Source organism: Mycolicibacter algericus DSM 45454 (genome assembly GCF_002086455.1).
GTDB classification, from domain to species: domain Bacteria; phylum Actinomycetota; class Actinomycetes; order Mycobacteriales; family Mycobacteriaceae; genus Mycobacterium; species Mycobacterium algericum.
This window is the reverse complement of sequence record NZ_MVHC01000001.1, coordinates 341,811-384,481: the sequence shown is the minus strand read 5'-3', so window position 1 is coordinate 384,481 and position 42,671 is coordinate 341,811. Positions and strand designations below refer to the sequence as shown.

47 protein-coding genes and 3 pseudogenes (1 of these 50 only partly in view) are annotated in these 42,671 nt (G+C 68.9%); 23 read left to right on the top strand and 27 right to left on the bottom strand.

Annotated elements, in window-relative coordinates; genetic code table 11:
* The first annotated feature begins 237 nt into the window (after nt 1-237).
* Nucleotides 238-1,107 carry a pseudouridine synthase gene (locus tag BST10_RS01910; RefSeq protein ID WP_083036076.1) on the top strand — a complete coding sequence of 290 codons (870 nt, stop codon included), beginning with the start codon at nt 238-240 and terminating at the stop codon, nt 1,105-1,107.
* A gap of 50 nt (nt 1,108-1,157) precedes the next feature.
* Nucleotides 1,158-1,781, top strand: a complete 624-nt coding sequence (locus BST10_RS23500; RefSeq protein ID WP_083036074.1) for a hypothetical protein — start codon at nt 1,158-1,160, stop codon at nt 1,779-1,781.
* Nucleotides 1,782-1,869: 88 nt separating this feature from the next.
* Here BST10_RS23500 and nei2 read toward each other — a convergent pair whose 3' ends face one another.
* Both nei2 and BST10_RS01895 read right to left on the bottom strand, forming a co-directional pair.
* Nucleotides 1,870-2,631 (bottom strand): endonuclease VIII Nei2, encoded by a 762-nt coding sequence (nei2, locus tag BST10_RS01900; RefSeq protein WP_083036072.1) that lies wholly within the window; start codon nt 2,629-2,631, stop codon nt 1,870-1,872.
* Complete coding sequence (locus BST10_RS01895) at nt 2,631-7,160, bottom strand: ATP-dependent helicase (protein ID WP_083036071.1); 4,530 nt, start codon at nt 7,158-7,160, stop codon at nt 2,631-2,633. The genes nei2 and BST10_RS01895 overlap by 1 nt, the downstream gene beginning before the upstream one ends.
* A 119-nt stretch (nt 7,161-7,279) precedes the next feature.
* Here BST10_RS01895 and BST10_RS01890 point away from each other — a divergent pair, with 119 nt between their 5' ends.
* On the top strand, nt 7,280-7,666 hold the full coding sequence (locus BST10_RS01890) for a hypothetical protein (RefSeq protein ID WP_083036069.1): 387 nt from the start codon (nt 7,280-7,282) through the stop codon (nt 7,664-7,666).
* Between the two features lie 40 nt (nt 7,667-7,706).
* Here BST10_RS01890 and BST10_RS01885 read toward each other — a convergent pair whose 3' ends face one another.
* Nucleotides 7,707-8,216, bottom strand: a complete 510-nt coding sequence (locus tag BST10_RS01885) for a universal stress protein (protein WP_163762356.1) — start codon at nt 8,214-8,216, stop codon at nt 7,707-7,709.
* A gap of 133 nt (nt 8,217-8,349) precedes the next feature.
* On the opposite strand from BST10_RS01885, the gene BST10_RS23145 reads away from it, so the two are divergent.
* The 4 genes and pseudogenes from BST10_RS23145 to BST10_RS22340 all read left to right on the top strand — a co-directional run.
* On the top strand, nt 8,350-8,520 hold the full coding sequence (locus BST10_RS23145; protein WP_165757163.1) for a hypothetical protein: 171 nt from the start codon (nt 8,350-8,352) through the stop codon (nt 8,518-8,520).
* A 95-nt stretch (nt 8,521-8,615) separates the two neighbouring features.
* On the top strand, nt 8,616-9,035 hold the full coding sequence (locus BST10_RS01880) for a CBS domain-containing protein (RefSeq protein ID WP_083036065.1): 420 nt from the start codon (nt 8,616-8,618) through the stop codon (nt 9,033-9,035).
* 4 nt (nt 9,036-9,039) lie between these two features.
* Nucleotides 9,040-9,189 (top strand): hypothetical protein, encoded by a 150-nt coding sequence (locus tag BST10_RS01875; RefSeq protein ID WP_235673635.1) that lies wholly within the window; start codon nt 9,040-9,042, stop codon nt 9,187-9,189.
* Nucleotides 9,190-9,275: 86 nt separating this feature from the next.
* A pseudogene (locus tag BST10_RS22340) lies at nt 9,276-9,437 on the top strand (YnfA family protein); the annotation flags it as partial.
* 403 nt (nt 9,438-9,840) lie between these two features.
* Here the strand turns inward: BST10_RS22340 and BST10_RS24325 are convergent.
* Genes BST10_RS24325 through BST10_RS01855 form a run of 3 tightly spaced genes read right to left on the bottom strand, consistent with a single transcriptional unit; the run spans nt 9,841 to nt 12,912 of the window.
* Entirely contained in the window at nt 9,841-10,179 is a 339-nt protein-coding gene (locus BST10_RS24325; protein WP_033718757.1) for a transposase, read from the bottom strand.
* An 11-nt stretch (nt 10,180-10,190) separates the two neighbouring features.
* Nucleotides 10,191-12,560 carry a copper-translocating P-type ATPase gene (locus tag BST10_RS01860; RefSeq protein ID WP_109469971.1) on the bottom strand — a complete coding sequence of 790 codons (2,370 nt, stop codon included), beginning with the start codon at nt 12,558-12,560 and terminating at the stop codon, nt 10,191-10,193.
* Nucleotides 12,561-12,615: 55 nt separating this feature from the next.
* Entirely contained in the window at nt 12,616-12,912 is a 297-nt protein-coding gene (locus BST10_RS01855; RefSeq protein ID WP_033718771.1) for a DUF1490 family protein, read from the bottom strand.
* Between the two features lie 121 nt (nt 12,913-13,033).
* Here BST10_RS01855 and BST10_RS01850 point away from each other — a divergent pair, with 121 nt between their 5' ends.
* From BST10_RS01850 to BST10_RS01840, 3 genes are all read left to right on the top strand, one after another.
* Nucleotides 13,034-13,465, top strand: coding sequence for a heavy metal-responsive transcriptional regulator (locus BST10_RS01850; protein WP_007170246.1), 432 nt, complete (start codon nt 13,034-13,036; stop codon nt 13,463-13,465).
* 3 nt (nt 13,466-13,468) lie between these two features.
* Nucleotides 13,469-14,239, top strand: a complete 771-nt coding sequence (locus BST10_RS01845) for a DUF2182 domain-containing protein (protein ID WP_007170247.1) — start codon at nt 13,469-13,471, stop codon at nt 14,237-14,239.
* A 440-nt stretch (nt 14,240-14,679) separates the two neighbouring features.
* Nucleotides 14,680-15,012: a YnfA family protein gene (locus BST10_RS01840; RefSeq protein ID WP_007170248.1), complete on the top strand. Its 333-nt coding sequence runs from the start codon at nt 14,680-14,682 to the stop codon at nt 15,010-15,012.
* A 242-nt stretch (nt 15,013-15,254) separates the two neighbouring features.
* Here BST10_RS01840 and arsB read toward each other — a convergent pair.
* Both arsB and arsM read right to left on the bottom strand, forming a co-directional pair.
* Nucleotides 15,255-16,761 (bottom strand): annotated as a pseudogene (gene arsB, locus BST10_RS01825) (ACR3 family arsenite efflux transporter).
* A 101-nt stretch (nt 16,762-16,862) separates the two neighbouring features.
* Nucleotides 16,863-17,663, bottom strand: a complete 801-nt coding sequence (gene arsM / locus BST10_RS01820) for an arsenite methyltransferase (RefSeq protein ID WP_007170251.1) — start codon at nt 17,661-17,663, stop codon at nt 16,863-16,865.
* Nucleotides 17,664-17,751: 88 nt separating this feature from the next.
* Between arsM and BST10_RS01815 the strand changes: the two genes are divergently transcribed.
* On the top strand, nt 17,752-18,138 hold the full coding sequence (locus BST10_RS01815; protein ID WP_007170252.1) for an ArsR/SmtB family transcription factor: 387 nt from the start codon (nt 17,752-17,754) through the stop codon (nt 18,136-18,138).
* A gap of 53 nt (nt 18,139-18,191) precedes the next feature.
* Here the strand turns inward: BST10_RS01815 and BST10_RS01810 are convergent, their stop codons facing one another.
* The 7 genes from BST10_RS01810 to BST10_RS01780 form a co-directional block, all read right to left on the bottom strand.
* Nucleotides 18,192-20,480 (bottom strand): heavy metal translocating P-type ATPase, encoded by a 2,289-nt coding sequence (locus BST10_RS01810; RefSeq protein ID WP_033718775.1) that lies wholly within the window; start codon nt 20,478-20,480, stop codon nt 18,192-18,194.
* A gap of 64 nt (nt 20,481-20,544) precedes the next feature.
* The gene (locus BST10_RS01805; RefSeq protein ID WP_033718759.1) at nt 20,545-20,841 is read right to left on the bottom strand and encodes a DUF1490 family protein; all 297 of its coding nucleotides are present in this window, start codon (nt 20,839-20,841) and stop codon (nt 20,545-20,547) included.
* Nucleotides 20,842-20,922: 81 nt separating this feature from the next.
* Nucleotides 20,923-21,279 carry a Cd(II)/Pb(II)-sensing metalloregulatory transcriptional regulator CmtR gene (cmtR, locus tag BST10_RS01800; protein ID WP_007170255.1) on the bottom strand — a complete coding sequence of 119 codons (357 nt, stop codon included), beginning with the start codon at nt 21,277-21,279 and terminating at the stop codon, nt 20,923-20,925.
* 71 nt (nt 21,280-21,350) lie between these two features.
* A complete protein-coding gene (locus BST10_RS01795) occupies nt 21,351-22,040 on the bottom strand; it encodes a hypothetical protein (protein ID WP_371869148.1) in 690 nt (229 codons plus the stop codon).
* 211 nt (nt 22,041-22,251) lie between these two features.
* On the bottom strand, nt 22,252-23,277 hold the full coding sequence (locus BST10_RS01790) for a TniB family NTP-binding protein (protein ID WP_007172501.1): 1,026 nt from the start codon (nt 23,275-23,277) through the stop codon (nt 22,252-22,254).
* Entirely contained in the window at nt 23,265-25,340 is a 2,076-nt protein-coding gene (locus BST10_RS01785; RefSeq protein ID WP_224860251.1) for a Mu transposase C-terminal domain-containing protein, read from the bottom strand. Before BST10_RS01785 ends, BST10_RS01790 begins: the two co-directional genes overlap by 13 nt.
* A gap of 5 nt (nt 25,341-25,345) precedes the next feature.
* Nucleotides 25,346-26,086 carry a TnsA-like heteromeric transposase endonuclease subunit gene (locus BST10_RS01780; protein WP_099459185.1) on the bottom strand — a complete coding sequence of 247 codons (741 nt, stop codon included), beginning with the start codon at nt 26,084-26,086 and terminating at the stop codon, nt 25,346-25,348.
* A 97-nt stretch (nt 26,087-26,183) separates the two neighbouring features.
* Here BST10_RS01780 and BST10_RS01775 point away from each other — a divergent pair, with 97 nt between their 5' ends.
* Nucleotides 26,184-26,375 (top strand): hemophore-related protein, encoded by a 192-nt coding sequence (locus tag BST10_RS01775; RefSeq protein ID WP_083036062.1) that lies wholly within the window; start codon nt 26,184-26,186, stop codon nt 26,373-26,375.
* A 6-nt stretch (nt 26,376-26,381) separates the two neighbouring features.
* Here BST10_RS01775 and BST10_RS01770 read toward each other — a convergent pair whose 3' ends face one another.
* The 3 genes from BST10_RS01770 to mbp1 form a co-directional block, all read right to left on the bottom strand.
* Nucleotides 26,382-26,696, bottom strand: coding sequence for a hypothetical protein (locus tag BST10_RS01770; protein WP_083036061.1), 315 nt, complete (start codon nt 26,694-26,696; stop codon nt 26,382-26,384).
* A gap of 30 nt (nt 26,697-26,726) precedes the next feature.
* Nucleotides 26,727-27,398: a winged helix-turn-helix domain-containing protein gene (locus BST10_RS01765; RefSeq protein WP_013830039.1), complete on the bottom strand. Its 672-nt coding sequence runs from the start codon at nt 27,396-27,398 to the stop codon at nt 26,727-26,729.
* Between the two features lie 146 nt (nt 27,399-27,544).
* The gene (mbp1, locus tag BST10_RS01760; protein ID WP_013830038.1) at nt 27,545-27,784 is read right to left on the bottom strand and encodes a microaggregate-binding protein 1; all 240 of its coding nucleotides are present in this window, start codon (nt 27,782-27,784) and stop codon (nt 27,545-27,547) included.
* A 142-nt stretch (nt 27,785-27,926) separates the two neighbouring features.
* Here mbp1 and BST10_RS01755 point away from each other — a divergent pair, with 142 nt between their 5' ends.
* The 4 genes from BST10_RS01755 to BST10_RS01740 all read left to right on the top strand — a co-directional run bounded on the left by BST10_RS01755 (nt 27,927) and on the right by BST10_RS01740 (nt 30,239).
* Complete coding sequence (locus BST10_RS01755; protein WP_041318501.1) at nt 27,927-28,310, top strand: hypothetical protein; 384 nt, start codon at nt 27,927-27,929, stop codon at nt 28,308-28,310.
* Nucleotides 28,311-28,500: 190 nt separating this feature from the next.
* Nucleotides 28,501-28,812 carry a protein UsfY gene (gene usfY / locus BST10_RS01750; protein WP_013830036.1) on the top strand — a complete coding sequence of 104 codons (312 nt, stop codon included), beginning with the start codon at nt 28,501-28,503 and terminating at the stop codon, nt 28,810-28,812.
* Nucleotides 28,813-29,016: 204 nt separating this feature from the next.
* Nucleotides 29,017-29,454 carry an ATP-binding protein gene (locus tag BST10_RS01745; protein WP_083036059.1) on the top strand — a complete coding sequence of 146 codons (438 nt, stop codon included), beginning with the start codon at nt 29,017-29,019 and terminating at the stop codon, nt 29,452-29,454.
* Nucleotides 29,451-30,239, top strand: coding sequence for an RNA polymerase sigma factor SigF (locus tag BST10_RS01740; protein ID WP_083036058.1), 789 nt, complete (start codon nt 29,451-29,453; stop codon nt 30,237-30,239). The genes BST10_RS01745 and BST10_RS01740 overlap by 4 nt, the downstream gene beginning before the upstream one ends.
* A gap of 10 nt (nt 30,240-30,249) precedes the next feature.
* On the opposite strand, the gene BST10_RS01735 is transcribed toward BST10_RS01740, so the two are convergent.
* From BST10_RS01735 to BST10_RS01725, 3 genes are all read right to left on the bottom strand, one after another.
* Nucleotides 30,250-30,492 carry a DUF2795 domain-containing protein gene (locus BST10_RS01735; RefSeq protein ID WP_232062399.1) on the bottom strand — a complete coding sequence of 81 codons (243 nt, stop codon included), beginning with the start codon at nt 30,490-30,492 and terminating at the stop codon, nt 30,250-30,252.
* Nucleotides 30,493-30,494: 2 nt separating this feature from the next.
* Nucleotides 30,495-30,950 carry a pyridoxamine 5'-phosphate oxidase family protein gene (locus tag BST10_RS01730; protein WP_083036056.1) on the bottom strand — a complete coding sequence of 152 codons (456 nt, stop codon included), beginning with the start codon at nt 30,948-30,950 and terminating at the stop codon, nt 30,495-30,497.
* A 73-nt stretch (nt 30,951-31,023) separates the two neighbouring features.
* Nucleotides 31,024-32,532, bottom strand: coding sequence for an FAD-dependent oxidoreductase (locus tag BST10_RS01725; protein ID WP_083036055.1), 1,509 nt, complete (start codon nt 32,530-32,532; stop codon nt 31,024-31,026).
* Between the two features lie 122 nt (nt 32,533-32,654).
* Between BST10_RS01725 and BST10_RS01720 the strand changes: the two genes are divergently transcribed.
* Entirely contained in the window at nt 32,655-33,239 is a 585-nt protein-coding gene (locus BST10_RS01720; RefSeq protein WP_083036053.1) for a hemerythrin domain-containing protein, read from the top strand.
* 6 nt (nt 33,240-33,245) lie between these two features.
* Here BST10_RS01720 and BST10_RS23140 read toward each other — a convergent pair whose 3' ends face one another.
* Nucleotides 33,246-33,398: a hypothetical protein gene (locus BST10_RS23140; protein WP_165757162.1), complete on the bottom strand. Its 153-nt coding sequence runs from the start codon at nt 33,396-33,398 to the stop codon at nt 33,246-33,248.
* Between the two features lie 16 nt (nt 33,399-33,414).
* Complete coding sequence (locus BST10_RS01715; protein WP_083036160.1) at nt 33,415-34,305, bottom strand: manganese catalase family protein; 891 nt, start codon at nt 34,303-34,305, stop codon at nt 33,415-33,417.
* A gap of 174 nt (nt 34,306-34,479) precedes the next feature.
* Here BST10_RS01715 and BST10_RS01710 point away from each other — a divergent pair, with 174 nt between their 5' ends.
* On the top strand, nt 34,480-35,658 hold the full coding sequence (locus tag BST10_RS01710) for a zinc-dependent alcohol dehydrogenase (RefSeq protein WP_083036051.1): 1,179 nt from the start codon (nt 34,480-34,482) through the stop codon (nt 35,656-35,658).
* Here the strand turns inward: BST10_RS01710 and BST10_RS01705 are convergent.
* Genes BST10_RS01705 through BST10_RS01695 form a run of 3 tightly spaced genes read right to left on the bottom strand, consistent with a single transcriptional unit; the run spans nt 35,648 to nt 39,335 of the window.
* Complete coding sequence (locus tag BST10_RS01705) at nt 35,648-37,429, bottom strand: glycoside hydrolase family 15 protein (RefSeq protein ID WP_083036049.1); 1,782 nt, start codon at nt 37,427-37,429, stop codon at nt 35,648-35,650. The genes BST10_RS01710 and BST10_RS01705 overlap by 11 nt on opposite strands.
* Nucleotides 37,430-37,486: 57 nt before the next feature.
* A complete protein-coding gene (locus BST10_RS01700) occupies nt 37,487-38,599 on the bottom strand; it encodes an enolase C-terminal domain-like protein (protein ID WP_083036047.1) in 1,113 nt (370 codons plus the stop codon).
* A 58-nt stretch (nt 38,600-38,657) separates the two neighbouring features.
* Entirely contained in the window at nt 38,658-39,335 is a 678-nt protein-coding gene (locus tag BST10_RS01695; RefSeq protein ID WP_013830026.1) for a cutinase family protein, read from the bottom strand.
* A gap of 118 nt (nt 39,336-39,453) precedes the next feature.
* On the opposite strand from BST10_RS01695, the gene BST10_RS01690 reads away from it, so the two are divergent.
* The 5 genes and pseudogenes from BST10_RS01690 to BST10_RS01670 all read left to right on the top strand — a co-directional run bounded on the left by BST10_RS01690 (nt 39,454) and on the right by BST10_RS01670 (nt 42,527).
* A complete protein-coding gene (locus BST10_RS01690; protein ID WP_013830025.1) occupies nt 39,454-39,789 on the top strand; it encodes a hemophore-related protein in 336 nt (111 codons plus the stop codon).
* A gap of 3 nt (nt 39,790-39,792) precedes the next feature.
* A pseudogene (locus tag BST10_RS01685) lies at nt 39,793-40,330 on the top strand (DUF1360 domain-containing protein).
* Nucleotides 40,331-40,345: 15 nt separating this feature from the next.
* Nucleotides 40,346-40,774: an oxidoreductase gene (locus BST10_RS01680; protein ID WP_083036045.1), complete on the top strand. Its 429-nt coding sequence runs from the start codon at nt 40,346-40,348 to the stop codon at nt 40,772-40,774.
* A complete protein-coding gene (locus tag BST10_RS01675; RefSeq protein ID WP_083036043.1) occupies nt 40,774-42,258 on the top strand; it encodes a molybdopterin-dependent oxidoreductase in 1,485 nt (494 codons plus the stop codon). Before BST10_RS01680 ends, BST10_RS01675 begins: the two co-directional genes overlap by 1 nt.
* 2 nt (nt 42,259-42,260) lie before the next feature.
* Nucleotides 42,261-42,527 (top strand): hypothetical protein, encoded by a 267-nt coding sequence (locus BST10_RS01670; RefSeq protein WP_109559352.1) that lies wholly within the window; start codon nt 42,261-42,263, stop codon nt 42,525-42,527.
* 19 nt (nt 42,528-42,546) lie between these two features.
* On the opposite strand, the gene BST10_RS01665 is transcribed toward BST10_RS01670, so the two are convergent.
* On the bottom strand, nt 42,547-42,671 hold the final stretch of the coding sequence (locus BST10_RS01665; RefSeq protein WP_013830020.1) for a hypothetical protein. Its footprint extends 172 nt past the window's final position; the window shows 125 of its 297 coding nt (coding positions 173-297); its start codon lies beyond the right edge, outside the window — the gene reads right to left on this strand; the stop codon is at nt 42,547-42,549.

Below are 42,671 nucleotides of genomic sequence, written 5' to 3'. Positions count from 1 at the left end.
GTGCCGAGAAGTCCAGCTCCAGGGCCTTATCCAGATCGGCCGAAAGAGCGTCGAACGCCTCGACGATTTCTTCCCGACCACTCGAACGCATGTGCTAATTCTAGCGATCCGCACCGACACTCCGCAGAAACCATCCACAGCCAAAACTGCGGTGACGCAAGTGATTACAGTGAAAAATGGGTCCACCGGATAGACTCGCCTGGACGTGACGACACATCCTGAGAAAGCCCCGTCGCGGTGACCCGCCGACGTCCCGCCCCGCTGCCGGTACGCGACGGCCTGGGCCCGGCCCGGCTACGTCTGCACGGCGGGCCGGTGGCCGCTGAGCTGCGCACCCGCTTCGGTGCGGCTGCCGCGGCGAAGGTGGCCGTCGGCGAGGTGGTGACCGCCGACGGCGCCGTGGTCGACGAGACGACGGTGCTGCCGGCCGGAACCCACGTCTTTCTCTACCGGGATCTGCCGGTAGAGGTTCCCGTGCCCTTTGAAATCCCGGTGCTGCATCGCGACGACGACCTGGTGGTGGTCGATAAGCCGCATTTCCTGTCGACCATGCCCCGCGGCCGCCATGTGGCCCAGACCGCACTGGTGCGGCTGCGCCGTGAGCTGGAGCTTCCCGAGCTGAGTCCGGCGCACCGGCTCGACCGGCTCACCGCCGGGGTCCTGCTGTTCACCACCCGCCGCGAGCTCCGCGGGGCCTATCAGACGCTGTTCGCCCGCGGCGCGGTGCACAAGCAGTACCTGGCCCGCTCGTCGGCGCCGCCGGTAGGCGAATTCCCGCGGCTGGTGCGCAGCCGGATCATCAAGCGACGCGGCTGCCTGCAGGCCCGTGAGGAGCCCGGCGAGCCCAACGCCGAAACGCTGGTCGAGACGCTGGGAGACGGCTGCTACCGGCTGACGCCGCGTACCGGCCGCACCCATCAGCTGCGGGTGCACCTGGCCTCGCTCGGCCTGCCCATCGACGGTGATCCGCTGTATCCGGAGATCGTCGAGGTGGCCCCCGACGACTTCTCCACCCCGCTGCAACTGCTGGCGCAGCGGCTCGAGTTCACCGACCCGCTGACTCAGCTGCGACGTTGCTTCGTCAGCCGGCGCGCGTTTCAGCACTGAGCGTGCCGGGTACAGGAAGGCACGACAGAGCAGAGGGGAGTCTGATTCTGATGAAGACACACGGCAGGATGGCGATCGCCGTCCTCGGAAGCACAGCGGCGCTGGTCGCAGCGGGTTGCAGCGGCACCCAGGAAGAAGCCCCGACCAGCACCACCACGACCGAGACCACAACCACCACGACGGAGACCACACCGATGGAACCGGAACCCGGCGTGCCGCCGGGGGAGCCCGGAGCCCCCGGTGGTCCGACCGGTGGCGGTGGCCCCGGGGGCGGCGGCGGTGAGATCCCCGGCGGTCCGACCGGTGGCGGCGGTCCCGGCGGTGGTGGCGGTGAGATCCCCGGCGGTCCGACCGGTGGCGGCGGTCCCGGCGGTGGTGGCGGTGAGATCCCCGGCGGTCCGACCGGTGGCGGCGGTCCCGGCGGTGGTGGCGGTGAGACCCCCGGCGGTCCGACCGGTGGCGGCGGTCCCGGCGGTGGTGGCGGTGAGATCCCCGGCGGTCCGACCGGTGGCGGCGGTCCCGGCGGTGGTGGCGGTGAGATCCCCGGCGGTCCGACCGGTGGCGGCGGTCCCGGCGGTGGTGGCGGCCAGATTCCGGGTGGCCCGACCGGCTGGGGCGGCCCCGGCGGTGGCGGCGGCTGCCTGCCCGGTGTGGGGTGCGGCGGCTGGCCGTGATCGCCCAGCGACGCTAAAGCCTCGCTAAGACATATCGACGCCCGACGCCCAGGGCATCAACCTCGGCGTCGGGCGTCGGTCCGCGCATTCAGCGCTGACAGGCGACGCACCAGAAACTGACCCGCCCGCCACCGCTGTCCGATTCCACCCGGGTGCCGCAGCGCCGGCAGGGCTTGCCCGCGCGGCCGTACACCCACAGCTGCCGGCCCGGCCGGGTATCTCCGGTGGTGCAGCGCGCCCACCGCAGCCGATTGGCCCACAGCATCTCGCGGGCCCGAGCCACCAGCCGGGCCGGATCGGCCAACGCGGCAACCGGGGACGTCGGCAATCGGCCGACGACAAAACACAATTCGTTGCAGTAGACATTGCCGATGCCGGCCAGCACCCGCTGATCCAACAGGGCCGCGGCCAGGGGCCGGTCCGGGTCGGCCAGCAGGTTGGCGAGGGCGGCGCCCGGGTCCCAATCGGGGCCCAGCAGGTCCGGGCCCAGGTGAGCGACCGCCTCGCCATCGCGGTCACGCTCCAGCACCTCCAGCACGCCCAGGTCGATGCCCAATGCGCGAACGGGGCCGGCCTCCAGGATGATTCGCACCCGATGGTCGAGCGGGTCCCTTCTCGCTGGGGAGCCCGCCCGCCAGCTGCCCTCCATCTTCAGATGCGAGTGGATGCTGGCCTGGCCCACCCGGATGAACAGGTGCTTACCCCGGCTGATCACCTCATCCACCCGCTGCCCGGTGAGGTCCACGCCGGCATAGCGGGGGACCCGGATATCGCAGCGGGTCAACGTTTTCCCGGTCAACGCGTCGTCGAGCACCGCCGCGGTGTGGAAGACGGTGTCACCTTCGGGCATCAGCGCAGCCGCAGTCCCCGCGGGGTGCGGGAGAATCCTGCCTCGGCCAGCGCCGTCGTCGTCGGCGAATCGCGAGTCTCCAGCACCGCCGCACCGTCCACCCGCTCGACGAGGATCCCGTCGACGCGGCGGTCGGCGATCAGCCCGGCCAGCGCGCCGGCGGCGGCCCGCTGCACCTCGGCGGCGTCGGCCCCGGTGGCGAAGTTCAGCAGGGACCGGCCGCCACGTTCGACGAACCAGACCAGTTCGCCGTCGACCAGCACCACCAGCGCTCCCGCCTTGCGGCCCGGACGCGCGGTGCCGGGGTGCGCCGGCCAGCTCAGTGCCGCCCCGTACGGGTTGGCCGGGTCGGCGGCGGCGAGCGCCACCGCGTGATACTCCGGGCGCGCCGGGTCGACACCGTCGAGGTAGCCGCGCAGCCGGTCCACGGTCGAGGCCAGCGCGAACTGGGCGGCGCCCAGCGACTCGATGAAGTAACCGCGCTGACAGCGGCCGGCCTCCTCGAAGGCCGTCAATACCTTGTAGAGGCCGGCGAATCCGCCCGGCACCGCCTCGGCGGCCACCGCGCCGCGGGTCAGCACCCCGTAGCGGTGCAGCAGCAACTCGGCGGTGTGGTGCGCGCGCACCGTGGAGAACCCGGCATCCGGCTCGGTGGCCGGCAACATCGACCAGCGTCCGGCCACCGCCGGGTCGGCGGCGCGGGCGGCGGCGTGGGCGACGCTGTACCGGCTCAGCCGCGGCGGACGCTTGCTGCGGTGTGCCGGGGTGGACCGTCGGGTGCCGGCCAGCACCGTCCGCATCGGGGCGAAGGTGTCGCCGGTGACCCAGCCGGCCCAGATCAGTTCCCACAGTGCGGTTTTGAGCTCGGCCTCACTCGCGTCACCGGCGAGCTGGCGGAAGAAGAACGCGCCGCCGCCGTCGAGCGCGTCCAGGATCTGCCGGTGCGCATCACCGAAGTCCAGCGGCGCGCCGGGGGCCAGCGTCAACGGCGCCGAGTCGGCGGTGTGGAAGGTGATCCAGCCGTCGGCGGCCGGTGCGTTGCCGGCCGGGGCGCCCGCACCCGCCCACAGCACCTCCCCGGAGGCCAGCAGCTCGTCGAGCATGGCAGGTGAGTAGTCACGCACCCGCGCCGCCAGCACCAGCGGCTCGACCGCCGACGCCGGCAGCGGCACGCCCGCCAGCTGCTCGATCACCCCGGCCAGCCCGTCCAGCCCCGACGCGGCGCCCCGGGCGCCGATCTGCTGCCAGGCCGGCAGGAAACGCGCGTAGGCCGCCGGGGACACCGGCTCGATCGCCGAGCGCAGCGCCGCCAGCGACCGGCGCCGCAGAATTCGCAGCACCTGGGCGTCGCACCACTGTTCGCCCGGCGAGTCCGGGAAGTCGGCGAACTCGCCGCGCACCACCCGGCCGTCGGCGGCCAGCCGGCCCAGCGCGTCGGCGGCCACCCGGGCGCCCAGCCCGAACCGCTCGGCGGCCTGCCCGGTGGTGAACGGGCCGTGGGTGCGGGCGAAGCGGCCCAGCAGCTCACCCAGGGGGTCGGTGACCGGTTCGGTGAAGCCGGTCGGCACTCCGGGCGGCACCGCCACCCCGATCCCGTCGCGCAGCCGGCCGATGTCCTCGATCGCCACCCACCAGGCCCGCCCGGCGAACGCCACCGTCAGCACCCGCCGGGCGGCCAGCAGGTGCTCGAGCCACCCGCCCACGTCCGAACCGCCGGCCCGCGCGGCGATCTCGTCGCCGGTGAGCGGGCCCAGCAGCCGCAACAGATCCGCGACGCCCTCGGCGTCGCGGGCGGCCTTCTCCGGGGTCAGGTGCTGCAACTCGGCGGCGACGGCGGCGACGACGTCGGGGTCGAGCAGCTCGCGCAACTCCACCCGGCCCAGCAGCTGCGCCAGCAGGGTGGGATCCAGCGACAGTGCCGCCGCGCGACGCTCGGCCAGCGGGCTGTCGCCCTCGTACATGAAGGCGCCGACGTAGCCGAACAGCAACGACGCCGCGAACGGCGACGGGGTGGCGGTCTCGACCTGCACCACCCGCACCCGGCGCTGCGCGATCCGCGCCATCAACTCCGTCAGCGCCGGAACGTCGTAGACGTCCTGCAGGCACTCCCGCACGGTCTCCAGCACGATCGGGAACGCCGGGTATCGGCGTGCCACATCGAGTAATTGGGCGGCCCGCTGGCGCTGCTGCCACAACGGGGTGCGCCGGCCCGGATGCCGGCGGGGCAACAGCAACGCCCGCGCCGCGCATTCCCGGAACCGGCTGGCGAACAGCGCCGAGCCGCCCACCTCGGCGGTGACGATGGGCTCGATCTCGTCGGCGTCGAAGACGAACAGGTCCGCACCGGGTGCGTCCAACGTTGCGCCGGCATCGGTGTCGGGCAGCCGCACCACGATGCCGTCGTCGGAGGCGGTCGGCTTCTCGTCGATGCCGTAGCGTTCGTGCAACCGCCGGCCCACCGCCAGCGCCAGCGGGCCGTGCACCCGCAGCCCGTAGGGGGAGTGCAGCACCACCCGCCAGTCGCCCAGCTCGTCGCGGAAGCGCTCCACCACCAGCGTGGTGTCGGTGGGCACCGTCGACGTGGCGGTGCGTTGGTCGTCGAGCAGCCTCCAGAGGTTGTCGGCTGCGTAGTCGTCGAAACCCAAACCCGCGCAGCGTTTGTCGAGGGCGGCCCGATCGAGCCCGGCCAGCTCGCCGGTGAACTCGCCCAGCGCGGCGCCGAGTTCGGCCGGGCGCCCGACGCCGTCGCCGTGCCAGAACGGCAGCCGGCCGGGCTGGCCGGGAGCCGGGACCACCAGCACCCGGTCGTGGCTGATCTCGGTGATGCGCCAACTGGTGGCGCCCAGTGAGATCACGTCGCCTGGCCGCGATTCGTAGACCATCTCCTCGTCGAGTTCACCGACCCGGGACGGCTTGTCGGCGCCGGCCAGGTACACCGCGAACAGGCCGCGATCCGGGATGGCGCCACCGGAGGTGACGGCCAGCCGCTGGGCGCCGGGCCGGCCGGTCAGGGTGCCGGTGTCGCGGTCATAGACCAGCCGCGGTCGCAGCTCTGCGAACTCGGTCGACGGGTACTTGCCCGAGAGCAGGTCCAGGGTCGCCTCGAACACGCTGCGCGGCAACGTCGCGAACGGGGCGGCCCGGCGCACCGTGTCGAACCAGGCCTCGGCGTCCAGCGGCTCCAGCGCGGCCGCGGCCACCGTGTGCTGGGCCAGGATGTCCAGCGGATTGGCCGGCACCGTCAGCGTCTCGATCTGGCCCGCCAGCATCCGCTGCACCGAGACCGCGCAGCCGATCAGATCGGTGCGGTGCTTGGGGATCAGCACCCCCGCCGAGACCTCCCCGACCTGATGACCTGCCCGCCCGATGCGCTGCAGGCCGCTGGCCACTGACGGCGGCGCCTCGATCTGGATGACCAGGTCGACGGCACCCATGTCGATGCCCAGCTCCAGGCTCGAGGTCGCCACCACCGCCCGCAGCCGCCCGCTTTTCAGGTCCTCCTCGACCGCGGCGCGGGTCTCCTTGGACACCGACCCGTGGTGGGCTCGCGCCAGCGGTGCCAGTGAGTGGCGACCCGCTGCGCCCGGCTCCGCCGCGCTTGCGATCCCCACTGGCGCCGCGTCGTCTGGAGAGCGTTCCGCGTGGATCTCGTTGAGCCGCGCAGTCAGTCGCTCGGCCAGCCGGCGCGAGTTGGCGAACACGATCGATGAGCGGTGGGCCTCGATCAGGTCGACGATGCGTTCCTCCACCTGCGGCCAGATGGTGCCCTCGGCGGGGCTGGCCATATCCGACACCGGAACCTGCACCGTCAGCTCGAACGTCTTGGCCGCCGGCGGCGCCACGATCCTGGTCGGGGCCTGCCCGGACAGGAACCGGGCGACCTCTTCGGCGGGCCGCACGGTGGCGGACAGGCCGATCCGCTGCGCCGGGGAGGCCAACATCGCATCGAGGCGCTCCAGGGACAGCGCCAGGTGGCTGCCGCGCTTGGTGCCGGCCACCGCGTGCACCTCGTCGACGATCACCGTCTGCACCCCGGTCAGCGCTTCGCGCGCCGCCGACGTCAGCATCAGGAACAGTGACTCCGGGGTGGTGATCAGGATGTCGGGCGGGTGCGCGACCAACTCGCGGCGCCGCGTCGCGGAGGTGTCGCCGGAGCGGACCCCGACCGTGATGGCCGGCGCGGGCAGGCCCGCATAGTCAGGGTGCGCGGCGATGCGGCCGATGCCGGCCAGCGGGGTGCGCAGGTTGCGTTCGACGTCGACCGCCAGCGCCTTGAGCGGCGACACGTAGAGCACCCGGGTGCCCGCAGCTTTCGGGCCCGGCTCGGCCGCCAGCCGGTCCAGCGCCCACAGGAACGCCGCCAGCGTCTTGCCCGATCCGGTGGGCGCCACCACCAGGGTGTGGTGGCCGTCGGCGATCGCCGACCAGGCCTGCTGCTGCGCCTCGGTCGGCGCGGTGAAGGTGCCGGTGAACCAGTCCCGGGTCAGCGCCGAGAACCGGGCCAGCGCGGCTGGGGTTTCTCGGCTCACCCCGCCATGGTGCCAACTTCGGGGCGGTGCTGCCCGGCGGGCCGGTTTTGCCGCGCTCAGCAGCGGGTATCCGCGAGCCGTGGCGGTCACAGGGCCGTGGCGGTGACAGGGGGCGGGGCATGACACTTCTGGACGACAGGACGCGAGCGGCGCTGCCGATCTTCGCCGATGCGGCACCTGCCTCGCGGACACCGGAGGCCCCGCCGCGCGACTGGACCTGGATCAACTGGACGTTGTCGCTGCTGACCGCACCGGCCGCCGTGCTGCTGATGGATTACGCGCCGGTCGCGGTGACCGGCGCCCCGCTGTGCAGCACCGCGGCCTGCCCGGGCCTGCAGCTGAACGGATCGCTGTTCGGCGTGCTCTACCACGGTGCGGCGGCCGTTGCGGCGCTGACCTTGTTTCTGGCGTTCTTCTTCGCAACGCACCGGAGCGGGATCGCGGTCTGGGCGGGCGGCTGGGTGCTGCTGGCGGCCGACCTGGTGGCCCTGCTCGCGCTGTTCTGACCCGGGTCCTGCCGGCGGCCCGTACTCGCGATACCGGGCCTCACCATCCGGTCACGCTGGTCCGCGTTGGAGCGTGACCGGGGTGCGGCATCCGGGGGGCTTGGTCTTCGATCACCGCCACCGGGCATCGGGATCGCTCCGTCAACGCCGAACCGACGCTGCCGGTCAATGCGTGCCACAAGCGGCGTCGCCGCCGAGATCCGACGACAACCAATTCAGCCTTGCGGGACATCTCGACCAAGGTGTCAATCGGATCGGTGAACACGAGTTTGGGGTTCACCTGTGTGGGTCCGTCGTGTCGGGCGCTGTCGCCGGCGATGTCGACCGCATCGTCGATGATCCGCTGCACACGCCGATGCGGGAGCTCGTGCTGACCGAACACCATCCAGCGGGCGACGCGGGGACTGAGCTCGGTCGACGCCGCATGCACCAGCGTGAGCGGTAGTCCGCGCCGTTCGGCCTCGCGTGCGGCCCAGTGCACCGCGATTCGCGACGTCGCTGATCCGTCGATGCCGACGACGACTCCGGCACTCTCTGCATCCCGGGCCACCAAGCAGGGTTAGCCGTTCGGGCCAGCCGCGAAACCGCCGCCACATCGGCATCCGGATGATTACCGCGCTTCCCCCTTGGGTACGCGGCGCACATCGGCAGGTAGCCGACACAGCGAACCCCGGAGGTCGGCGATGGATTCGCGCAAGGGCGACAAAGCGGAGTCGGATGTTGAAGCCGAGGCGCACCGGGCGCGCCCGCCCACCGGCAAGGACGAGGACGATACCCATGTCGGGCAGGTCAGCCCTGATGACGCGCTGGACGTCGGCGAAACCGGCGCCGAAGCCCGCAGCGAGGACGGGTGAAGCGGCCGGTCCGGCCGGTGGAGTCCGTTTGAGTCCCAATGTTGTTGGGTAGCCAGGCCATTGGACTGACTACCAACCAATGGAGGGAAGCGAACATGGCCCGCACCGTGGCCGAGATCATGGCCCACACACCGCAAACTGTTCCGGCGGACATGCCCGTCAGCGAAGCGGCGGAATGCATGCGCCGAGCCGATATCGGTAACGTCGTCGTCCTCAGCGACGGCCACGTCCGGGGCATCGTGACCGACCGGGACATCGTCGTCCGGGTCGTCGCCGAAGGCAAAGAGCTCTCGACGCCGGTCGGCGAGGTATGCAGCAGCCAGGAGCTCGTCAGCGTTCGGCCCGATTCGAGCCTCGACGACGCCGTTGCGCTGATGCGCAGCAAGGCGGTGCGCCGGCTGCCTGTCATCGACGGCGACCGGTTGGCCGGAGTGCTGAGCATCGGGGATCTGGCTGTCGAGCGCGACGAGAAGTCCGCGCTCGCCGATATCAGCGCCGCGACGGCGAATCGCTAGCCCGATGCGATCGGCGGTGTCGGGCGGGTGCGCTGCGCTGGCGCTGATCGCCGGGCTGCCCGCGGCGTCCGCCGACCCGGGCGCCGCAGTCGACACCACCTGCAGCTACTGGCAGGTGGTGTCGGCGATGAATGTCCGTTGTCGTTCTATCTGAGGCAGGTGCGGGCGTCTGACCTGCGGTGCCTCAGATCAAATGGCGATCCTGTTGCGGGTGGTTTGTCATCTGATCTGAGGTAAATAGGCCGGATCCTGGCCGCCTACGGGGAGGCGTGTTCGTCGGCGGCTCGCTGGCGTGGGGTATGGCCCTCGAGGGGTTCCGACCCGGCCGCTGGGACGTGCTTGGCGCCCCTGGTTTTCCTGGCCGGCGTTGCCGTGAACATGTACGCTCCTCGCGGCCACTAGCTTTCGGCCGCAATCGCCCGTCGCAGCGCGGTCAGTATGACGTCACGGCTGGGCAGATCCAACCGACAGACGTCACCCGTCGGCGGCCGATCGGGACGCATCACATCGGTGCCGTCAATCAGTATCGACGGTGACGGAAAGGGTCCGACCCGCTCAACGATCGCCGTGTTGATCCCGACCACGGCCAAACAGTCGACCAGCATTTCATGGGCCGTTGCCGCGTTCGGACAGCCCGGGCTGCTCAGAATCTCAATCCGCATCCCACGGTCTCCCAACACCCGTCATTAGCATCTCAGGTGGGTCAATTTTCGCGACCCGGTGACAGTTGCAGCCGGAGTTCGACGCGCCCGGTAGCTCGGCGATTTCGGGTACGCCGTGGCAGGCGCACTCCCTTGCGGCGAGTTCAAGCCGCGGCTCGCCGCTGCTGCGGTCGCAAAGTGTGCCGAGACGCGTCTATGCCGGCCATTTCTTGCGCCTGCTCGGCTGCGGTCTGCCCTAGCCGGACCAAATCCGCTCGCTCCTGGACCGAAAGCGGCTGTTCGCCAGCGACATCTGGCCGCTGGCCGTCACCGCTGCGGGCCTGGGACATCAGCCACCGCTCATCGCGCACCCATGTATGCAGCAGGCTCGTGTCCACGTTTAGCTGGCGGGCTACCTCAGCGACTCGCCGCTGCCCGTCGATCACCATGTGCGCGGCCGTGACTCGATACTGCGGGGTGAATGAGCGCCGATGTTGTGGCATACCTACTGGCTTCACGAATCCCACGTCGCGCTATCTGGGATGTCCACCATGTGGGCGGTCTGGGGCGATCCTTGTCGGGTGTGGCGGCCGAAGCGGCGTAGCCGCAGCGAGTTGGTGACCACGCTGACCGAGGAGAGCCCCATCGCCGCTCCCGCGATGATCGGGTTGAGCAGACCGAGTGCGGCTAGGGGGATCGCGGCGGTGTTGTAGCCGAAGGCCCAGCCAAGGTTCTGGTGGATGGTGCGCAGGGTCTGCCGGGAGAGCGCGATCGCCTCCACAACACCGTCGAGCCGGTCGGACATCAGCGTGATGTCGGAGGCCTCGATGGCCACGTCGGTGCCGGTGCCGATCGCGATGCCCAGATCGGCCTGCACCAGCGCGGGGGCGTCGTTGACGCCGTCGCCCACCATCGCGACCACCCGCCCCTGGTCTTGTAGCCGCTCGATTTCGGTGACCTTGTCCTGCGGCAGCACCTCAGCCAGGACGTGATCGATGCCGACCTGCGTGGCGATCGCGGCGGCCGTGCGGGCGTTGTCGCCGGTGATCATGGCGACCTGCAGGCCCATGGCTTGCAGTTGAGCGACCACGTCGGCGGCGTCGTCCTTGACCGTGTCAGCGACGGCGAGCACGCCCACAACGTGGTCGTCGCGGCCGACGAACACCGCGGTGCGGCCTTGCTCTTCGAGTTCGGCGGCCGCCGCAGAAAGGTGCTCAGGCAGAACCAAATCGTGATCGTCGACAAGTGTGCGACGTCCGACCAGCACGGTGCGGCCGTCGATCTGGGCCCGCACCCCGTGGCCGGCGAGGCTGGTGAACGCCGTCGTGGCCGGAATCTGCAACCCCAGCTCGCGCGCGGCCGCGACGATCGCTGTGCCGATGGGGTGCTCGGAGCCCGACTCGACCGCGGCGGCGATTCGCAGCACCAGATTGGGCTGGCGCCGCTTGCCGGCAATCACATCGGTGACCCGCATCTGGGCGCGGGTCAGCGTGCCGGTTTTGTCGAAGACCACGGTGTCGATCTTCTTCGAGGCTTCCATTACCTCGCCGCCTTTGACCAGGATCCCCAGTTCCGCGCCGCGGCCGGTGCCGACCGTGATCGCCGTCGGGGTGGCCAGGCCCAGCGCACAGGGGCATGCGATGATCAGCACCGCGACCGCGGCGGTCATACCGGCGACCGGGTTGGCGGCGATCAGCGTCCACCCGGCAAATGTCACCGCGGCAACCCCGACGACGGCCGGGACGAACACCGCCGAGACGCGGTCAGCCAGTCGCTGCACGGGGGCCTTGCCGCCCTGTGCCTGCTCGACCAGGCGCACAATCTGCGCCAGTGCGGTATCGGCGCCGACGGCGGTGGCGCGCACGGTCAGCAGCCCGTCGATGTTGACCGTCGCACCGGCAACACGGTCGCCCACCGATTTTTCGACCGGGACGGACTCGCCGGTCAGCATTGACTCATCGACGGCGGCGCGCCCGTCGGTGATCTCGCCGTCGACCGGGATCTTCTCCCCAGGCCGTACCCGTACCAGGTCTCCGACTTGTACCTGATCAACCGGCACGAGAATTTCTTGCCCGTCGACGAGCAGGCAGGCTTCCTTGGCGCCCATCTCCAAAAGCTTGCCGATCGCCTCCGACGCCTTGCTCGTGGATCTGGCCTCGAAGTAGCGACCCAGCACCACGAACGCAATGATCAGCGCCGCCGTCTCGAAGAACAGTGCGCCACCGGCGAACAACTCATACGTGGAGTAGCCGAATGCGGTCAATGTGCCCAGTGTGATCAGCGTGTCCATGTTGGCGCTTCCCGCCCGCGCCTGTTGCACCGCGCCGCGCAGGAACGGCCACCCGGCGACGAATTGCACCGGTACCGTCGCCGCGAACGCCAACCACCCCGCCCACGGATAGGCGCCGAACACCATCGTCGACACCGACGCCAGCAGCGCCAACGGCATGGCCAGCCGCAACCGCCGCAACCAGTTCCGCTGCTCACGCCTGTTCAGCTCGCCCGAGGACGCCGTGCCGCACGCACCGCCCTGTCCCTGCCCGCAACCGCCACTACCCTCGGTGTCGCGCGGCGCGTCGCTATCGGCCCGGGCGCCCAGCAATCGGCGGAGTCCACCGATGGCCTTGCGAACCACCCCGGGGGTGCGGGCATCGCCGGAATGCGAGGCGCGGGTGGGCACCAACTCTGCAGGGATGTGCTCGGCTTGCCCGATCGCCGACAGCACGGCCGCGGTGTCGCAGCGCTGCGGCGAATACTGGATCACCACCGATGCCGTGCGCGGATAGGCCGTCACCGCCTGCACACCGGGCACCGTGGCCAGAGTCTCCTCGATCGCGACGGCCCGGACCGCATCGACATGAAATCCGGTGATGCGCAGCCGCATCCGCCCGGACGCGTCCGATACGACCGTCGCCGTGGCGTCGGCGGCCGGCAGGACCTCAGTCGTCATGGCCGTCGCCCGGGCTCGTCACGATCGCCGGTTCGGTGTCCTCTCCGGCGCGCTCTCGTGCCTCGGCAACCACGTCGGCGACCGTCAATCGGATCTGTTCCGTGTTCGTTTCGGCCGTGCGCTGCGCTTCGCGGGCGGCCCGGATGCCCCACGCGGTCACAGCAACGGTTGCCGTGCGCAACGGAACCTTCGCCACGGCCGTGCGCACTGCCTCATACGCCGCAACCCCCACCACCCCGGTTACCACCGTGGGCGCCGCCTTCATCAAGAACCCATGCCACGCCATACCAAGCACTCCCTTCCCGTCGTTGCACCGCCAAACGGTGACCAGTCGGCCACGGTCGCTGCGGAGCGACACGAACCCATCCTTGACCTTCCAGTACAGTGGAAGGTCAAGGATGGGTTCCATGCAGATCGGCGAACTAGCGAAACTCAGCAATACCAGCGCGAAAACCATTCGCTTCTACGAGAACGCGGGGCTGCTCCCGCCACCGGCACGCACGGCGTCGGGGTACCGCGACTACGGGCCCGAGGTCGTGGATCGGCTGCGGTTCATCCATCGGGGCCAAGCCGCCGGGCTGACCTTGCAGAAGGTGCGCCAAATCCTGGCGATCCACGACCGCGGTGAGGTGCCGTGCGGGCACGTGCAACAGGTCCTGCACACCCGTCTGGACCAAGTCCGCGCGCAGATCGCCGAACTGGTCGCCCTCGAAGGCCACCTGCAGACCCTTCTCGACCACGCGGCGCACGCCGCGCCCACCGAACATGACCAGTCCACGGTGTGCTGGATTCTGGAAAGCGACCTGGATGCCGACGCCACCGTCGGTCCCGGCCACTAGACCATGAACAGCACCGAAATGCGTGAGTGGTCATGGACTGATGCGTGGTTGCCGGCCGCCCTGCTGGGTGTGGCGGGGGTGGGCTGGTGGTGGTCAGTGGTCAGCATGACCGGCGACGCCATGTCTATGGACACCGAGCCAGGAATGCCCATGGAGACCGCGCCAATGATGTCGTTCGCCGGTTTCCTCATCGCGTGGGTGGCCATGATGGCCGCGATGATGCTTCCTGCGGTCCTGCCCGTCGTTCGCGCCTACGCCCGCGCCGCCACCGGCAGCGCCGCTCCAGCGATCGTCTTCGTCGCCGGATACCTGGCCCTGTGGAGCGCCACCGGGATCCCCGCCTTCTGGGCGTGGAGCCACCTCAACGGGCCACTGGCACACGGATCACCGTGGGTCGGCCGCCTGGCCGGCGCCATAGCGCTGGCCGCCGGGATCTATCAGCTCACGCCGCTGAAAGCAGCGTGCCTGCGGCACTGCTACTGGCCATTGTCGGTTTCCCCGCCGTGCGGCAAGTACCACGACAGCCCGGCCCGGGCGCTTCGTGCCGGTGGGCGCTACGGCGTCTTTTGTCTGGGCAGCTGCTGGATGCTGTTCGTAGTCATGATCGCCTTCGGCACCATGCAATTGGCGTGGATGCTGGCGCTCTCGGTGGTGATCTGGCTGGAGCGAGTCGCCTCCTTCGGCGATTGGCTCACGCGCGTCACGGGGGCGGTGCTCGTAATCCTTGGCGTTGTGCTGCTGGTGCACCCCGCGTTGGTCATCAACCTTGTCTAGCGAGGAGTTAAGTCATGACGACGACGACACAACCACGCACCCGCCCCTGCGCTTTAGCGGCGACATTTTGATCTGGCTGTCCGCTGTCGTTTGATCTGAGGCGCTGCTGGCCGTTTGACCTGCGGCGCCTCAGATCCGTGCGCTTGAGCACAGTATTGCGGGGTTGATCGAGGATGCCGGTGCTGCCTGCGTGAGCGGGTCCAGTGCCGAGTGCCCAGTTCTCGAAGAACTGACTGAACCGGCAGTGCGGCATTCGATTTGAACGCCAACGCATTGCCGTGTTCACGTCGGTTCCCGTGGGTTGGCTCTCTGAGTATGGTGTGCGGGGCAGGTGTCTGTCACGGGTACGCGCACGGGTCGACGATCGGGTTGTGGGGCTGCCGCGTCCGGAAGCCGGGGACGCCCCGATGCCCCGGCACGGTCTCCTAAGATCAGCAATCATGGTGGCGCGTTCAATCCTGTTATTCGTCCTGGCTGCGGTCGCCGAAATCGGCGGTGCCTGGCTTGTCTGGCAAGGCGTCCGCGAGCAACGTGGTTGGCTCTGGGCGGGACTCGGCGTCATCGCGCTAGGAATGTACGGGTTCGTCGCCACCCTGCAGCCCGATGCCCATTTCGGCCGGATCTTGGCCGCCTACGGCGGCGTATTCGTCGCCGGCTCGCTGGCGTGGGGCATGGCCCTCGACGGGTTCCGACCCGACCGTTGGGATGTGATCGGCGCCCTGGCCTGCCTGGTAGGCGTTGCCGTGATCATGTACGCCCCTCGCGGCCACTAGCTCAGCATCACGTGGCGGCCGGGCAGGCCCAAACCGACCCATCGGGGGCGGATCGGGACGCATCACCTCGGCCCCGCCGATCAGTATCGACGGTGACGGAGACGGGCCGGCACGCTCAGCGATCGCCGTATCGATCCCGGGTACGGCCAGACAGTCGACCAGCATTTCATGGGCCGTTGCCGCGTTGGATAACCCGGGGGGATCTCAGTGGCGCAACAGGTTTCGGTGACTGTGGGTTTGGGTTATGTAGTGGTGCCAGGTAGCAGTTCGGCGATCAGGGTCTGGACGCGGTTGGCGATGTCGTCGCGGATGGAGCGGACGACCTCAAGGGCTTGGCCGGCGGGGTCGGGCAGTTTCCAGTCCCGGTAGGTGACTCCCGGGAAGTATGGGCAGGTGTCTCCGCAGCCCATGGTGATCACGACGTCGCTGGCTTGCACCGTGTCGGCGGTGAGCACCGCGGGGCTGTTGGCTGTGATGTCGATGCCCAGTTCGGCCATCGCGGCAACGGCCGCCGGGTTGACTTGGTCGGCGGGTTCGGTGCCCGCGGAACGGACCTCGATGCGGCCACCGGACTGGTGGATCAGCAGTGCGGCCGCCATCTGGGAGCGACCGGCGTTGTGCACGCAGACGAACAGGACGCTGGGTTTGTCGGCCATCAGCGGGCACTGCGTGATTGGGACTCGGGTCCGAAGAGGCGGGTACGCAGCGCCAGGGACACGTAGACGAGTCCGACCAGCACCGGTACTTCGATGAGCGGGCCCACGACCCGGCCAGGGCCTGCCCGGAGGTGGCGCCGTAGGTGGCGATCGCGACGGCAATCGCGAGTTCGAAGTTATTGCCGGCAGCGGTGAACGCCAACGTGGTGGTGCGCTCGTACCCGACGTTGAGGAGGGCGCCGAGCAGGTAGCCGCCGGCCCACATGATCGCGAAGTAGGCCAGCAGCGGCACCGCGATGCGGGCGACATCGAAAGGCCGGGAGGTGATCTGATCACCTTGAAGGGCAAACAGGATGACGATGGTGAACAGCAGTCCATAGAGTGCCCAGGGGCCGATGCGGGGCAGGAATTGCGACTCGTACCAGGTGCGGCCTTTGGCGCGTTCGCCTAGGCGGCGGGACAGGTACCCGGCCAACAGTGGGACGCCGAGGAAGATCAACACCGATTTGGCGATCTGCCACGGGGAGACCTCGATCCCGGTCTGGGACAGGCCCAGCCAGCCCGGCAGCACCGACAGGTAAAACCAGCTCAGCGCGGCGAACATGAGAACCTGAAAGATCGAGTTCAACGCGACCAGCACTGCGGCGGCCTCGCGGTCCCCGCAGGCCAGGTCGTTCCAGATGATGACCATGGCGATGCAGCGGGCCAGCCCGACGATGATCAACCCGGTGCGGTATTCGGGCAGATCGGGAAGTAGCAGCCACGCCAGGGCAAACATCACCGCCGGCCCGATCAGCCAGTTCAACACCAGCGAGGACGCCAGCAGTTTGCGGTCGGCGGTGACCTCGCCGAGCTGGTCGTAGCGGACTTTGGCCAGCACCGGATACATCATCACCAACAGCCCAAGGGCGATGGGCAGCGAGACTCCGTCGACCTCAATGGCACTTAGGCCCGCGCCCAGGCCGGGCACCAGCCGCCCCAGCAGCAGGCCGGCGGCCATCGCTACCCCGATCCATACCGGCAAGAGCCGGTCCAGGGTGGACAGCTTGGCGGCCACTGCGGGTGCAGCAGTCGATATGGCGGTGTCACTCATGAGGTTTCTCTCCCGTGGCGCGAGCGGCGTACCGCTTCACTGGCAGCTGTCAACGTGAGGTGGGTCGGGGCGCGGTGGCGCGGTCGTTCGCTGCGGCTGTCTCAATCAGACGATGCGGCGGGTTTGGTGGCGTGGATGATCGCGCCGTGCATCCCTTCGGCCACCTGGTGGGTGAACGTGACCGTGGCATCGGTGAACCCGGCCGCGGCCAGTCCGTCGAGGTACTCCTGGCGGGACAGCGCTCCGGCGATGCAGCCGACGTAGGAGCCGCGTTCGGCGCGCTCGGCCGAACTGAGGTGGTCTTCGGCGACGACGTCGGAGATCCCGATCCGCCCGCCGGGGACCAGCACCCGGAACATCTCGGCGATCACGGCCGGTTTGTCGGCGGACAGGTTGATCACGCAGTTGGAGATCACCACATCGACGGCGGCATCGGGCAGCGGGATGTCTTCGATGGTGCCCTTGCGGAACTCGACGTTGGTGACACCGGCCTTGGCTCGGAATTCTTCGGCGTTCCGCCTCGCCAAGGCCAGCATCTCGTCGGTCATGTCGACGCCGTAAGCAAACCCGTCCGGGCCGACCCGGCGCGCCGACAACAAAACGTCGATCCCGCCGCCAGAACCCAGGTCAAGCACCCGCTCTCCGGGGTGCAAGTCAGCGACCGCGGTCGGGTTACCGCAACCCAGGCTGGCCGCAACCGCTTCAGCGGGAATCTCGGAGTGCTCGTCGTCGCCGTAGAGACCGGCGCCGAAGATGGTCCCGATATCGGCTGAGTCGCTGGACCCGCAGCAGCTCGCGGCGGTCAGCACATCGCTGTTGGTAGCGCCCCCGCTGATCGCGGTGGCGGCGGCGCCGTAGCTGGCCCGGACCTGATCACGCAGCTCATTGTGTTCGGCGGTCATCGCACCTACTCTTTCCATCGACAGACATCTATGTGAGCAGTGTGCGGGAAACATCGATGACTGTCAATGCGTGTGTCATACTGGGGCCATGCCCGCCGCGATCGCCTCCCCGACCGAACGCGATGACTCGTTGCTGGTCGCTGACGTTGCGGCGTGCTGCAGCCCGATCACCGACGGCGTACTCGACGCGGCCGCCGCCGAGCGGCTGGCCGGCGTGCTCAAGGCGCTGGCCGAACCGACCCGGCTACGGCTTGTGTCAATGATCGCGGGCCATGAGGGCGCCGAGGCGTGTGTATGCGACCTGACCGCTACTGTGGGGCTATCCCAGCCGACGGTGTCGCATCACCTCAAGATCCTGGTCGAGGCCGGCCTGCTCGACCGAACCCAGCGCGGCAAGTGGGCGTACTACCGGCTGGTGCCCGCGGCCCTGGATGCGCTCGGCGGGGTGTTTGTTGTCCGTTGTCGTTGTGGCTGAGGCAGCGCTTGAGGGCCTGACCTGCGATGCCTCGGATTCAGTGACGGCCGCCGCTACCTTGAGTTGTCCTGCCGCCGGGTGTCTCGTGCTGGCCCCGCAAGAGGCGTTATGCGTCCGGCGCGTACGCCGTTGGCGATGACGACGACTTCGGCAAGCTCGTGCACCAGTACGACCGTGGCCAGGCCGAGGGTTCCGAACATCGCCAGCGGCATGAGCACGGTGATGATGCCCAGGGAGAGTCCGACGTTTTGCACCATGATCTGCCGGGAGCGTCGAGCATGTGCTAGTGCGTGGGGCAGGTGCCGCAGGTCTTGGCCCATCAGGGCGACGTCGGCGGTTTCGATCGCGACATCGGTTCCCATGGCGCCCATCGCGATTCCCAGGTCGGCGGCGGCCAGGGCCGGAGCATCGTTGACGCCGTCGCCGACCATCGCGGTGGGCCGGTGAGCGCCCAGTTCTGCGATCAGGTGAGCCTTGTCCTCGGGGCGCAGTTCGGCATAGACGTGCTCGATGCCGGCTTGGGCGGCGAGCGCCGCCGCGGTGGCGTGATTGTCGCCGGTGAGCATCGTCACCTGGTAGCCGCCGGCACGTAGCGCGGTGATGACCTCGGGAGCTTCTGGGCGTAGTTCGTCGCGCACGGCGATGGCACCGAGCAGCCGGTCATCGCGTTCTACGAGCACCGCTGTGGCCCCGGCTTGTTGCATGTGCGCTACGTGATCGGCGAGGTCGGCGGGGTCGATCCAGCCGGGCCGGCCCAGCCGGATGGCTTGCCCGTCGAGGTGGCCGGTCAGCCCAGCTCCGGCAACGGCGTGCACGTCACTCGCGGCGGCCACCGGCGCTTGGGTAGCGGCCAGGACGGCCGCGGCCAGCGGGTGTTCACTGCGGGTTTCCAGCGCGGCCGCGACCGCCAGCACCTCTTCGCGGGTGGCGTCGTTGGTGGTGGCGATGTCGATGACGGTGGGCCGGTTGGCGGTCAAAGTTCCGGTTTTGTCCAGCGCGATCCCACTGATGGTGCCCAGGGCTTCCAGCGCGGCACCGCCCTTGATCAGTACCCCGATCTTCGAGGCGGCACCGACTGCCGCCACGACGGTCACCGGCACGGCGATGGCGAGCGCGCACGGGGACGCGGCGACGAGCACCACCAGAGCGCGTTCGATCCACACCAGCGGGTTACCGAAGATGCTGCCCGTCCCGGCGATCAGCGCCCCGGCGATCATGATGCCCGGCACCAACGGCTGCGCGATCCGATCGGCCAGGCGCTGGCTGGCGCCCTTGCGGGCCTGTTCGGCTTCCACGATCTGCACGATTCGCGCCAACGAGTTGTCCTCAACGGTCGCGGTGACCTCCACCTGCAGCACTCCGGACCCGTTGATCGACCCGGCGAACACCTCATCACCGGGTCCGGCCTCTACCGGCACCGATTCGCCGGTAATCGCCGAGACGTCCAGGGCGGTGCGCCCGGCAACAATGATGCCGTCGGTGGCCAGGCGTTCCCCGGGTTTGACAATCATCTGATCACCGACGCGCAGTTCGGCTGCGGCCACCACGGTTTCGACACCTGCGCGCAAGACCGTGGCCTGATCCGGCACCAGCGCCAGCAGAGCACGCAGGCCGCGGCGGGTACGGGCCACCGCGTATTCCTCCAAACCCTCGCTGATGGAGAACAAAAACGCCAGCATCGCGGCCTCGCCGACCTGACCGAGTCCAACAGCGCCGAGCGCGGCGATCGTCATCAACGTGCCGACACCGACACGGCCCTCGGTCAGTCGCCTAACGGTTGAGGGCACGAACGTCGAAGCGCCCACCGCGAGCGCCACGACTTTCAATCCCAACGCCACCGGCCCGAATGGAGTCAGCCACGCCGTCACCAGTGAGGCTGTCAGCACCACCCCGGAGAACGCGGCCCGCCGCAGCTTGACAACGCCCCACAGCCGCTCCGACTCAGGGTGGCTGTCGTCGTGGTCGCAGCAGCCATCGCTTCGTTGCACTGGTCGTTGTGAAACCCTGTCAGCTTGCTCGCCGGATAGCGTCCGCTCGCTCCAGTCGAGGATTCTCTGCACCACACCGGGGTTGCCTCCCTCGACCGAGTGCGGCGCCCGGGCGGGCACCGACTCGGCAGGGATGTGCTCGGCGGCGGCGATCGCCGACAAAATGGCAGCGGTGTCGCAGCGCTCGGGTGAATACCAGACCACCACGGAAGCCGTGCGCGGATACGCGCGGACCGCATCCACACCAGCCACCGTGGCGACCGAGTCCTCGATCGCGACAGCCCGCACCGCGTCGAACCGAAACCAGTTAGCACGCACCCGTATTCGTCGCGCACCCGCAGACACGACAACCAGCGCGGCCCCGTGATCGGAGGAAACCTCAGCAGTAGGCACAATCGACCTTTCCCCGTGAAAACGGCTAACCCATCACTTGGCAGCAGTCGTCATCGTCAGCCTTGGCGGCGGGCGGCCGAGGGGCATCGTCGCCGATGCGTCCGCGGGCTTCGGCGACCACGTCGGCGACTTTCAGCCGGGCCGACTCCGCTGCTACCTCTGCGCTCCGAGTTCCGCGCAGTCCCCACTCCGTCACGGTCACCGCTGCCCGGTGAACCGGCGCCGTGCCCACCGCCTTGCGCAGCACCTCGTAGGCGCTCACCCCGACCAGCCCGGTGAACACTGTCCCGGCTGCTTTGGCCACGAACCCATGTATAGCCACTGCTTATCCCTTCTGTTCTGCCAACTCACTACGATTGAGCGACCGCGATCTTCAAGGTCACCGGATCGCTGCCACTGATGGTCATCGACCAACGGTGGCCTCGGCTGCGCCCGATGCGGCGTCCTCGCCGACACAGGGCTGGTCGGTATCCACCGCCAAAACAACCTGGACCAGCTCGCCCAGAGCACGGGCGAGGTGAGGGTCGGCCAGCGCGTAGCGAACCTGCCGGCCCTCATAGGTCGCGATGACCAGCCCGCAGCCCCGCAAACACGACAAATGATTGGACACATTCGACCGTGTCAACCCCAGCTGCGCAGCCAACTGGCCCGGGTAGCACACCCCATCGAGCAGTGCCACCAGAATCCGACACCGCGTCGGATCCGCCAGCGCTCGGCCCAGCCGAGCCAGCGCCGATTCCCGCGTCTCACACGTCAGCATGCACCAAACAGTACAGCCGATACTGATATGTCAGCAAGGGCTGAATTGTGCCATGGCTCCACACGCCGCCGTCAGCCCTGACGCCGCCCAGCTGGCCCAGCCGGGCACGGTGATCGCGGGGATTGACCTGGTCGTGGTTTCCACGCGTCGAAGTGGTGTGCGCGGCGGGTGGCGCTGAGTTGTTGATCGTGGATCCACTGTTCGATGGGGCGGGTTTGGTCGCGGTGCTGGGGAAACCGGGCGCTGACGTTGACGTAGACCGCATCGACGGCGCGGGCACGGGCGGGTGTGGCTGGCGCGGTGCCCCAGATCCGGCGATGAGCGCCGGCCAGGATGGCGGCCAAGGCGATCAGGTCCGGGTAGGCGCCGATGTGCGTGTCGGCGTCGGCGCGGGCAGGCGGCAGCGTAAACGGGCTGGTGCTGCGTGCCCAGCAGCGGTGAATCCGCGCGACATCCCTGACCGCGAAGCGCGCAGCGTCGCCGTGACACCGATCCAGTCGGGCATGGCGCTGCGCTGCGGCGATCACCGCGGGGGCGCAGCGCAGATCGCGTTGATCGTCGAGGGTGGAGGTGCCTGCACCGATCCATCGGCGGTGGCGGCAGCAGACGGTCGCGTAGTCGGGCAACCAGCAGTAGACCGGCTCATAGACACCGCGGCGTGCCATGCACAGGCGGCATGCGGGCCGGGCGTGGCGGCGTTGGCGGGTGGTGTCGCGGTCGGGGGCGGCCAGCCCGATGAGCCGGGCGTGAAGGATGCCCACGGGCTGGCCGCTGGCGGTTGCCAACCAGTCCGGCCGGGGACGGCAGATCGCTGGACCGTCGGCCAGGTAGCGCCGCAGACCTCGGGGTTCTAGGTGGTTGGCGTGCGCGAGCCGATCAAGATAGGACTGCACCGTTTCGCCACGAAACGGTGTGACGGTGCGCGGTAGTGGCGCGGCAGGCCCCTGCGGCCACGCCGGTGGGGTTGATACGTCAGCTGGCATGGCGTTGCGCCGATGTTTGGGCTGCGTAGTCGATGAGCACCGTGTCCATCAGATCCCTGGTGAGGTTCTCGGTTTCGTCGAGCATGCTGCGGATCGCAGCCGAGCGGATCAGGTGCGCCAGGCTGCCGATCATTCCGCCGGTGCGTCGATGCAGGTATTTGGCTTCGGCGACCAGCGTTCCCGCGGTGTGATGGTGCAACCGCAGGGTGCCTTCCATCGCGGCCACCAGCGACTTCCATTCCCCGGCGTACGGGAACGGGCTGGTGTTGATCACACCGCAGCGCCCGGCGAGCTGGCGTCCGCGGGTGCCGGTGAACACACCGGAGCGCTCGACGTCGATGCCGGCGTAGACGAACGTGGCGGGCAGGTGTTCGGTGAAGTACTTCAGGTGATCGGACAGTTCCTCGCCGGCCCGGGTATCGAGGTTGAGGTTGTGGATCTCGTCGACGATCACGATGTCGGTTCGGGCGTCGATGAGGACCTGGCAGACAGCGTCGGCGATATCGGTGACATTCATCCGCGGTTGCATCGGCGGAAGGCCCAGGAATCGCGCGAACTCCATCGCGAGTTTGCGCGCCGAGCCTTTCGGGGGCGCGGTCACGTATACGATCGGGATCCGGGACTTGTCGGCGAATCGTGTCCTGATACGCAGTTCGTGGAATCGGCCGAGTTGTTTGACCGCGGTGGTCTTGCCGGTCGCGGCCGCCCCGGAAATGATCAGCCCGCGCCGGGCGCCGATCTCGCGTTGGTTGAGCAGGGTCAGCAGCCGGCCTTCGTTGGTGATGCGCTGGATCGCCGACGTGGTGACCACGACCAGTTCACTGTGATGCGCTACCCGGGCTTCGTTGTAGTTGGTCCGTTCGGTCTCCGACAGGGTGCTCCACTGCTCATCGGGTAACAGGGTGAACTCGGGTGGATCGGCATCGACGAAACGGCGCCAACCCTCGAGCGTGGTGGTGGGTTGGCGCCGGTCCTCGAGTTGGCTCACCGGGGCAAAAGTGTTCACAGCCGCCACGATTCAGCCTCCTTGCGTGCATCGAACACCGGTAGTGGAATGACTTGGGCGATCTCGATGTCGTCGGCGTCCTCGTCACCGCCTGGCGGCGGCTCCTCATCGCAGGGTTCTGCGGTATCCGGCGGGCGGGGCCAGGCCGGTGTCGCGGTGGCTCGCGTTCGACCCGCCACCCTGCGATCCTTGGATTCCTGTCGGGTGGGGGCGGGGCCTTGCGCGGCCCGGTCGAGCAGGTCATCGGCCGCGCGGGCGATCTCGGCTTCGGTGGCCTGATCGCATCCGCGCTGGGCCAGCACGGACCGCGCATGCTGCCATACCAATTCGCCGAACGGTACCGGGTGGCTGCGCAAATGCGTCCAGGTCGCGGCCAGCCAGCCCTCGTCGTGATGGTTGCGCACCCAGATCCGCGACACGTCGTAGGGGTCGTAGTGCACCTCCCACTGGCCCTTCTTGGATTCCACCCCCGAGTGCTGGCGGCGGTAGGGGTTGAGTGCCTTAGCGTCGTAGCTGCGGTTGTTGACCCGGATCCCGTAGGAATTGATGCGCCGCCAGCACGACGGCAGTAACTCGATGTAGTCCTCGGCCGACAGCGGCACCGGAACATACCCGGCGACCTCGACCAAGGCGGCGTACTTTTCGTTGGGCGTCAACGCCTTGCCCGGGGTGACGGGGTCACGCAGGCCGTCGTGGGGCCGGTTTTGCCATACCGCGACGATCCACTCATCCAGCAGGGCTTGCAGCTCCACGATCGACCACACTGCGTCCTGTTCGGCGTTCTTGCCGCGCCGCTCGACGCTGGAGCCGACATACCCGGCGACATGCTGGGCGAACAAGGTGGCCACCGACTGCAGGGTCCGCTCGATCTTGGGTTTGTCGGTCGGCGTATCCGGGTGGGCGGGCTGCAGATTGATCCCCAACGTGCAACACGCCTGCCGGAAGGTTTGCGACAGATACGCCTTCCCGTGGTCGCACACTACGGTCTCCGGGGCGATCACCGGCCGGGCGGCCGCATCGGCCAACCGTTGATCCACGCCGGTCAAACAGCGATACGGCAGCACCGACCGCGACATCCGCAGCGCATCGGACCACTCCGGCCGCATCGGTTCTGGCGTCAACGCTCGGGCCAGCAGCAGCGCCGCGTCGACCGCTTTGGTCGTGGGCCGCAACACCGCGGCCGGAATCGAGCAGGTCGCGTCGTCAACCATGCCGGTCAGCTCGACCCGGTCCACCGTGCCGTCATCGAGGACCACCCGCACATCCAGGGGGGTCGAATCGATCTCGACCACCTCGCCGGGGCGCGCCACCGTCAGCGCACCGAACGGGCCGTCGGGCTGTTTGGACAACGAACGCCGGGTGCGCGCGGACCCGAACGTGTGCCGGCCCTCCGACAGCCTCTTCACCAGACGATAGAACGTCCGCTGAGACGGCATCGCCGGTGCGTCCTGGGCACCGTATTGAGCCACCAGCGATTTGGTCACCCGTCGCTGCAGGCGGCTCACCGTCCCGGTCGACACGTCGGTCTCGTCATCGATGGCCTGCCGCACTGCGGCCACCAGCCGCTCGTCGACGCGGCCGAACATCGCCCGCCGGGGAATGTGCCGGCGATCCACAACCCCCAGCAGGCCGTCTCGTTCGTAGGCATAGCGTTGCCGCTGCAACGTGTACAAGCTGATCTCGTGGCCAGCCGAGCGCAGCTCGGCGAGCTTGGCCAATTCGCGCTGCCGCAACGAACGCGACGCCGGATCGAACTCCGGCCGCGGCCGGCTACCCGCCTCGGAATCAACCCGTCGACCCGTCAACACCTCGATCAAGTGCCGTTCCCACCAGCGGGCCCGCTCGGCGGCAGCCTCGGGCACCCCGGCCAACGCTTCTTCGGAACACAAAGCCGGTCGCGATCCTGACACCAACTCCAACGCCGGGTCGCCCAGCAGCCGAGACAGCGGTACCACCGACTGCCCGCCGACCGCATCGGTCAGCCTGGCTGAACTGCCCGAAAGTGTGACAACCGTGAATACGCCGTCGGATAACCGGATTTCATCGCCCTCGCGGATGACACCCGACCGCATACCCGTCATCGTGACAACGCGGGCCCGACGATCGACTCCTCGGTCAAGACAGCCGCGGAAAGATCCACGCCCAGTCGCCGGTGCCACAACAGGTGAAACAGCACCGGCAACACCATGATCGCTTCACCGACCGGTCTCACCCCGGTCATCAGCGGCCGCGCCGAGTCGAACACCGCCTCCAACGCTGCGGCGACCGCCGGGCGGTACACCCGTGGATGCCGATACCCAGACAACCAGCGCAAATTCGCCGTCACGACCGGATCCGCAACGCCCGCTCGCCGATAGGCCCATCCCAGGGAACGGCACGCCTGCTCGGACCGGTCGAACAACTCAGCATCAGCATCCGATATTCGGTCATCGGCCCGCACGTCAAGAACCGTCGCCGTTCCGTCGGACAACCGCACGAAGTAATCAGGCACGTGGTGCCTGCCGTCACCCCAATGGAGCCGGAACGGCTGCGACGCAACACCAACCACCGCGGGATCGGCGTCCAGCGCGATCAAATGGTCACGCTCCGACCACGACTCGTACCCAACGTGCTCACGAGTCGTCGAAAACCACCACAGGCCTGGATAATTGCCCTGCCCGCGAAACGCTGGGAAACCACGCACGGGTGAGCAGTCCAACTCAAAGGCCACTGCGGCACACTCCGCCAGCGGCAAGCGCGAAGAACCCCCGGAGGAGTTGAATTCCACCTCAACGCCACCGTTGACCTGCGGCCATAGCGCCGCCGGCGCCACACTCACCTAAACAACGCTACCGGCGGTACCTCGGATAGATTGGCAAAGACACGCCGATACCGCAGATACGGTGGCAATACATCACATCGGATGTCAACGGACAATGAACGACCAATCACCAGGTGTCGCCGAGCAGTTCAACGCGACCCCGGTCGCCCAGGCCTGGCTGCAGAACTTCCTGGCCGCACCGCCGCCGCAGCGTCAGCAGCTGGTCGAGCAGGCACAGCAGCGGCCCGAAGCGCCCGAGTACGTCGCGCTGTTCAGCCCGCTGGCCAACGACTGCGACTACTACTGAGCCCGGTCACTCTTCGACGTTGTAGAACGAGTCGCCGTCTTCGGGGCTGCCGGAGACCTGAGCACGGTGCCGGCCGCCGGTCACGGCCTGGCCGGCTTCGTCGGGGTCTCGTTCGAGTCCGGCATCGGGACGCTCGGCGGCCAGTTTGTCGTCCAGCGATTCGTCGGTCGCGTCATCGACCGGTTGCCAGCTGTCCGGCGGGGTCACGGTCGCATCGCCGTCGTCGTTGCGCAGCTCGTCGGAATCGGTGGCCTCGCTCGGCGGCAGGGTGTCGTCGTCGGTGGTGTCGGTGGCGGGATCGATGTCGGGTCGATCGGTCATGTGCTCGGCGCTCCCGGGATTCAGTCGGTTTCAGTTGGCGATGGCCCATTGCGGTTGCGGCGATTCCGGCGTCATGTAGCCGACGCCGCGAACGGTGTCGACGATCGACTCGTGGTCGGCGCCGAGTTTGGCGCGCAACCGCTGCACGTGCACGTCGACCTTGCGCCGGCTGCCCTCACCGCCCCACACCTCGTGCAGCAGCCGGGTGCGGGTGAACGCGTGACCGGCATGCCGGACCAGATAGTTCAGCAGTTTGAACTCGGTGAGGGTGAGGTCGAGTTCGCGGCCCGACAGCGACACGCTATAGCTGTCGGGGTGGATGATCAGATCGCCGAATTGCACTGCGCTCTGCTCGGATTCGCGTCGGCGCGCCAGCGCCAGCCGCAGTCGCGCATGTGCCTCGGCCGGCCCGGCCGTCGTGACCAGCACGTCGTCGACCTGCCAGTCGATGTCGACGGCGACGAAGTCTTCCGCGGCCACCACGGCCAGCACCGCGGCCGACGGCGCCCAGGCGCACAGCCGCCGGCAGGTCTCGCGTGCGGTCGCCAGTTCGGTGCAACCGTCCACCAGCACGGCCGCCGCGCCGCGACAGTCCGCGCGGGTCACAGCGAGCGGCGCGCGGCCGACCGAGTGTCCGAAGACGCGTAAGGCCGACAGGGTCTGTTCGAACTCGTCCCGGTCGGTCAGTAACAGAATCTCCATCGCTGACTCCAACCCTCCGATGTGCTCCAGCGCCCTCGAGTGCTCTTCAAGGCCGTTCAAGGCACTATTACCCGCTCCGGGGCGTGAGTAACCGCACAGCGACAGGCCCGGCCCGCCGTAGCGGGCCGGGCCTGCCTTCAATCGGGCTACTGGTGGGACTGTTCGCGTGACTCGGCCGCCTTCGCTCCCGCACGGGCCGATTCGGCCTCGGCTTCGCGCTTGGCGGCGTCGCGCTGCGCTTCGCCCTTGTCCTGCTGTGCCTTGCCCTCGCGGGCGAGCTCGTCGTTGCCGGTCACGGTTCCGACGGCTTCCTTGGCCTTGCCCTTGACGCCCTCGACGGCGCCGCGGAAGCCCTCTTCGGGTCCGCTCTTCTCTTGGTCCGACATAAAATCCCTCCCTGGATTTCGTGGATGCGACGGGCCCGTGTGCGCTGTCGGCCCGCCACACCTGCAAGGCTTCCCGGCGGCTCGCCGGCTCAAACGTCGAATCACCTTGACGCAGAGCCGATCAGCGCGGACGGTGGGAGGCATGGAACGCCCCATGCGACCGCGCCCCGGTGGCGACCGGCTGGGCCAGGAGGACGCGGAGGTTCGCTCGGCGGTCAGGTTCGCCGGCGTGATCACCGCGATCGGCGTGGCGGTGGTCTTGCTGGCGGCATGGTGGGCCAGTTCGTGCGATGCGAGCACGGCGACGGTGCAGACGGTGGCGTGCGGACGGCCGTACCGGGCCGTGCTCGCCGCGGCGTCACCCGTGGTCTTCGCGGCCGGTGGACTGCGTGCTTTTCTGCGCACCTACCGGGTGTGGCGCGCTCGGGGCACCTGGTGGGGCTGGCAGGGCGCCGGGTGGTTTTTGATGTCGTTGATGCTTCTCGTACTGATCATGAGCGCGGTGCCGATCAGCGGTATGCGCTGATCACGCCGGATTCCGTCGGCATAGCTGCCGTGTGGCTGTGAGGTTTCTGAAAGTGGAGCGTTATTTAGATCACATCGGCTTACGATAGTTTTCGGTTGCGGACGGGTTCGCCACACGGGGTCCCCCACGAACGGGCGGCTCGGCCACGCGGCCTCCGGATGGGCCGGACGATTCACGAAAGGAAGAAGCGATGGGCGATACGTTTCATGACCCCGTTGACCATGTCCGGACGACCCGGCCGCATGCCGGCCGTGCGGTGATCGACGTCATGGGTTGGCCCGGTTACAGCCTGCTGGTGGTGGGCATGGTCGCCGGGATCGGCTGCCTCACCGCGTTCGCCACCGGCCACGACCGCCAAGGCGTGGCGGTCGCCGCCCTCGCGGTGTTCGCTGCCGGCCTGGGGGCGCTGTGGCTGCTGATGGAGCACCGGCGGATCGGCCGGGTGAACCAGCAGTGGCAGCTGGCGCACCCCGAGTTGCAGCGGCAGCATTCGACCGGTTGAGCTAGCAGAAACGACGGCCCGACCGGTTATCCGGTCGGGCCGTTGTCGTCCCGGTGGTCCGGAATCGGCATGGTTGGCGCGCCGGCAGATCGGGTACAGGGTTCCCGTGACTAACCTCCGGGCGGCCGACTATGCGGATTTGACGGCGTGAACAGTCCCTCGGCGCGCAGCGGTAGTCTCGGTCCGACATCGCCGGGAGGCTCAATGACCGACATCCACAGCGACCGGACCTTGCGGTCGTGCAGCGAGCGAGCCGTCGAGTTGCGGGTGGCGCCCAGGCTGGAGAGTCTGGCCGTGGTGCGCATGGTGGTCGGCGCCATCGCGACCTTCGAGGATCTCGACGTCGATACCGTGGCCGATCTGCGGCTCGCGATCGACGAGCTGTGTACCCAGTTGATCCGCTGCGCCGCCCCCGACGCCACGCTGCAGGTGATCATCGACCCGAAAGACGACGACGTGACGATTGTGGCGTCGGCCGCCGGCGACGGCGCCGACGTGCTGACGCCGGGCAGCTTCAGCTGGCACGTGCTCACCTCGCTCGTCGACGACGTGCAGACCTTCCATGACGGCCAGGAACCCGGTGGCGCCGGTGATGTGTTCGGCGTGACCTTGACGACCCGGCGGGCGGAATCCAGGCAGTGACCCGGGGCGCCGCCAGGAGCGGCTCACAGTCAGGATCGGAATACTCCGACGTCGGCGACATGTTTCGCGAGCTCGCCCATTACGAATCCGGTTCCACTGATTTCCGGAACCGCAAAGACAAGATCGTGGAGCGGTGTCTGCCGCTGGCCGATCACATCGCCCGCCGATTCGAGGGTCGCGGCGAACTGCGGGACGACTTGGTCCAGGTCGCGCGGGTGGGCCTGGTCAACGCCGTGACGCGCTTCGACGTCGAAACCGGTTCGGATTTCGTCTCGTTCGCCGTCCCGACGATCATGGGCGAGGTCCGCCGGCATTTCCGGGACAACAGCTGGTCGGTCAAGGTGCCGCGCCGGCTCAAGGAGCTGCACCTGCGGCTCGGTTCGGCCACCGCCGACCTCTCCCAGCGCCTGGGCCGGGCGCCGACCGCCACCGAACTGGCCCGGGAGTTGGAGATGAGCCGCGAGGAGGTCGTCGAAGGACTGGTGGCGGGCAGCTCCTACAACACGCTGTCCATCGACAGCGGCGGCAGCTCCGACGAGGACGACGTCCGCTCGATCGCCGACACCCTCGGCGACATCGACGCCGGGATGGACCGGATCGAGGACCGCGAGGCGTTGCGGCCGCTGCTCGACGCGCTTCCCGAACGGGAACGCACCGTGCTGGTGCTCCGGTTCTTCGAATCGATGACCCAGACGCAGATCGCCGAACGGGTCGGCATCTCGCAGATGCACGTCTCGCGGCTGCTGGCCAAGTCGTTGAGCAAACTGCGCGACCAGCTGGAGTAGCCGGTCCTCCTCAGCCGCCCAGCGCGTTCTGGGCGGTCAGCGACGACATCACCGCGTCCGGGCCGTCGAAGCTGTCCTTCTTCAACGCCCGCAGCGTGTCGACCAGTTTCGGCTCGGCGCCGTTGTGCCGGGCGTGGTCGGCGAGCTGCTCCGCGGTGCCCGGATAGTCGAAACCGGCAAGGCAGCTCTGCACTTGAGCGACGTCGAAGCCCATCACTGCGCAGTACCCGGCGGCGTCGCGCCGGAAACGCATCGTCAGCGCAGCCGGTAGATCTCCGACCAGGTGCGAACCAGCTCGGACTCGTGCGCACCGCCGAACATGTAGACCGGTGAGGCGATCGGCAGCGCCCGTTCGACGCGGACCAGCACCGCCTCGCGGCACGGGAACTGCGGCCCCTGCGTCTCGGTCACCCACTGCCGCAGCCACTCGTAGACCTCGTCGCCGGGCGGACGCAGTTGAGCGGTGCCCTTGAAGCGGTAGCCGCGGCGACGCAGGAAGTCCACCACGTTGACCTCGATGCGCGGATCGCGGCGCAGGTCGGCCACCGTGGTCGGCGACGCCATGTGCATGAACGCCAGGTGCTCGTCGCCGTAGACCAGCAACGACTCCTTCGGCGACAGGTTGGGCGAGCCGTCCTCGCAGATGGTGGCCACGAATGCCAGCTTGGCGCTCGCCACGATCAGGCGCATGTCGTGGTCGATGATGCACACCGCTCATCCCATCGTTTCGCAGCCGTCGTTCACCGCCCCGCGATCGGTTACCCGCGCGGGCGGGGGGCGAACCTCAGCTGCCGGCGGTCAGGCCGCGGGTGGCGGGCCCCTCCAGCAGCGTGCCGTCGGGTGCGAAGCGCGAGCCGTGCAGCGGGCACTCCCACGCCCGATCGGCGTCGTTCCAGGTGACGATGCCACCGAGGTGCGGGCAGACCGGCGAGAGGCGGTGCTCGACGCCGTCCACCCGGCAGTGGGCCTGCAGGTGCCACGGCGGTCCGCTGACCACGCCGGCGGCGTCGCCGCCCAGGCCGAGCCGGCCGATGCGGGCCGTCGGGGTGATCCAGCCTTTCGCCAGATTGAAGCCGACTTCCAGGTTGGCCGTCACCGCGGTGGACAGGCCGCGCAACTCGCGGGTGCTCCAACTGGCGAACGCCCGGTCCCAGTCGGGTCGCTGCCCGAGCAGCCGGCCCGCCAACGCCAGCGCGGCGGCCGCCCCGTTGGTCATGCCCCATTTGTTGAAACCCGTTGCCACGTAGATGGTGTCGCTGTCGGGAAGGATGGGGCCGACATAGGGCAGCCCGTCGATGGGCGCGTAGTCCTGCGCTGACCACAGGTGCGTGCGGGTTGCGCCCGGGAAATGCCGGAGCGTCCACGACTCGAGTTCGGCCAGCCCGTCGCCGGGATACTTGGCGCGGCCGACGGTGTGTCCCGCCCCGCCGACCAGCAGGCGCTCGGAGCCGTCGGTCGGGGCGTAGCGCAGCGACCGCGTCGGTGAATCGGTGGAGATCATCATCGGGCGGGGGATCTCGCCCGGCACGTCGAACGCCATACAGTATGACCGGCTGGGCTTGACTCGGGCGAAGTAGCCGCCGCGGTCCAGAATCGGGATCCCGGTGGCGAGCACCAGTTGGGCGGCCCGCAGTTCGGCGTGCCCCCGCGGGCCGTCGACATTCAGTCGCAGGCCGCCGCGTCCGCCGGAAACATGTTGCAGCCGAGTGTGTTCCACCAGCTGGCCGCCGGCGGCGAGCAGTTCGGCGCGCAGCGCGTCCAAGAACTGCATCGGGTCGAACTGCGCCTGCCCTTCCAGCCGTACCCCGCCGTGATACGGGAACGGCACATCGGCCCGCGGCTCCCAGGTCACCGGTAGTCCCAGTGCGCGGCAGGCGTCGTACTCGGCGCGCGCCGCGCCCACCCCGTGGCCGGACTGGGCGTAGCTGTAAGCATCCTCGCGCTGCACCGCGACGCCGGCCGTCGCGCAGAACGACAGCAGCCAGTCCTGGCCGGCGCGGTTGCCTTCCAGATACCCACCGGCCCGCTGCTTACCCTGCTTGGCCGAGATGGTCGAGAGCTGGGTGGCTTGCAGCAGGCTGATCTTGGCGGTGGTGTTGCCGGTCGCGCAGGAGCCGACCGTCCGCGCCTCCAGGACCAGCACCTCCCGGCCGGCCCGGGCCAGCAGCACCGCGGTCATCAGCCCGGTGATACCGGCGCCCGCCACCACGACGTCGGCGCGGTCGGGGAGATCCGCCGCGGTGTCGGAGGCCGGTGAGGTGGTGATCCGGTCGGCAAGCCACAACGAGGTCATGGCCGATCAGTTACCCGGTAGCACGGCGGCGAAACGTATCGCCGCAACGAGCAGCGGGTTTCGGCCGTGCTGCGCTGGGTATGCGATCGGACGAATCGGCAGCCGTACCCGGAGGGACAGCCATGGACGCACTGACGTTTCTACGTGCCGACCACGAAAGCGTGTTGGGCATGTTGGAGGTGCTCGACGGTGCGCCGCAGGGCGATGGGGCGCGGGAGAGCGGGCTGTCGACCATGGTCACCAATCTGGTGATCGCCGAATCCCAGCACGAGGCCGTAGAAGAACAGCTGTTCTGGCCGGCGGTCCGGGCGGCACTCGAGGACGGCGATCACTTGGCGGACCACGCCATCGCCCAGGAGGAGGCCGGCAAGACGCTGCTGCAGCTGCTTGAGGACGGCGCGCCCGGCGAGCCCGAATATCACCGTGCGCTGGACGAATTCGTGGTGGTGGTCCGAGAGCATATCGAATACGAAGAGAACGTGGTGTGGCCGCGGTTCAAGTCGGCGGTCAGCGCGCAACAGCTCGAGCAGTTGGGCGACAGGCTGCAGACGGCCAAGAAGATCGCACCCACCCGGCCGCACCCCAACGCCCCGTCGGGCGGGTTGGCGCAGAACACCATGGGTGTTGCTGCCGCCGCCGTCGACCAGCTGCGCGATCGGTTGAGCGGCCGGGCGGCCGATAACCCGCCCGACGCACCCAAGAGCTGAGCGCGGTCAATCCGGCGGCTCCTCCGGGGAGCCGCGCTTGCGCGCTTCGCGCGCCCTGGTTTCGGTGTCGTATTCCTCGGCGGCCTTCGCATCGAGTCGGTCGACGGTGTCTTCCAAAGACTCCCCGTGCTCGGGCTGTTGGTCATCGCGCTGTGTCATCGGGGCGGCTTCGCGCTTACCCTGTCGCGCGGTGCTGTTCGTGAGTGAACGGCTTGTCGGCGCCGACCGCGGGGCTACCGTCGGGATTGTCCTGCGGGCCGCGGTTCTGCCGCAGCGAACCGCCGAGCCAATCCCGGCTCGGGCTCTTGACGTACTCCCACTGCAGGCCGTCGGGCCACGGCCCCCGGCCCTGGTTCCAGGGTCCGCGGCTGGCCTCACCTTCGGACATGTTGAACGCCACGTTCTGGAAGCGCTCGTCGCCGGGTGCCTGGCCGGGCGGGAAGTTGGCCGGAAGCTCGTTGAGGGCCGCGGTGAACTGCTGGAAGTGGGCGACCTCGCGGGTCATCAGGAAGGTCAAGGTGTCCTGCACGCCGGGGTCGTCGGTGAACTGCTTGAGGTATTCGTAGACGATTTTGGCCCGCGACTCGGCGGCGAGATTGCTGCGCAGGTCCACCGAGGGGTCGCCGTTGGCGTTGATGTAGCCGCCGGTCCAAGGCGAACCCGCGGCATTGCTGACGTGCGGGCCACCGCCGCTCTCCACGAAGTGCAGCGGATTGAGTGCCACCTGGTGGATGAGCTGCTCGCGGCCGTCGCGGCTGGCCACCGCCGGCATCCAGTCGCAGCGTTCGTTGGCGTTCTTCAGGTCGTCGTTGAGCCCGTCGAGCAGCATGGTGATCAGATTGCCGACCATCTCCAGGTGGCTGAACTCTTCGGTGGCGATGTCCATGAACAGGTCGTACATCTTGGGGTTCTTGCGCCGCAGCATGAATGCCTGGGTGAAGTACTGCATCGCCGCCTTCAGTTCGCCGTTCTCCCCACCGAATTGCTCCTGCAACAGACCGGCGAACCGTGGGTCGGGCCGCTCGACCCGGACTTCGAACTGCATCTCTTTGTTGTGAACGAACATGGTGGCTCCCTCGGCCAACGACGGATCTCGGATGCCCGCGGCGTACCCGCAACGACCGTCGCCAAACATTCGCTCGACGTCGGTCCCGAGCGCGTTTGTGCCGCGGTGTGCGCGGGTAGCCCGGCGATGTTCGCCGGAGACGGATGTTCGCGAGAGACGACGGAGGCGATCCGCATGCGGGCAGTGACATGGCAGGGCAAACGCAAGGTCCAGGTCGACACCGTGCCCGACCCGGTGATCGAGAAATCGACCGACGCCGTCATCGAGGTGACGACCACCAACATCTGCGGCTCGGACCTGCACCTCTACGAGGTGCTCGGCGCGTTCATGGACCCCGGCGACATCCTGGGCCACGAACCGATGGGCGTCGTGGCCGAGGTCGGCAGCGCGGTCACCAACCTCAAGGCCGGCGATCGGGTGGTCATCCCGTTCCAGATCGCCTGCGGGCATTGCAGTATGTGTCGCCGCAGCCTGCCGACCCAATGCGACACCACCCGGGTGCGCGAGCAGGACACCGGCGCCGCACTGTTCGGCTACTCCAAGCTCTACGGCCAGGTTCCCGGCGGGCAGGCGCAGTACCTGCGGGTGCCGCAGGCGTCCTACACCCACATCAAAGTGCCAGAAGGGCCCCCGGATTCGCGGTTCGTGTACCTGTCCGACGTGCTGCCCACCGCGATGCAGGCGGTGGACTACGCCGAGATTCCCGAGGGCGGGTCGGTGACGGTGCTGGGACTCGGGCCGATCGGCGACATGGCGGCCCGCATCGCCGCGCACCAGGGGGTCAGGGTGATCGGCGTGGATCTGGTGCCCGAACGGCTGGGCCGGCTGGCGCGCCGCGGCATCGAAACCATCGACCTGCGTGAGGCATCCGATCTCGGCGAGGTGATCCGCGACCGCACCGACGGACGGGGGACCGACGCGGTGATCGACGCCGTCGGCATGGAGGCGCACGGCTCCGGCGGCGCCAAGGCGGTGCAGCAACTCAGCTCGCTGCTGCCCGACGCGGTCGCCGGGCCGCTGATCAGCAAGGCCGGTATCGACCGGCTCGCAGCGCTGTACTCGGCGATCGACATCGTGCGCCGCGGCGGCACCATCTCGATCATCGGCGTCTACGGCGGCAAGCTGGATCCGCTGCCGATGTTCACCCTGTTCGACAAGCAGGTCACGCTGCGGATGGGGCAGGCCAACGTCAAACCGCGGGTCGAGCGGTTGATGCCGCTGCTCACCGACGCCGACCCGCTGGGCGTCGACACCTTCGCCACCCACGAGCTGCCGATGGAGGAGGCGCCGCGCGCCTACGAGATCTTCCAGGAGAAGCGCGAGGGCGCGGTGAAGATCCTGCTCAAGCCTTAGCGCTCAATCCGCTCGAGCCGGCGCCGGTCAACAGGTGCGCGGACTCGAACAACAGGGCATGCGCGAACGCCTGCGGCAGGTTGCCGCGCAGCTGACGTTGCCCGACGTCGAACTCCTCGGTGAGCAGCCCGGGCGGGCCGCACGCGGTGCGGCCACGCTCGAACCACTGCAGCGCCGCAAGATCGTTGCCCTGCTGGTGGTCTGCCAATGCCATGGCGAAGTTGCACAACAGGAACGCGCCTTCGGCCTCGCCGAGGCCGCGCCGGTCGGGGCGGTAGCGGTAGACGAAGCCATCACGGGTCAGCTCTCGGCGCACCGCCGCCAGCGTCGCCAGCGTGCGGGCATCATCGGCCGGGACGGCCCCCCGCAGCCCCGGCAGCAGCAGCGCCGCGTCGATGCCCGGATCACCGGGTGCGCGTTGCCATCTGCCGTCGCGGTGCAGACAGTCGTCGCCGGCGTCACTGACCAGCTTGTCGGCCAGCCGCTGCCAGCGGGCGCCTTCGGCCGGCGACGCCACACCGGCGATGCGGCGCAGCCCCGCCGCGCAGATCAGCCGGGAATGCGCCCAGCGGCGGTTGCCGAGCTCCCAAACTCCGGCATCGGGTTCACCGCAACGGTTTTCGATCGCATCCACCAGGATGTGCACCGCAGCCCAATGGGTGCTGTCCAACCGATCCAGTCGCGCGGCAGCGGCCAGCAGCAGCAGTATCTCCCCGAACGTGTCGAGCTGGAACTGGTCACCGACCCGGTTGCCGGTCCGGGCGGCAGCGCCGGGGTAGCCGGGCAGGTGATCCAGATCGTGTTCGGGCGGGGGCGCGCCTGCGTCGACGCAGTAGGCCGGCCGCAGGTCGGGCCCGTCGGCCAACACCCGCTCGGAGACGAACCGGACGGCGTCATCGAGCAACGGGTACGCCCCGGCGACGGCGATCGCCTGCCCGGTGTAGCACTGGTCGCGGATCCAGCAGTAGCGATAGTCGAAATTGCGCCCGGCGCGCGCCCGCTCCGGCAACGACATCGTGGCCGCCGCCACCATCCCGCCGCCGGTGCTGGTCAAGCCGCGCAGCACCGCGTACGCCTGCCGGACATCGACGTCGGCGAGTGTGCCGGTGAACTCCGGAACCGCTTGCCGCCAACTGCTTTCGGTGACGTGCCAGGCCTGTGCGGCGTCGGCCGGCCGGTCCGGCAGTTCGCGCTCGGACAGTTCGAGCACCAGGTCGTGATCGTGACCCGGGGCGACGTCGACCACCATGCGCAGCGACCCGTCGGCAGCCCGATGGGCGCCCCCGGCGCCCGTCCACCGGAACCGGTGCGGCCCGGACCGCCCGGTCCACACCCCGTCGCAGCAGGACAGCCCTGCCATGGCGGTGGTGCCGAAGTCGGCCCGGACGTGCAGTGCCACCTGCATTCGCACCGGCCGGTCGAGTGCGGTGATGCGACGCAGCACCACCGCCGTGTGCGGGTCGCCGGGGAAGGCCAGTGCCTCGCGGCACTCGACGATGCCGTCGATGGTGACCCAGCGGGATCGCCAGATCAGCGACCGCTCCTCGTACTGGCCGCCCCACACGTAGCGCCGCTGCGGGGTCACGGCGTATACCCCGTCGCCGCCGAGCAGCGAACTGAACACCGCCGGACTGTCCCACCGGGGCAGGCACATCCAGCAGAAGTCACCGCGCGGCCCGACCACGATCCCGCGCTCGCCGTCGGCGATCAGCGCGTACTGGCGCAGCACCTGCGGCGGGAACCGCTCCAGCAGCGATTGCCCGTCATCCATCAGCGGTGCATACCCACCGTCCGGGGCCGGTAGTCGGGTAGCTCTCGACCCGCCGAATCAGGCGATGCGGAACCGTTCGAGATCGGCGTCTTTGACGGTCAACCCGTGCCCGGGAGCACTGCGATCCGGACGCAGCACGCCATCGGGTCCCGGGTCGATGGTCCCGTCGAACGCCAACCGCTCGATGCGAACGTGATCGTGGAAGTACTCCAGGTGCCGCAGCTGCCAGATCGCGGTGCCGACCTGGCCGCTGATCTGCGGGGCGCAGTGCAGCGACAGCTCCATGCCGCGCGCGTCGCACAGCGCGGCGACTTTGAGCACCCCGGTGATACCCAACGCGCGGGTGACGTCGGCCTGCAGGCAATCCACCGCCTGCGCGTCGAGCATGTGCTGAAAATACGGCAGGTGGTAGCCGTATTCACCGGCGGCGATGTCCATCCCGCCCGGGCCTTGGACGCACAGCGCATGCAGGCCCGCCAGGTCGTCGGAGGGCACCGGTTCTTCCAGCCAGCGCACGTCGCACTCGGCGAAGCGTTGCGCCCACAGCAGCGCCTGCTTGCGGGCATAGGCCCCGTTCGCGTCGACGAACAAGGAGGTGTCGTCGCCGATCGCCGCTCGAGCGGCCCGCACCCGGCCCCGGTCGGCCTCCGGGTCGCGTCCCACTTTCATCTTCACCCGCGGGATCCCGGCTTCCACCCAGCCGCACAACTGGGCGCACAACGTGTCGTTGTCATACGAGGTGAACCCACCGCTGCCGTAGACCGGGGTGCCGTCGTGTACCGCGCCCAGCGCGATGGTCAGGGGCTCGTCGAGCAGCCGGGACCGCAGATCCCACAGCGCGATGTCGACCGCCGAGATCGCCTCGGCGACCACGCCCGGCTTACCCAGGTTGCGCACCGCGTGCTGCATGTCGGCCCAGCGGGCCGGCGGTTGCAGCGCGTCGCGCTGCTTGATGACGCCGGCCAGTTCGGCCTCGACCACCGTGGCCACCGCCGTGCCGCCGTAGGTGTAGCCGGTGCCGACCTGTCCACCGGCGGTCACCGTGACCAGAACCAGGGTGGTCGAATCCCAGGCGAAGGTGCCGTCGGATTCGGGGGCGTCGGTGGGAATCGAGTAGGCCGTGGCTTCGACGGACTCGACCGGGATGGCCGCACTGGCACGCGGACTCATGTCCGGCTGACTACCCGCAACATGCGGCCGGTATGCGCGCAGTCCGGCAGCGTTGATCTCAAAACGGCTGATCTGGAACGGGTTCGGGTGGCACGATGCGCTGCACGGCGAAGTCCGCCGCGAGTGCCGTCATCCCGTTCGTCGCGTAGGCGGCGTGCGCGGCGCCGTCGGCGCCCGCCGAGCAGACCGGGTCGCCGGGCGCGCACAACTCGATCGTCTTGGCGGCATAGCCGGGCCCGACCGTCAGCGGCGGCGCGCCCAGCGAGTGCAGGAACTCCGTCGACGGTCTGCCCAGCAGTGCGACGGCCGCGACCCGGTCGGCCGCCTCCGGTCCGGGCGGCGGCGGGAACCCGTCGGCGGCCGGCGCCGGTTCGGTGAGGTAGCCGATGAGCGCCGCGCCCCGGGAATACCCCCCGAGCACCAGCGCGGTGTCGGGGCAGCCCGCCGCCATGTCGGTGATGTGGCCGGCGGCGTCGGCCACCCCGGCGACGGTCGGGCCGAATTCGGGCACGGCGGGAAAGTCGACCGGGTGGACGCCCACCGAACGGCCGCCGAGGCGCCACCGCAGCGCGTCGATGAACTGCTGGCCCATCCATCCGACGCCGGGCGGTTCGGCGGTGCCGCGGGCGAACACCACCTCGACCTCCGGGCAGCCGAACGCGGCCGCCTCCCCGGCGGGCCAGCACGGCAGCACGCAGCCGCACAGGCAGGCCGCGGCGAGTATCCGACTAATCACAGCAATTTCTCCGATACCCACAGCGCCTTGTCGGCAAACCGTGGTTTAGCTCGGCTCAAAACGGCAAGCCTACGTCGGTACCGTCACCGACGGGACCTTAGCCGAAGGGGATAAATCAATGATCACAACGTCTTTGACCAGGCTCGCTGCCGCCGCCGGCGGAGCGGCGCTGGCGCTGTCCGCCGCGGGCGTTGCTGCCGCGGACCCGGCGCAGGATCCGGCGGTGAGCACCACCTGCAGCTACTCCCAGGTGGTGGCGGCGATGAACGCGCAATCACCGGAGACCGCAGCACAATTCAATGCCACACCGATGGCGCAGACCTTCCTGCAGGACTTCCTCGCCTCGCCTCCGCCGCAGCGTGAGCAGATGCTGCAGCAGGCCCAGGGCGTGCCCGAGGCGGCGCAATTCGTCAACCTGGTCGGCCCCATCGCCAAAACCTGTAACAAGTACTGAGTAATGGCTCAATCGACCGGAGCCGGTAACGCCATCGCCGATGCGGCCAAACGGGAAGCCGACGCCTACCGCGGCGACGACCCGCGGCCGCTGGGGGGGATACGCGCTGGTGTTGCTGGTGTACGGCGGGTTGGTCGCGGCGGTAACCGTGGCCGCCGCGGCCACCGGCCGCCGGTTGCCGCAACGGTGGGCGGCCGGCGACCTGCTGACGGTGACCCTCGGCGCTCACAAACTGTCCCGCACGCTCACCAAGGACGCGGTGACCAGCCCGCTGCGGGCGCCGTTCGCCCACTATGCGGGCACCGGGGGCCCCGCCGAGGTGATGGAGGAGACCCGCCATTCCAGTCAGCTGCGCCACAGCCTCGGCGAGTTGTTGACCTGCCCGTTCTGCCTGGACATGTGGGCGGTCACCGCGTTCGTGGCCGGGCTGGTGTTCGCACCGCGGTTCACCCGGCTGGTCGCCGGCACGTTCACCGCGCTGGCCGGCGCGGATTTCCTGCAATTGGCCTACGCGAAGGCGCAGCAGATCGCGCAGGAGTGAGACCGGAGTGAGTCCATGTGCGGTATCGCGTTCAACCTGCCCCGGGTGGTGACGCTGGCCGCCGATGTCGCGCTGCTGGGACTGGCGGGCGTCCACGGCGACCTGTTGGCGACGTCGGCGAGTCCGCCCGGATACTTCGCGGTGTACTGCGTCGCGATGATCGTCGGCTGCCTCGCCGCCGCAGCCATCACCTGGATCGACGTCGATGACGTGGTGCCGGCGCTGGGGTGGCTGGCCGGCAGCGTCAGCTGCGGCGCATTCGTGATCGGCTACCTGGTCAGCCGGTTTGTCAGCCTGCCCGGTCTGCCGACGGTGACCGGGCGGTGGGATCTGGCGCCCGGCAGCGTGGCGCTGGCCTGCGCGGGCGGTTTCCTCGCGCTGCACCTGTCGGTGCTGTCCGGGGTCAACGTCGCCTTCGGGCAGGGGAGGGCCTGGTACGACTGATGCTCGACTTTCCGGCGTGGCTGCGCGTCGAGCACTGGCTCAACGTGCTGTTCCTGACGCTGCTGATACGCAGTGGCATCGAGATCCTGTCCACCCATCCGAAGCTCTACCGGCACGACGACAGCGCACCAGGGACCGAGTGGGCGCGGTTCACCCGCAAGGTCATGCCCACCGACAAGCTCTACGACACCTTGGATGAGGAGGAGGACTACCACCCGGTGATCGCGCTGCCCGGACATGCCCAACTGGGCATGGGGCGGCACTGGCACTTCTTCGCGGTGATCGGCTGGATTCTGGTCGGACTGTCGTACTACATCCTGCTTTTCGCGACCGGACAGTGGCACCGCTATTGGCCGTACTCCTGGTCGATCTTCGCCGACGCGTGGAACGACATCGTCACCTATCTCAGTTTCAACCTGCCGCCGCTGCTGCCCGGCGAGCCGCTGGACGCCATCCAGAAGCTCACCTACGCCGCGGTGATATTCCTGCTGGCGCCGTTCCAGATCCTCACCGGCGCGGCGCAGTCACCGGCGATCGAGGCGCGCTTCCCCCGCTACGTCAGGCTGTTCGGTGGCCGGCAGTCCGCCCGCAGCCTGCATTTCCTCGGTCTGGCCGCGTTCGGGGTGTTCATCGTGATCCACCTGACGATGCTGTTCTGCTGGGGGTGGGGCCGGCTCAGCGCATTGATGATCTTCGGGTCGGTCCGCAACACCTACTGGGCGACCGCACTGTCCCTGTTGATCGTCGCGGCGATCGTGGCGGTGCACATCGCGGCGACGCTGTGGAGCCTGCGCAGCCCGGCCTCGGTGCGCCGGGTGCTCGGCGCGGTGATCGCCGTGCCGCGCCGGGGCCTGTTGCGCCGGTTGGATTCTCGGCAGGACTATCCGGCGCGGATGATCTCCGCCCAGCACCGGGTCAACGGCAAACCGCCGACCGCTGAGAACTACAAGGTGATGGCGGTGCACAACTTCGTCGATTGGCGCCTGCGGGTCGGTGGGCTGGTGGAGCAACCGGCGACGCTGGATCTGGCCGGCCTGCGCGCCCTGGCCGCGCCGCAGACCCAGCGGGTGCTGCACAACTGCGTGCAGGGCTGGTCGTCCATCGGCGAATGGACCGGCGTGCCACTGGGCGCGCTGGTGGATTTGGTGCGACCGTTGCCGCAGGCCCGCTACATCTGCTTTATGACCATGCAGGACAACAGCACCGACGAGCCCAGCGCGCACGGCGGCGGACAGTTCTACGAGGTGTTCGACCTGAAGCTGGCCCACAAACCGCAGATGCTGCTGGCGTATGCGATGAACGGCCGGCCGCTGCCGATCAAACACGGTGCGCCGCTGCGGTTGCGCGCCGAGACGCAGGTGGGGTTCAAGATGGCCAAGTGGATCAACCAGATCGAGTTCGTCGACGACTATGCCCACATCGGGAAGGGACGGGGCGGATGGCGGGAGGACAACGTCTACTACAGCATGGACGGGGAGATCTAGCCGTGACCACCGATACCGCCGCCCGCCCCGAGTTGACCGACCTCGAAGCCGCGGCCCGCGAACGGGTGTCGGGCCTGCTACGGGTGCGCGGCGGACACTGCGCGGCCTGCGGTGGCACCGAGTTCGAGGTGGGGCAGGCGCTGTACCTGGGGTTTCTGTTTCTCGACGAGGACGACGACGCCTACCTGGTCGCGCTGAACTGCCGCAACCCGTCATGCTCGCAGCCGCGGACCGCGATCCGGTTGCGGCGCAAGGAATTTCTCGATTAGCCGACGACCGCGGCGTCAGTCAGGCGGGCAGGTCCGGGCGGGCGAGGTCGAACCGCTCCACCAGGTCGGCCACGCTGCGCAACTCATCGCACACCGCCGCGACACGGCGCTCGGCGTCGTCGTCGAGCAGGCCGCGGTCGTGGT

Bases quoted from the DNA above. Each gene is read 5' to 3' on its own strand.
- BST10_RS01705 (WP_083036049.1), bottom strand. From the start codon at position 37,429: ATGGATGACGGGCAATCGCTGCTGGAGCGGTTCCCGCCGCAGGTGCTG.
- nei2 (WP_083036072.1), bottom strand. From the start codon at position 2,631: ATGCCCGAAGGTGACACCGTCTTCCACACCGCGGCGGTGCTCGACGAC.
- BST10_RS01755 (WP_041318501.1), top strand. From the start codon at position 27,927: ATGGAACGCCCCATGCGACCGCGCCCCGGTGGCGACCGGCTGGGCCAG.
- BST10_RS01850 (WP_007170246.1), top strand. From the start codon at position 13,034: ATGCAGATCGGCGAACTAGCGAAACTCAGCAATACCAGCGCGAAAACC.
- BST10_RS01765 (WP_013830039.1), bottom strand. From the start codon at position 27,398: ATGGAGATTCTGTTACTGACCGACCGGGACGAGTTCGAACAGACCCTG.
- BST10_RS01845 (WP_007170247.1), top strand. From the start codon at position 13,469: ATGAACAGCACCGAAATGCGTGAGTGGTCATGGACTGATGCGTGGTTG.
- BST10_RS01840 (WP_007170248.1), top strand. From the start codon at position 14,680: ATGGTGGCGCGTTCAATCCTGTTATTCGTCCTGGCTGCGGTCGCCGAA.
- BST10_RS01680 (WP_083036045.1), top strand. From the start codon at position 40,346: ATGTGCGGTATCGCGTTCAACCTGCCCCGGGTGGTGACGCTGGCCGCC.
- BST10_RS23500 (WP_083036074.1), top strand. From the start codon at position 1,158: ATGAAGACACACGGCAGGATGGCGATCGCCGTCCTCGGAAGCACAGCG.
- BST10_RS01770 (WP_083036061.1), bottom strand. From the start codon at position 26,696: ATGACCGATCGACCCGACATCGATCCCGCCACCGACACCACCGACGAC.
- BST10_RS01690 (WP_013830025.1), top strand. From the start codon at position 39,454: ATGATCACAACGTCTTTGACCAGGCTCGCTGCCGCCGCCGGCGGAGCG.
- BST10_RS01875 (WP_235673635.1), top strand. From the start codon at position 9,040: ATGCGATCGGCGGTGTCGGGCGGGTGCGCTGCGCTGGCGCTGATCGCC.
- BST10_RS01860 (WP_109469971.1), bottom strand. From the start codon at position 12,560: ATGCGGCTGCGCATCACCGGATTTCATGTCGATGCGGTCCGGGCCGTC.
- BST10_RS01785 (WP_224860251.1), bottom strand. From the start codon at position 25,340: ATGCGGTCGGGTGTCATCCGCGAGGGCGATGAAATCCGGTTATCCGAC.
- mbp1 (WP_013830038.1), bottom strand. From the start codon at position 27,784: ATGTCGGACCAAGAGAAGAGCGGACCCGAAGAGGGCTTCCGCGGCGCC.
- BST10_RS01855 (WP_033718771.1), bottom strand. From the start codon at position 12,912: ATGGCGTGGCATGGGTTCTTGATGAAGGCGGCGCCCACGGTGGTAACC.
- BST10_RS24325 (WP_033718757.1), bottom strand. From the start codon at position 10,179: ATGCCACAACATCGGCGCTCATTCACCCCGCAGTATCGAGTCACGGCC.
- BST10_RS01890 (WP_083036069.1), top strand. From the start codon at position 7,280: ATGACACTTCTGGACGACAGGACGCGAGCGGCGCTGCCGATCTTCGCC.
- BST10_RS01880 (WP_083036065.1), top strand. From the start codon at position 8,616: ATGGCCCGCACCGTGGCCGAGATCATGGCCCACACACCGCAAACTGTT.
- BST10_RS01675 (WP_083036043.1), top strand. From the start codon at position 40,774: ATGCTCGACTTTCCGGCGTGGCTGCGCGTCGAGCACTGGCTCAACGTG.
- BST10_RS01700 (WP_083036047.1), bottom strand. From the start codon at position 38,599: ATGAGTCCGCGTGCCAGTGCGGCCATCCCGGTCGAGTCCGTCGAAGCC.
- BST10_RS01710 (WP_083036051.1), top strand. From the start codon at position 34,480: ATGCGGGCAGTGACATGGCAGGGCAAACGCAAGGTCCAGGTCGACACC.
- BST10_RS23140 (WP_165757162.1), bottom strand. From the start codon at position 33,398: ATGACACAGCGCGATGACCAACAGCCCGAGCACGGGGAGTCTTTGGAA.
- cmtR (WP_007170255.1), bottom strand. From the start codon at position 21,279: ATGCTGACGTGTGAGACGCGGGAATCGGCGCTGGCTCGGCTGGGCCGA.
- usfY (WP_013830036.1), top strand. From the start codon at position 28,501: ATGGGCGATACGTTTCATGACCCCGTTGACCATGTCCGGACGACCCGG.
- BST10_RS01715 (WP_083036160.1), bottom strand. From the start codon at position 34,305: ATGTTCGTTCACAACAAAGAGATGCAGTTCGAAGTCCGGGTCGAGCGG.
- BST10_RS01815 (WP_007170252.1), top strand. From the start codon at position 17,752: ATGCCCGCCGCGATCGCCTCCCCGACCGAACGCGATGACTCGTTGCTG.
- BST10_RS01775 (WP_083036062.1), top strand. From the start codon at position 26,184: ATGAACGACCAATCACCAGGTGTCGCCGAGCAGTTCAACGCGACCCCG.
- BST10_RS01725 (WP_083036055.1), bottom strand. From the start codon at position 32,532: ATGACCTCGTTGTGGCTTGCCGACCGGATCACCACCTCACCGGCCTCC.
- BST10_RS01720 (WP_083036053.1), top strand. From the start codon at position 32,655: ATGGACGCACTGACGTTTCTACGTGCCGACCACGAAAGCGTGTTGGGC.
- BST10_RS23145 (WP_165757163.1), top strand. From the start codon at position 8,350: ATGGATTCGCGCAAGGGCGACAAAGCGGAGTCGGATGTTGAAGCCGAG.
- arsM (WP_007170251.1), bottom strand. From the start codon at position 17,663: ATGACCGCCGAACACAATGAGCTGCGTGATCAGGTCCGGGCCAGCTAC.
- BST10_RS01735 (WP_232062399.1), bottom strand. From the start codon at position 30,492: ATGCGTTTCCGGCGCGACGCCGCCGGGTACTGCGCAGTGATGGGCTTC.
- BST10_RS01745 (WP_083036059.1), top strand. From the start codon at position 29,017: ATGACCGACATCCACAGCGACCGGACCTTGCGGTCGTGCAGCGAGCGA.